Origin of the sequence: Kitasatospora albolonga (assembly GCF_039535905.1) — a bacterium.
GTDB classification, from domain to species: Bacteria; Actinomycetota; Actinomycetes; order Streptomycetales; family Streptomycetaceae; genus Kitasatospora; species Kitasatospora albolonga.
In genome coordinates, this window is sequence record NZ_BAAAYB010000137.1 from 1 (window position 1) to 56655 (window position 56655).

A 56655-nucleotide genomic window follows, 5' to 3' on the forward strand; every position below is an offset into this window, starting at 1 on the left:
GTCACACTCTATCGGCTCTTTCATCTTTCTACAGGCCTTTACTAACCTGCATCCTACACACTGCTCAAACGCGCTTTGTGATAATCATCATACTGCTTTGTGGCGTACTTTTGACCTATGTATCGTCCTTTTGGGCCGTTACAGCCCTCAGCTAGTATCGGCCTGGCTTGTGCAGTCGCCATTGTGTGTTCTTGAGACCATGTCTGTCTTTAACCAGATTGGTACGTATCTCTCCCCGTCCTCTGTCGTCACTTGATGGCCGACTCTTCGGACTCAAGCACTCCTCGTCCCCATCCCGACCCATCTTCTCCGTCGCCCAGCAGCAGCGCGTCGCGGTGGCCCGGGCCCTGGCCGCCCGTCCCGAGATCATCTTCGGCGACGAGCCCACCGGCAACCTCGACTCCCGCTCCGGCGCCGAGGTGCTCACCTTCCTCCGCCGCTCGGTGGACGAGCTCGGCCAGACCATCGTCATGGTGACCCACGACCCGGTCGCCGCCTCCTACGCGGACCGCGTCCTCTTCCTGGCCGACGGCCGGATCGTCGACGAGATGTACGCCCCGACCGCCGACTCCGTCCTCGAGCGCATGCGCCGCTTCGACGGCAAGCGCACCAGCTGAGACGGGATCAGACTCCGATGCTGCTCAAGACCTCACTACGGAGCTTCTTCGCCCACAAGGGCCGGATGGCGCTCTCCCTCATCGCTGTGGTCCTCTCGGTCGCGTTCGTCTCCGGCACCCTGGTGTTCTCCAACACCGCGACCGCCACCTTCGACAAGCTCTTCGCCACCACCGCCTCCAACCTCTCCGTCCGCCCGGCCGTGCCGGACGAGGACGGTGACGGCGAGGGGATGATCGGCGAGAAGGCCCGCACCGTCCCGGTCGACGTCCAGGCCAAGGTCGCCGCCCTGCCGGGCGTCAAGTCCGCCCGCGGCGAGGTCAATTCGCAGAGCGCGGTGCTGGTCAACCCGGCCACCAACAAGCTGGTCGGCCCGACCTCGGGCGCCCCGACCATCACGGGCTCCTGGCACGACGACCAGGTGATGCTCAAGATCACCTCCGGCAAGGCCCCGGTCGGCCCCGAGCAGATCGTGCTGGACGCCGACACCGCGGAGAAGGCCAAGCTCGGCCTCGGCTCCAAGCTCCGGTTGATCGCCGCCACCGGCAACCACGACTTCACCATCTCCGCCATCGCCACCTTCCAGACCACCAACCCCGGTGCGGCACTGGCCTTCATGGACGTGCCCACCGCACAGAAGGTGCTGCTCGGCGCAACCGCCTTCACCTCGGTCGAGGTGACCGGTGACGGCTCGAAGACCGACGCACAGCTGAAGACCGCCGCCCTCGGCGCGCTCGGCAGCGGCTATGAGGCCTTCACCGCCGAGGAGCAGAAGGCCCAGGGCAAGAAGGACATGGGCTTCCTGGACTTCATGAAGTACGCGATGCTCGGCTTCGCCGGGATCTCGCTGCTGGTCGGCGGCTTCCTGATCATCAACACCTTCTCCATGCTGGTCGCCCAGCGCACCCGCGAGATCGGCCTGATGCGGGCCATCGGCGGCAGCCGCAGCCAGGTCAACCGCTCGGTGCTGGTCGAGGCGCTGATCCTCGGCGTGCTCGGCTCCACCCTCGGCCTGCTGGCCGGGATCGGTCTGGCCATGGGCCTGATCCAGCTGATGAAGGCCGCCGGGATGAACCTCTCGTCGGCCGAGCTGGAGATCGGCGCCAGCGTGCCGATCGCCTCGTACCTGGTCGGCGTGGTGATCACCGTGCTGGCCGCCTGGATCCCGGCCCGCCGGGCCTCCAAGATCTCCCCGATGGCCGCCCTGCGCGACCACGGCACTCCCGCCGAGCCCAAGGCCAACCGGATCCGGGCCGCGATCGGCATCGTGCTCACCGCCGGCGGCGCCGCCCTGCTGGCCGCGGCCTCGGGCGCCTCCTCGGCCGGGACCGGGGGCATGCTGCTGGGCGGCGGCGTGGTGCTGACCCTGGTCGGCCTGGTGGTGGTCGGCCCGCTGCTCTCCACCTTCGTGGTCCGGGTGCTCGGTGCGGTGCTGCCCGCCCTGTTCGGCCCGTCCGGCAAGCTGGCCCAGCGCAACGCCACCCGCAACCCGCGCCGCACCGGTGCCACCGCCGCCGCGCTGATGATCGGCCTCGCGCTGGTCACCGGGGCCTCGGTGGTCACCTCCTCGATGGTCACCTCGGCCAACGACCAGCTGGACAGCTCGGTCGGCGCCGACTACATCGTGGCCGGCCAGGCCGCGGAGCTCACCCCGGCCATGGTCCAGGCGATCGAGAAGACGCCCGGGCTCAAGGAGCTGACGCTCCAGAAGAACGTCGAGGCCAAGCTCACCACTCCCGACGGCAAGCGGACCAGCGAGCACCTGGCCGCGGCCTCGTCCTCCTTCATCAGGAACTTCAAGTTCGAGGCCAAGGCCGGTACCCCCGAGGCGGGCTTCGCCCCCGGCGGGGTCGTGGTCGGCGAGGACTTCGCCAAGGAGCGCGGCCTCTCGATCGGTTCGAAGATCGCCGCGGACTACGGCCAGGGCCACACCCAGGAGCTCACCGTCGGCCTGATCGCCAAGGGCGGCAACGACATCCTGTCCGGCATCTTCCTCAACACCGAGACCGTCGCCAAGGTGATCCCGGCCGCCGAACTCCCTGCGGACCGGATGGCCTTCGCCAAGGCCGCCGACGGCGTCGACCCGGCGAAGTCGCTGGCCGCGCTGCAGGACTCCCTCAAGGAGTACCCGCAGCTGACCATCACCGACAAGGCCGGCTACAAGGACCTCGTGCAGAGCCAGGTCAACACCCTGCTCTACATGGTCTACGGCCTGCTCGGCCTGGCCATCGTGGTCGCGGTGCTGGGTGTCGTGAACACCCTCGCCCTCTCGGTGGTCGAGCGCACCCGGGAGATCGGTCTGCTCCGCGCCATCGGCCTGTCGCGCCGTCAGCTCCGCCGGATGATCCGCCTGGAGTCCGTGGTGATCGCCGTCTTCGGCGCCCTCCTCGGCACCGGCCTCGGCCTCGGCTGGGGCGTCACCTCCCAGCAGGTGCTGGCCGGTCAGGGACTCAACCTGCTGGACGTCCCGGTCGGCACCATCATCGGCATCCTGATCGCCTCGGCGGTCATCGGTCTGCTGGCCGCGCTCTTCCCGGCCTTCCGGGCCGGGCGGATGAACGTCCTGGCGGCCATCGCCACCGACTGACCGAATGTCAGGAACGACTGAGGGGCCGCCACGGGGGTGCGGCCCCTCGGTCGTTCCGCCGTTCCGTCGCTCAGTTCAGCGCGTCGCCGAAGAGGAAGTTGCCGACGTGGTCCGGGTCGGTGGAGGTGTAGAAGCCGCGGAAGGCCGAGAGCACCTCCGCCTCCGAGAGCACCCCGTCCCGGTCGGTGTCCAGCTTCTCGAAGGCGAACCGGGCGGCCGGCTCGCTCGACCCGAAGGCCCGCTGGAAGTCCCAGAACTCCGCCGCCGAGATCCGGCCGTCGCCGTCCCGGTCCATCAGCCGGAACACCGCGTGGGCGGCCGGGGCGAGCACGTCGTCGAAGGCCCCCGGCGCCTGCGCCAGCAGCCGCATCCCGGCCCGGTACTCGTGCTCCTGGATCTTCTGGTCCTTGTTGGTGTCCAGGTCCGCCACCAACGCCTTCCACCACCCCTGAGCCGCCGTCAGCATCGCCGTCGCGTCCGGGGAGTCGAAGGCCACCCCGGACGCCCCGATCATCCGCGAGGCCAGGCCCAGCACGTCCGTCGCGTCGATCACCCCGTCCTTGTCCAGGTCGGCCTGCCCGAAGCAGAGGTCGATCTTCCGGTCCAGCAGGTCCCGGCTGGCGGCGACGGTCATGACGGTTCCTCGTTCCCTGGGCGCTGAGTGCCCGGCGAGCCTAGGGAGCCCGCCGCACCCCGTGCAACAGGCGGCGCCACGTACGCGTGATTGGGAATCTGATCGCACCGGCGCCGCACCCCGTGACACCATCGCCGCCATGCACCACCCCGCACCGCCCCTGCCCGACGCACCGCCGCTCACCCCCGAGGCCGCCGCCCGCTGGCGTGCCGCCCACCCCGCCCACCGCTGGGACTCCCGCCACCTCGCCTGGCTCCCGCTCGCGCTGCTCGTCCTGGTCGCCGTCGGACCCCACGGTGCCGAACTGCCCGACGCACCGCACTGGTACGACTCGGCGGACGCGGTGCTCGCTGCCCTGCTGCTCCAGGCCCTGGCCCTGACGGCCCGTCCGCACGGGCTCCCGCTCGCGACGTACGCCCTGTTCCCGCTGCTCTGGTACGCCCCCGGCGCCCCGGACGGGCCGGTCCGCTGGATCCTGGTGCTCACCGAGGCGGCGCTGGCCGCACTGCTGACCGTCGCCGCCCTCAGCCGCCGCCGGGCCCGTCGGCAGCTGGCCGCCCTGATGGGCCCCGAGGTCCCGTACCCCTGGACCCTGGCCGGGCAGCCCTCGCCGTTCGCCGGTACCAGCACCCCTCCCCTCGGACGCGTGGTCTTCGGCGCGGTAGTGCTCGTCGGCGCGACGGTGCTCCAACTCACCGTCCCCGCCCTGCTGGTGGTGACCACCGGCCTGGCCGGGATCGGCTCCGTCTCGCTGGCCTCGGCCGCGAAGGCGACCCGCCTCCGGCACTCGCTGGTCCACCGCACCGGGGCACCGGCCCTGCGCGTCCTCTACCAGCCCGGATACGGCCCCCAGGTCGGCCCGCTCTCCGGCGACCCCCTCTGGGAACTGACGATCCATGAGGAGCACCCCTGGACGGACGGCCGCTGGCAGACCTGGCCCGACTCCCTGACCATCGAGACCCCCGCGCTGGAGGACGAGGAGGAGGACTGCGACTGCGACGAGCGGCAGGACTACGGCCCACCCCGGCCCGCCCTCCTCTACCAGGGCCCGGACACCCGCCACGCCCAGCTCCTGGTCGCCTCCCGCCCCACCCCCGAGGGCCCCGCACACTGGGCATCCCTCGCCACCCCCGAGGTCCGCCCGGGCCGCACCTGGTCCGACTAGGCTGGCCGCCGTGAATCCCGAGCACCGCGCGCTCCTCGAAGAGGCCCGCCGGGGCCTGCCCGACGGATCCAAGGTCGAGCTCTCCGGCGACACCATCGTCACGATCGTGAGCCCGTCCGGCATCCACCAGCGCAACCTGCTGACGGTCCGTCGGCAGTTCGACGCCCACACGCCGGACGGCCTGCTGCCCAGCGAGAACACCGACCTGGTCTCGCCGAACGTCGGCAAGAGCCGCAACCCGGACCTGACCTACCTGCCCGACGAGGCACTGGCCACCACCGACGACCGGGTGCCCGCCGAGCTCGCCGCCATCGCCGTCGAGCTGGTCTCGCCGTCCAATCCCGAGAACGACTGGGTCGGCAAGGTCCGCGACTACCCGCTGATGGGCATCCCGCTCTACCTGCTGGTCGACGCCCGCCAGAAGACCGTCACCCTGTTCAGCCGCCCCGACGGGACGCGCTACCACCGGCGGGAGGACGTCGACTTCGGCGAGACGCTGTGGCTGCCGGAGCCGTTCGGCTTCGAGCTCGACACCGCCGGGCTGCTGCCGTACTGACGGCGGGTCAGTCCGGGGTGCCTCGCCGGAGGGCTCCCAGGTAGACGCCCGCGATGATCAGGGGGGTGCCGAGGAGGAGGGCGGTGGTGAGGGGTTCGTCGTCGAGCCAGGCGGAGAGGACGATCGTCACCACCGGGATCAGGACGAAGACGTAGGCCGCGCGGGCCGCGCCCCAGCCCTTGATGACCAGCAGGTAGAGGACGAAGGTCAGCACCGAGCCGACCAGGACCAGGTAGCCGACGGCCCACCAGGTGGCGGGGCGGCTGGGGAGGGCCCAGGTGTCGCCGGCCAGGCGGGAGGCGGGGAAGAGGACGGCGGCTGCGGCGGTCATGCCGACGGCGTTGGTGGTGACGGGGTGGAGCGGGGGGAGGCGGTCGGCGAGGACGGCGGCCTCGGAGAAGCAGAGGACGGCGCCGAGGATCGCGAGCAGGGAGAGGACCGGGACGGCCCGGGCCAGCGAGGCCTGGGAGACCACCGCGACCCCGGCCGCCGCGCAGAGGGTGCCGAGCACCGCACGCCCGCTCAGCCGCTCCCGCCCCTGGGCGGCGGCCAGCAGCAGGGTGACCAGCGGGACCAGGGCCAGCACGGTCTGCCCCAGCCCGGCGTGGATCCGCTGGAGCGCGTAGTAGGCGAGCCCGAAGGTGACGCCGAAGTTGAGCACTCCGAACAGGGCCGCCCCGGCCAGCGCCCGCCCGCGCGGGAGCGGCAGCCGCATCACCGCCATCACGGCCAGCAGCACCACCGCCGCCGCCCCGAACCGGACCGCCGCTCCCCAGAGCGGGTCCAGCTCCCGGTTGCTGAACCGGATGCCCACCGCGTTCCCGCCGGCGAACACGAAGCACCCCACGAAGCAGAGGAGCGGCACCCGCTCGGCAACACGCACCTGCCCACGCTAGGCCCGCCGGGTACGCCGCGGGTCGGGGCCACGCCGAGGCGGCCCCGACCTCCCGGGGGTCACTTGGACTGGCTGGCGGTGATGTCCTTGGCGCTGGTCGCACCGCCGGTGATCTCGCTCCAGTTGGAGACCGCGTTCGCACCCAGCGTGAAGTCGGCACCGTAGGCACGGCCCTGAGCGATGCCGTAGAAGTGCACCGTCTTGCCGTCGGGGGTGGTGGTCGCCGCGACACTGTCGATCGCCGAGCCCGCACGCTGGGTCCAGGCGGCGTCGAAGTGACCCTGGTCGAAGTTGCCGTACTGGGTGTGGAAGGAGCCGCCGTAACCGGCGACCGCCAGCACCACGTTGTTGCCGTCCGCCGTCGCCGCGATGTCACGCACGTCCGTCGCCCCACCCGGGATCTCCGACCACTCCGCCGTCGAGTTGCTGCTCAACGTGAAGTCCGAACCGAACACCCGACCACCCGCGACACCGTAGAACCGCACCGTCCCACCGTTCTTGGACGTGACCGAGGTGACGTTGGTCAGCCCCGAACCCGAACGCCGCACCCAGTCCGCGTCGAACCGGCCCAGGTCGTAGTTGCCGAACTGGGTGAAGAACGAACCGTCACCACCCGCGATCCCCAGGATCACGTTGGCACCACTGGTGGAGGCCGTGATGTCCCGAACCCCCGTCGCCCCACCGGGAATCTCCGCCCACGCGGTCCAGGAGTTGCCCGGGTTCAGGTCCCGGCCGTACACCCGCCCACCCGCCACCGCGTAGAAGTGCGTCACGTCCCCGACCGTCACCGACGTCACCTTCGACAGCGAAACACCACCCACACCCGTCCAGCTCGGGTTGAACCGCCCCGCCGCGTAGTTCCCGTACTGGCTGTAGAGCGCACCGTCACCACCCACGATCCCCACCTGCACGTTCACCGGCGAGGTCACCGGCGGGGTGGTCGGATACGGGTCGACGCCGTCGTTGGTCAGCCCGACCTGCTGGGAGCAGACGGGCCACTGGCCCGGGCCGGCCGCGCGCAGCAGCTTCTCGGCTATCCGGATCTGCTGCTCCTTGGTGGCCAGGTCGGCCCGGGCCGCGTAGGCGGTGCCGCCCTGGGCCACCCAGGTGCTCTGCGAGAACTGCAGGCCGCCGAAGTACGTGTTGCCCGTGTTGGCGGCCCAGTTGCCGGTGCTCTCGCACTGGGCCATCTTGTCCCACATCGCCACCGAGGCCGCCTGGGCGCTCCCGGCGGTCCCGGCCGTGGCCAGCCCGGCCAGGGTGGCGGCGGCGAGCATCAGGGCGGAGGTGCGGCGCTTGACCATGACGGTTCCTCAACTACTGGGGCGGAAGGGCGACATGGGTAAGCATCTCCGCAGGTCAGCCGGGGCAGAAGAGCTTCCGGCCGGACCGAAACGGCCCCGGCCGGAAGCGTCCAGCGGCGACCGCCCGGGGCCGGCCGCAACCCGGGAACGCCGAAGGGCCCCGCCGGTCTCCCGGCGGGGCCCTTCGCGCAAGGCGCCTGACGTTACGGCAGGTTGCGCGACATCACGATGCGCTGGATCTGGTTGGTGCCCTCGTAGATCTGGGTGATCTTGGCGTCGCGCATCATGCGCTCCAGCGGGTAGTCCCGGGTGTAGCCGTAGCCGCCGAGCAGCTGGACGGCGTCCACGGTGATCTCCATCGCCACGTCCGAGGCGAAGCACTTGGCGGCCGCACCGAAGAAGGTGAGGTCGGAGTCGATCCGCTGCGACTTGGCGGCGGCGGCGTAGGTGAGCTGACGCGCGGCCTCCAGCTTCATCGCCATGTCGGCCAGCATGAACTGGACGCCCTGGAAGTCGCCGATCGGCTTGCCGAACTGCTTGCGCTCCTGGACGTAGCCCTTGGCGTAGTCCAGCGCGCCCTGGGCGATGCCGATCGCCTGGGCGGCGATGGTGACCCGGGTGTGGTCCAGGGTCTTCATCGCGGTGGCGAAGCCGGTGCCCTCGGCGCCGATCATGCGGTCGGCCGGGATCCGCACGTTGTCGAAGTAGACCTCGCGGGTCGGCGAACCCTTGATGCCGAGCTTCTTCTCCGGGGCGCCGAAGGAGACGCCCTCGTCGCTCTTCTCGACCACGAACGCCGAGATGCCCTTGGAGCGCTTCTCGGGGTCGGTCACCGCGAGCACGGTGTAGTACTCGGAGACGCCCGCGTTGGTGATCCAGCGCTTCACGCCGTTCAGCACCCAGAAGTCGCCGTCGCGCACCGCGCGGGTCTTCATGCCCGCCGCGTCCGAACCGGCGTCCGGCTCGGAGAGGCAGTAGGAGAACATGCCCTCGCCCCGGGCCAGCGCGCCCAGGTACTTGGCCTTCAGCTCCTCGGAGCCGGAGAGCTGCACCGGCAGCGAGCCGAGCTTGTTGACCGCCGGGATCAGCGAGGAGGACGCGCAGACCCGCGCGATCTCCTCGATCACGATGACGGTGGCCAGCGCGTCCGCGCCGGCGCCGCCGTACTCCTCGGGGACGTGCACCGCGTGCAGGTCGTTGGCCTGGAGCGCGTCCAGCGCCTCCTGCGGGAAGCGGCCCTGCTCGTCCACCTCGGCCGCGTACGGGGCGATCTTCGCCTCCGCGAGCGACCGCACCGCCTCACGGAGCATCTCGTGCTCCTCGCTGAGCCGGAAGAGGTCGAAATCCGCCCCGGAGTTGCCCGCCATGTGCCTCGCCCCTTGAACTCGGACCACGTTAATTACCGTTAAGTAAGCGTAATTCTAGGCTCGCGCCCTGCCTACCCCGTACGTGACATGCGCGACACCGTTCTCACCGGACTACGTCACCGAGCTCCCCGGAGCCGGGATGCTCGGCCAGGTACTCCGCCATCCGGTCGTTGCGCATCGCCTCCCAGAGCGGTTCGGCGGCCCGCCGGTCCAGGTAGACCACCGACTGGCCGCCCTCGTCACCGAAGCCGCCGAAGGGGGCGTTCATGAAGCGGACCCCGTCCCCGCGCAGGCCGCGCATGCTCCAGGCCAGCTCGTAGAGGTCGGAGTTGGAGAGCCGGTCGTCCACGCTGACCACCTCGCCGACCGCACCGAGCAGGCCGCGCAGCTTGCCCGGGTTGCCGAGGGTGCCGGACTCCAGGGTCTGCTGCATCAGCGCGCGCAGGAAGTACTGCTGACGGCGCGTCCGGTCCAGGTCGCCGCCGGGCAGGCCGTAGCGCTCGCGGACGTAGAGCAGGGCGGTGGCCCCGTCCATGTGGTGGGTGCCGGCGTCCCACTGGCGGGCCTCGCCCTTGCCCTCGATGGTCTGCGGGATGGTGATGTCCACCCCTCCGACGGCGTCGGTGAGCGAGCGGAAGCCGTTCCAGTCGATCACCGCGAGGTGGTCGATCCGGATGCCGGTGAGGTTCTGGATGGTCTCCACCATCAGGGCCGGGCCGCCGTACGCGTAGGCCGCGTTGAGCTTGGCCTTGCCGTGGCCGGGGACGTCCACCCAGGTGTCGCGGGCCAGCGAGACCAGCGAGGCGCCCTTCCGGTCGGCCGAGACGTGCAGCAGCATCATGGTGTCGCTGCGGGCCGCGCCCGCCTTCCAGACCGGGGCCTTGGCCTTGGCCGTGGGGTCGGTGCGGGCGTCCAGGCCGACCAGCAGGAAGGTCTGGCCGCTGTTCGGCACCGGCTTCGGCTGGGCGGATTCGGCCACCGTCGGGAAGGCGCCGGGGATCCGGGCCACCGAGGAGGCGTAGTGCTCGGCGGTCCAGTAGACCGTGCCCGTGCAACCGCCGACCACCAGCAGCAGCGCGACCAGGGTGATCAGCAGCACCCGCCGGCCGCGGCGCCGCCGGGGCTTCGCGGGCGGCCGGTCCGCGGCCTCGTCGGCGTCGTCGAAGATGCTCAGCCCGGCCGGGTCCGGCCCGTTCTCGGTGGTCATGCGGGCATTCTGGCGGCGGGCCCGGGGTGGCCGGAACGGAACGGTCTGGACTAGGGCGAACTCGTTACACGGCCTCCTGGCGAGCGACTAGCATCGGGGACTGTCCAGCGCCCGCGCAGCACGACCAAAGGGGACCCGCGTGACCCTCCGCATCACGGTGATCGGCACCGGATACCTCGGCGCGACGCACGCCGCCTGCATGGCGGAGCTCGGCTTCGAGGTGCTCGGCCTGGACATCGACCCGGAGAAGATCGCCATGCTGGCGGCCGGCCAGGTGCCGATGTACGAGCCCGGCCTGGCCGAGCTGCTCGTCAAGCACGTGCCCGGGCACCCCGGCTCCACCGGGCGGCTGCGCTTCACCACCTCCTACGAGGAGGTCGCCGAGTTCGGCGACGTGCACTTCATCTGCACCAACACCCCCCAGCGCAAGGGCGAGTTCGCGGCCGACATGTCCTACGTGGACGCCGCGATGGACGCGCTGGCCCCGCTGCTGACCCGCCCCGTGCTGGTGGTCGGCAAGTCCACCGTCCCGGTGGGCAGCGCCGGCCGACTGGCCGTCAGGCTGGCCGAGCTGGCCCCGGTCGGCGAGGGCGCCGAGCTGGCCTGGAACCCGGAGTTCCTGCGCGAGGGCTACGCCGTCGGCGACACCCTGCACCCGGACCGGCTGGTGGTCGGCGTGCGCAGCGAGCGGGCCGAGCAGCTGCTGCGCGAGGTCTACGCGACCCCGATCGCGGAGGGCGTGCCCTTCGTGGTCACCGACTTCGCCACCTCCGAGCTGGTCAAGGCGGCCGCCAACTCCTTCCTGGCCACCAAGATCTCCTTCATCAACGCGATGGCCGAGGTCTGCGAGAGCGCCGGCGCCGACGTGGTGCAGCTCAGCAAGGCGCTCTCCTTCGACGAGCGGATCGGCGGCAAGTTCCTCAACGCCGGGGTCGGCTTCGGCGGCGGCTGCCTGCCCAAGGACATCCGGGCCTTCATGGCCCGGGCCGGGGAGCTCGGCGCCGACCAGGCGCTCACCTTCCTGCGCGAGGTGGACTCGATCAACATGCGGCGCCGCTCCCGGATGGTGGAGCTGGCCCGCGAGCAGGTCGGCGGCGGCTTCCTGGGCCGCCGGGTGGCCGTGCTCGGCGCCGCCTTCAAGCCCAACTCGGACGACATCCGGGACTCCCCCGCGCTGAACGTCGCGGCCCAGATCCAGCTCCAGGGCGCCCAGGTCACCGTCTACGACCCCAAGGCCATGGACAACGCCCGGAAGATGTTCCCCGGCATCACCTACGCCGACTCGGTGCTGGAGGCCGTCGAAGGCGCCCACGTGGTGCTCCACCTGACGGAGTGGCAGGAGTTCCGCGAGCTCGACCCGGAGGAGGTCGGCGCGGTGGTCGCCGAGCGCCGGCTGGTCGACGGGCGCAACGTGCTGGACGGCGCGCGCTGGCGCGCGGCCGGCTGGACCTACCGCGCGATGGGCCGCCCGACCGTGGAATAGCCCTCCGGGCGGGCGGGGTTGCAGCCGGTATGAGCGTGGAACCGGTGGTGCGGAAGATCCTGACCGAGAGCGGCGACACCTGGGCGGTCGTCGGGCTCTCCAACAACACGGCGCGGGCCGCGTACGGCGTGGCCCGGGTGCTGCAGCGCGCGGGCAAGCGGATCGTCCCCGTGCACCCGAAGGCCGAGACGGTGCTCGGCGAGCAGGGCTACGCCTCGCTCGCCGAGATCCCCTTCGACGTGGACGTGGTGGACGTCTTCGTGAACTCCTCGCTGGCCGGCGCGGTCGCCGACCAGGCGGTGGCCAAGGGCGCCAAGGCGGTCTGGTTCCAGCTGGACGTCATCGACCGCGAGGCCTACGCCAGGACGACGCAGGCCGGTGTCGACATGGTGATGGACCGCTGCCCGGCGATCGAGCTGCCCCGGCTCTAGCCGTTCTTGGTGACGGCCCGGAGGTGGGCGAGGACCAGGGGGTCGATGCGGCCGGGGACGAGGCGGGCCTCCAGGTTCTCGACGCCCGCCCACTGGTCGAGGGTGGTGTAGCCGGTGGTGGCGACCAAGGTGGCCACCTCCGCGGCGAGTTCGCCGGTGAGGTCGAGCAGGGCGGCCGGGTCAGGGGTGCCGAAGAGGGTGTCGTGGATGGCCAGCAGGCGGCGCAGTTCGGTGACCGGGGCCGGGTGGTCGTCCACCCGCAGGTCGTGGCTGATGCCGCCCGGGGCGCCCAGGCCGGCGCCGTCCTCGGCGATCCAGAGTGCGGCGCTCTGCCGGCCCCGGCTGTCGCCGCCCGCCTCGTCTCCGGCCGCCAGGGTGGCCACCAGGCGCTCGGCGAAGGGGAGTTCGGCGCCGGCCAGCCACGTGCGCTCCATCGCCTCGACCACCTCGGGGCCGGTCAGGATGTTGCCCTGGATCGCGTAGCCCGGGCCGCTCGCACCGCCCGCCCAGTCGAGGCACTCCTCGCCGGTGTACGTCGCGCCGTCGCCCTCCGGGCCGACCACGCCGAGCTGACGGTGCGCCCGCTCCGGGTCGGCGGCGGTCAGCCCGGCCACCACGTCCGCCGGGGCGACGCCGGTGCGCAGCAGGGCCAGGCCCTGCGGGCGGTAGGCCAGGTTGGCCAGCGCCTGGGTGGCCAGCGCCCCGACGCCGGCCTCGGCCGCCGGGACGGCGGCGCCGACGCCGAGGAACTTGCTGGCCACCGCGATGCCGTAGGCGTCGCCGGAGCGGGCCACCACAGAGAAGGTCATGGGCACGGACCCTAATCGGGGCGGGTTCGCCGCGTCCATGCCCTGAGACTCCGTCAGGCCCGTCGGCAAGATCCGGCAAGGACCTCGGCCGCAGGAAGTGGTCACCCCGGGGGCGCGGGGAACTGCGCGCGGGGGAACGGCAGCACGTGCAACTGGCTCGCCTGCCCCGACCTAGCACTGGGCCGCCTTCCGATTCGCGCAGTTCCTCGCGCCCCTGGGGTGACCACCTGCCGAACAACTCGCGCCCGAGCGGCGGAGCAGCCGATCAACGGAGCCTCGCGCCCCTGGGGTGACCACTTTCGCCCGCTCCCTTACGAGCGCTTGCCGTCCAGGGCGTCGATGGTGGCGATGGAGGGGCGGCGCTCCTTCTGGAGCCGGGCGGCCACCGTCTCGGCGTCGCGGAGGACCCGGACGGCGTTGTGCCAGGTGAGCTTGGAGAGGTCGGCCTCGGACCAGCCGCGGCCGAGGAGTTCGGCGATCAGGTTGGGGTAGCCGGAGACGTCGTCCAGGCCGGCCGGGGTGAAGGCGGTGCCGTCGAAGTCACCGCCGATGCCGACGTGGTCGACGCCGGCCACCTCGCGCATGTGGTCCAGGTGGTCGGCGACGGTGGCGGCGGTCGCCACCGGCCGCGGGTGGGCGGCCTCGTGGGCGTGCTGGACGGCCATCGCCTCGGGGGTGGTCTCCAGCGGGTGGAAGCCGTGCGCCCGCATGTTGGCGTCGGCCGCCTTGGTCCACTCGATGGCGGCGGGCAGGATGAACTTGGGCACGAAGGTGACCATCGCGAGGCCGCCGTTGGCCGGGAGCTGGGCCAGCACGTCGTCCGGGACGTTGCGCGGGTGGTCGCAGACCCCGCGGGCGGAGGAGTGCGAGAAGACCACCGGCGCCTCGGAGACCCGCAGTGCGTCCCGCATGGTGCCGGGCGAGACGTGCGAGAGGTCGACCAGCATGCCGACCCGGTTCATCTCCCGCACCACCTCCTCGCCGAAGGCGGTCAGCCCGCCGTGCTCCGGCTCGTCGGTGGCCGAGTCGGCCCACGGCACGTTGTCGTTGTGGGTGAGCGTCATGTACCGCACGCCCAGCTGGTGCAGGGCCCGCAGGGTGGCCAGCGAGCAGTCGATGGAGTGCCCGCCCTCGGCGCCCATCAGCGAGGCGATCCGGCCCTCGGCCCGGGCCGCCTCCATCTCGTCCGCGGTGAGCGCGAGGCGGAACACCTCGGGGTGGCGGGCCGTCATCTCCCGGACGAAGTCGACCTGCTCCAGGGTGGCGCTCACCGCGTGGTCGCCCGCGAAGTCCGACCGCACGTAGACCGACCAGAACTGCGCGCCGACCCCGCCGCCGCGCAGGCGGGCGAAGTCGGTGTGCAGGCGGCCGCTCTGGTCGGCCGTCAGGTCGATGGCGTCGAGGTCGTAGCCGGCCTGGGCGCGCATCGCCCAGGGCAGGTCGTTGTGACCGTCCACCACGGGGGCGGTGCGGAGGAGGGCTCGGGCGCGGTCCACCAGCTCAGAAGTCATACGAACATTTCTACTCCTTCTGTTAACCGGAGGTTAGGTCTTGCGCCCGGCCCTGTCCCCGGCTTCCGGGGCGGGGGAGCCTTCCAGGCACGGCGGCCCCACCCGGCCGCGCCCGTCCGTTCCGGGAGGTCCTCGTGAGCTCAGCCCGTACACCGTGGAAGGCCGTGCTCGGCGGCTCGGTCGGCAATCTGGTGGAGTGGTACGACTGGTTCGTCTACGCCAGCTTCGCCACCTACTTCGCCGCCGCGTTCTTCCCGCACGGCAACCCGACCGCCCAACTCCTCAACACCGCCGGGATCTTCGCGGTGGGCTTCTTCATGCGCCCGGTCGGCGGCTGGCTGCTCGGCCGCTTCGCCGACCGGCGCGGGCGGAAGGCGGCGCTCACCCTGACCGTCACCATGATGTCGGCCAGCGCCCTGCTGATCGCCGTGGCGCCGACGTACGCGCAGGTCGGCTACGCCGGGGCGGTGGTGCTGCTGATCGCCCGGCTGCTGCAGGGGCTCTCGGTCGGCGGGGAGTACGCGGCCAGCGCGACGTACCTGACCGAGGCCTCGGTGCCGAAGCGGCGCGGGTTCGTCTCCAGCTTCCAGTACGTCTCGATGACCTTCGGCCAGCTGATCGGGCTGGGGCTGCAGATCGTGCTCCAGCGGACCATGAGCACCGAGGACCTGCACTCCTGGGGGTGGCGGATCCCCTTCGTGGTCGGGGCGGTCGGCGCGGCGGTGGTCTTCTGGCTGCGGCGCAACCTGCCGGAGACCGAGGCGTACGAGGCGGCGGAGGGGGCCGACGGGCGCGGCACGCTGCGCCGGCTGCTGGACCACAAGCGGGAGTTCGTCCTGGTGATGGCGCTCACCATGGGCGGCACGGTGGCGTACTACACCTACACGACGTACCTCACGAAGTACCTGTCGAACACGGTGGGGCTGAGCAAGAGCGACGCCGCGCTGGTCAGCTTCTGCGCGCTGACCGTCTTCATGCTGCTCCAGCCGCTGGCCGGGGCGCTCTCCGACCGGATCGGGCGGCGGCCGCTGCTGATCGCCTTCGGGATCGGGGCGACCTTCGGGACGGTGCCGCTGATGACCACGCTCTCGCACGCGGGCGGCTTCGGCGAGGCCCTGCTGCTGGCGCTGGCCGCGCTGGTCATCGTCACCGGGTACACCTCGATCAACGCGGTGGTGAAGGCCGAGCTCTTCCCGACCCAGGTCCGGGCGCTCGGGGTGGCGCTGCCGTACGCGCTGGCCAACGCGCTGTTCGGGGGGACGGCGGAGTACGTGGCCCTCTGGTTCAAGGACCAGGGGATCGAGTCCGGGTACTACTGGTACGTCTCGGGGCTCGCGGCGGTCTCACTGGTGGTCTACCTGACGATGCGTGAGACCCGCGGCGCGGCGCTCACGCTGGAGGCCGCCCCGGCCGAGCCGGTGCGCGTCTAGGGTGTGGGCCCATGCGGGTGCTCTTGGTCGAGGACGACGACCGGCTGGCGGCTGCGCTGATCCCGGCGCTGGCCCGGCACGGCCATCAGGTGGTGCGGGCGGCCCGGGCGGATGACGCGCTGCGGCTCAAGGACACCTGCGAGTTCGTGCTCCTCGACCTCGGGCTGCCCGACCTGGACGGGCTGGAGGCGCTGCGGCGGCTGCGGCGGGTCTCCTCGGTGCCGGTGATCGTGCTGACCGCGCGGTCGGAGGAGCGGGACGTGCTGCGCGGCCTGCGGTCCGGGGCCGACGACTACCTGGTGAAGCCGTTCCGCACGGCGGAGCTGGCGGCCCGGATGGCGGCGGTGGTGCGGCGCGGCAGCCGCCCGCTGGCCGCCACCGGGTCGGTGGTGGAGGTCGGCGACGTACGGATCGACCTGACGGCCCGTCGGGTCCTGGTGGCCGGGGCGGAGGTCACGCTCACCCGGCGGGAGTTCGACGTGCTCGCCGTGCTGGCCAGGGAGCCGGGGGTGGTCCGCAGCCGTGAGGAGATCCTCGACGAACTCTGGGGCGACGTGCAGCTGTCGGCCTCCCGCTCGCTCGACGTCCACGTGGCCGGCCTCCGCGCCAAGACCGGACGGCCGCACCTGATCCAGACCCTCCGCGCCACCGGCTACCGCCTGGCCACCGTCTGATGCAGCGTCGACTGCTGGTGCTCCAGGGGCTGCTGATCGTCTGTCTGGTGGCGGCGCTGGCGGTGCCGCTCGGGTACGCGTACGCCTCGCACCGGACGGGGCAGTTGCTGTTGGCGCGGCGGGCGGACGCGACGCGGTTCGCGGAGCTGGCGGACCGGGCGTTGCGGGAGGGCGGGCCTTCGGGGGTGGGGGCGGAGGTGGACCGGTACGCGGAGCTGTACGGGACGGCGGTGGAGGTGCGGGACCGGGACGGGGTGCTGATCGCGGGGCGGCCGGTCGGCGGCGGGGCCGCGCTGCGGCGGGCGCTGTCGGGGCGGACCACGGCGGAGCTGCCGCTGCTGACGCCGGGCGGACCGGAGACGGTGCTGGTGGCGGAGCCGGCCGGGCGGGACGGGCAGGTGTCGGGGGCGGTGGTGCTCCGGGTGCCGACGGCGGCGGCCCGGCGGGAGGTGGCCGTCGTCTGGGGGGCGCTGGCGGTGGGGGCGGTGCTGGCGCTGCTCGGGTCGCTGGCGGCGGCCCGGCGGCTGGCCGGCTGGGTGCTCCGCCCGGTGGCCGAACTCGACGCCACCACACGGGAGATCGCCGGGGGCCGGCTCGGGGCGCGGGTCGCCACCGTCCGCGGCCCGGTGGAGCTGCGGCGGCTGGAGGAGCGGTTCAACGCCATGGCGGACGCCATCTCGGCCGCGCTGGAGCGCCAGCGCGCCTTCGTCGCGGACGCCTCGCACGAGCTCCGCACCCCGCTCACCGTGCTCTCCCTCCGGCTGGAGAACCTGGAGCCGCACCTGACCGCCGACGGGCAGCCCGAGTACGAGGAGGCGATGGCCGAACTCGACCGCCTGGCCGCCCTGTTGGAGGACCTGCTGGCGCTGGCCCGGGTGGAGGCGGACGCCGGACTGCCGGAGGACGTCCCGGCCGACGGGCTGCTCCCCCGGTTGACGGGGTGGCAGGAGGTCTACGCGGCCCAGGGATTGGCCCTGGACGTGGCGGCGGTGGAGGAGGCCCCGCTGCCCGCCGCCGTCGGCCGGATCGCGGACATCGCGCTCGACAACGCGGCCAAGTTCGTCCCGCCCGGCGGCCGGGTGGTGGTCTCGCTGACCGCCGGGGTGCTGCGGATCGCCGACGACGGACCGGGGCTGACCGAGGAGGAGCGGGGCGCGGCCCTCGGCCGGTTCTGGCGCGCTCCCGGGCGGGGCAACGTCCCGGGCAGTGGCCTGGGCCTGGCCATCGCCGCCGAACTGGCCCGCGGCTGCGGCGCCGAGCTCGTCCTGCACCCGACCGAACCGCACGGCCTGACCGTCGAGTTGAGGACGGGTCAGTACACCGATCGGTAGTAGGCGGCCGCGCCCGGGTGCAGCGGAACGGCGCCCGTCCCGATCGCGTAGCGCTCGTCCAGCCGGCTGCCGGGCGCGTCCGGGGCCAGCAGGTCGTCCCGGCGGCGGAACAGCACCTCGGTGACGGCGCGCACCACCCCCGCGTCCAGCCCGGCGGCGCAGAGCAGGTGGCTGGGGGTCCCGACGGTCGGGGTGGGCGCGGGCTGGCGGTAGCTGCCGGCCGGGATCGACACGCTCTCGTAGACCGGCCCGTGGGCCCGGCGCAGCTCGACCGCCGCCGCCTCCAGCGGGACCAGCCGGACGGGCGTGCGCTCGGCGAGTTCGGTGATGGCCGGGGTGGGCACCCCGCCGGACCAGAAGAAGGCGTCCAACTCCCCCGCCCGCAGCGCCGCGACCGACTCGGCGGTGCCGAGCAGCCGCACCGCGGCCCGCACCCCGGCGGCGGCCAGGGCCCGCTCGGCGACCACCGAGGTGCCGGACTCCTCGGCACCCAGCGAGACCCGCAGTCCGGCGAGCTGAGCGACCGTCAGGACCGCCGAGGCCGCGGGGACCACCAGGTGCAGGTGGTTGAGGTAGAGCCGGGCGAGGGCGGCCACCGCGACCGGCCGGGCGAAGGCGCCGCGGCCGGCCACCGCGTCGGTGGCGCTGTCCGCCAGGGCCAGGCCGAGTTCGGCGCCGCCGGTGTCGATCAGCCGCAGGTTGCGCACGCTGGCGGGGGTGGCGAGCACCTCGACGGTCAGCCCGGGGTGGGCCCGGTGGACCTCCTCGGCGAGACGCTGCCCGAAGGCCCGGTACGGCCCGCCCTCGGGCCCGGCGGCCAGCCGTAACGCACCCCGCGGCCCGGAGACGGAACAGCCCGCCGTCACCGCGGCCGCGGCTCCCAGCAGGAGCGCGCGGCGCGGGACGGCGGGCAAGGGTGGTGCTACTTGCCGAAGCCGAAGGAGGTGGAGCCCGCGACCTTGGCGCGGAGCTTCTGGCCCTTCTCGGTGGCCTGGCGGTTGAGGTCGGCCTGGAACTCAGTCATCTTCTCGGTGAGTTCCTGGTCGAAGGCGGCCAGCATCCGGACCGCCAGCAGGCCCGCGTTGCGCGCCCCGGCGATCGAGACGGTGGCGACCGGCACGCCCGCCGGCATCTGGACGATGGACATCAGGCTGTCCATGCCGTCCAGGTAGCGCAGCGGCACCGGGACGCCGATGACCGGCAGCGGGGTGACCGAGGCCAGCATGCCCGGCAGGTGGGCGGCGCCGCCGGCGCCGGCGATGATCGCCTTCAGGCCGCGGGCCCGGGCCTGCTCGCCGTAGGTGACCATCTCGCGCGGCATCCGGTGCGCGGAGACCACGTCGACCTCGTAGGGGATCTCGAACTCGTCGAGCGCCTGGGCGGCGGCCTCCATCACGGGCCAGTCGGAGTCCGAGCCCATCACGATGCCGACAAGAGGCTGGGTCATTCGGTGATCGTTCCTCGCAGGTAGGCGGCCGCGTGGCGGGCGCGCTCGCGGACGTCCTCGAGGTCGTCCCCGAAGACGTTGACGTGGCCGACCTTGCGGCCGGGCTTCACGTCCTTCCCGTACATGTGGATCCGCAGGCCGGGGTCACGGGCCATGCAGTGCAGGAAGGCGTGGTACATGTCGGGGTAGTCGCCGCCGAGCACGTTGACCATGACGGTCCACTTGGCGCGCGGGCGCGGGTCCCCGAGCGGGAGGTCGAGCACCGCGCGCAGGTGGTTCTCGAACTGCGAGGTGACGGAGCCGTCCTGGGTCCAGTGACCGGAGTTGTGCGGGCGCATCGCCAGCTCGTTGACCAGGATGCGGCCGTCCCGGGTCTGGAACAGCTCGACCGCCAGGTGGCCGGTGATGCCGAGCTCGCCGGCGATCCGCAGCGCGAGCTGCTGGGCCTCGTCGGAGAGCGCCGGGTCGAGGTCGGGGGCGGGAGCGGTCACCTCGGCGCAGACGCCGTTCTCCTGGACGCTCTCCACCACCGGGTAGGCGACGGCCTGGCCGCTGGGCGAGCGGACCACGTTGGCGGCCAGCTCGCGGACGAAGTCGACCTTCTCCTCCGCCAGCACCGGTACGCCGGCCAGGAACGGGGCGGCGGCCTCGGTCTCGTCGTCGACCACCCAGACGCCCTTGCCGTCGTAGCCGCCGCGGACGGTCTTGAGGACCACCGGGTAGCCGTCGCCCTCGTTCGCGAAGGCGGTCACGTCGGCCGGGTCGGCGACCAGGCGGTGGCGGGGGCAGGGGGCGCCGATGGAGTCCAGCTTGGCCCGCATCACGCCCTTGTCCTGGGCGTTCACCAGCGCGGACGGGTCCGGGCGGACGGCGATGCCCTCGGCCTGGAGCGCGCGCAGGTGCTCGGTCGGCACGTGCTCGTGGTCGAAGGTCACCACGTCGCAGCCGGCGGCGAAGCGGCGCAGCGTCTCCAGGTCGCGGTGGTCGCCGAGGACCACGTCGGAGACCACCTGTGAGGCGGAGTCCTGCGGGGTGTCCGCCAGGAGCTTGAACCGGATGCCGAGCGGGATGCCCGCCTGGTGCATCATCCGGGCCAGCTGGCCGCCGCCGATCACGCCCACCACTGGAAAATTCGCCTTGGCCGCAGAAGTCACGCGCCCAGGATATCCGGGCCGGTCACGGGGGTCGTACCGGCCGCCCCCGGTGCGGGGGGACGGGTGGCGACGGTGTATCAGGGGTGAGCGAGTAGCCTAGATGGCCGGGCCCGAAGCACACTGTCGGATGATGTGCATGCAGAGCGGCCTTGACCAGCCGCGCCCGCGTGCGACCTCCTCCGCAGACCCTGGAGACCCTGGATGACGAGCACCACCACTCCCAAGCCTTCGCTGGTGCAGAGGCTGGGCGGCCTCTCGATCGAGGTGATCGGTTTCGCGGTGATCGGCCTGGTGGGCTTCGTCGTGAACGGCGTGGTCTTCTGGGTCTGCCTGAAGGCGCCGGGCCTGGTCCACTCGCTGGCCGGCTTCATCGCGACCGCGGTGGCGATCGGCACCAACTACCTGGGCTACCGGTTCTGGCTGTACAAGGACCGTGACGCGGCCTCCCGCAAGCGGGAGATCACGCTCTTCCTGATCTTCAGCGGCATCGGCATGCTGATCGAGAACGGCATCCTGGCCTTCTCGGTGCACGTGCTGGACTACACCACGCCGACCCAGCAGCTGATCGCCAAGAACGTGGTCGGCCTGGTGGCCGGCACGATCTTCCGCTTCTTCTCGTACCGCACCTGGGTCTTCAAGGCGATGCCCGAGCTGGCCGAGCCGGAGACCGCCGTCGCGGCCGAGCCGGTGCTGGTGGCCGCCAAGTAGGAACGCGTCCCGGGAAGGGGCCGTCTGACCACGGGTCAGGCGGCCCCTTCCTCGTTCCGGGTGAGGAACAGCGCGAAGACCGGGGGCTGGAGCGAGAGCAGCTCCAGGCGGGCGCCGTCGGCCTCGGCGAGGTCGCGGGCGACGGCCAGGCCGATGCCGGTGGAGTTGCGGCCGCTGACGGAGCGTTCGAAGACCCGGTTGCCCAGCTCGGTCGGCACGCCCGGGCCCTCGTCCTGGACCTCGGCGACCACCGAGCGGCCGGAGGGGCGGACCCGGACGGTGACGGTGCCGGCGCCGTGCATCAGGGAGTTCTCGATCAGGGTGGCCAGCACCTGGGCGACCATGCCGGGGGTGCCGAGCACCGACACGTCCCGCAGGCCCTCGATCCGCAGGGTGCGGCCGTTGCCGCGCATGGTCGGGCTCCACTCGGCCAGCTGCTGGGCGATCACCTCGTCCAGCCGGAAGACCACGGCGGTGGGACTGCGCGGGTCGCGCTGGTTGGTGAGCAGCCGCTGCACCACGTCGGTGAGCCGCTCCACCTGCTGGAGCGCGATGGTGGACTCCTCCTTGACCGTCTCCGGCTCCCCGGCCAGCGCGTTGATCTCCTCCAGCCGCATGGAGAGCGCGGTCAGCGGGGTGCGCAGCTGGTGCGAGGCGTCGGCGGAGAGCCGGCGCTCGGCGGTGAGCATCCGGGCGATCCGCTCGGCACTGGCGTCCAGCACCTCGGCCACCCGGTCCAGCTCGGGCACCCCGTAGCGGCGGTCGCGCGGGCGCGGGTCGCCGGAGCCGAGGCGCTCGGCGGTCTCGGCCAGGTCGGTGAGCGGGCGGGCCAGCCGCTTGGCCTGCCAGACCGCGAGGGCCACCGCCGCCTGGACGGCGAGCAGCGCCACCACGCCGAGCAGCAGCAGCATGTTGGCGATCTCGTGGTCCACCTGGTCGCGGGACTGCACCACGGTGACGGACTCGCCGTTGGCGCCGTACTCGGTGGCGCTGATCACCGGGCCCTCGGGCGCGCTGCCGGCCGAGAAGGTCTCCTGGCCGGGGACGGTGATGGAGACGTGGCCGCCCTCGGTGAGCTGGGAGGTGAACTTCTCCCCGGTGATCGGCTCGCCGGCGGCCAGCCGGCTCTCCACCAGGCCGAGCACCCGGACGGCCTGGGCGTCCACCCGGGCGTCCGCGGCGTTGACGATGTTCTGCTTCTCGACCAGGGCGATCGGGACGCAGAACACCACCACCATCACCAGCACCACGCCGAGCAGGGAGTTGATCATCCGGCGCTTCACGCGGGCCGACTCCAGATCAGTTCTTGCAGGGGGTCAGTTCTTCTCGAAGCGGAAGCCGACGCCCCGGACGGTGGAGATGTAGCGCGGGTTGGCCGCGTCGTCCCCGAGCTTCTTGCGCAGCCAGGAGATGTGCATGTCCAGGGTCTTGGTCGAGGTCCACCAGGTGGTGTCCCAGACCTGACGCATGATCTCCTCGCGGGTGACCACCCGGCCGGCGTCCCGGACCAGCACCCGGAGCAGCTCGAACTCCTTGGCGGAGAGGGTCAGCTCCTCCTCGCCCAGCCAGGCCCGGTGCGACTCGACGTCGATCTTCACGCCGTGCGCGCCGGTGGTCAGCTGGTCCACGTTGCCGCGGCGGAGCAGGGCCCGGACCCGGGCAAGCAGCTCGGCCAGGCGGAACGGCTTGGTCACGTAGTCGTCGGCGCCGGCGTCCAGGCCGACCACGGTGTCCACCTCGTCGGCGCGGGCGGTGAGCACCAGCACCGGGCAGGTGCGGCCCTCGGCGCGCAGGCGGCGGGCCACCTCCAGGCCGTCCATCTCGGGCAGGCCCAGGTCCAGCACGATCAGGTCGACGTCCTCGGTCAGCCCGGCCGCGAGGGCGCCGGGGCCCTCCTCCCGGACCAGGACCTCGTACCCCTCACGGCGCAACGCTCGGGCCAGCGGTTCGGAGATCGCCGGGTCGTCCTCGGCCAGCAGCACACAGGTCATGACGCAGATGGTAGTCCGAGCCGGACGCGGAGATCAGGGGCTCTGCCGGGGCGGCTCCGCCCGGTCGGACCAACCGCGGCCCCGCCGCCGCCCCTGACGGGCCGTCGGCTCCTACCGTGGGCAGGTCGGGGACTGTCTCTCGGGAGGTTGCGGATGGCGGGCGGGACCGAGCTGCGCGGCGGGCCGGAGCCGGTCTCGGCCTCGGGGGCCCCGCCGGAGGACGAGCACGCGTTCTTCGGACACCCGCGCGGGCTGGCCACGCTCTTCATGACCGAGCTGTGGGAGCGCTTCAGCTTCTACGGGATGCGCTCGCTGCTGGTGCTCTTCCTGGCGCTGCCCACCGACCAGGGCGGGATCGGCCTGGACTCCGTGACGGCCGCCTCGGTCTACAGCGTCTACAACTCGCTGGTCTACATGCTGGCCATCCCCGGCGGCTGGATCGCCGACCGGCTGTGGGGCGCGCGGCGGGCGGTGCTGATCGGCGGGCTGGTGATCATGGGCGGCCACTTCTCGCTGGCGGTGCCGTTCACCGCGACCTTCTGGTGCGGGCTGCTGCTGATCGCGGTGGGCACCGGGCTGCTGAAGCCGAACGTCTCGGCCATCGTCGGGCAGCTCTACCACCCGGACGACCCGCGCCGGGACGGCGGCTTCACGGTCTTCTACATGGCGATCAACATCGGCTCGTTCTTCGCCCCGCTGGTGGTCGGCACGGTCGGACAGAACGTCAGCTGGCACCTGGGCTTCTCGCTGGCCGGGGTCGGCATGGCGCTCGGCCTGGCCCAGTACGTCTGGGGCCGGCGCCACCTCGGCCACGCCGGGGCGGCGCCCGGGCGGCCGGCCGAACCGGCGGTCCGGCGGCGGGTGCTGCGGCTGGCGGCGCTCTGGGCGGGGGCCGCGGCGGTGTTCTTCGCGGTGGACGCGGGGGCCGGGTGGTTCTCGATCGGACAGGTCGTCAACATCCTGGGGATCGTCGGGGTCGCGCTGCCCGCCTGGTACTTCACCCGGCTGCGCCGGGACCGGGAGCTGTCGGCGCTGGAGCGCAGCCGGATGTCGGCCTTCATGTGGTTCTTCATCGCGGCCGCGGTGTTCTGGATGATCTACGACCAGTCCGGCTCCACGCTGACCCAGTTCGCCACCGACGACACGAACCTTTCGGTCTTCGGCTTCCACTTCCCGTCCAGCTGGTTCCAGTCGGTGAACCCGCTCTTCATCATCCTGCTGGCGCCGGTCTTCGCCTGGCTCTGGCAGTGGCTGACGCTCCGTGACCGCAATCCGAGCGCGCCGGTGAAGTTCGCCGTGGGCCTGCTGCTGATCGGCGCCTCCTTCGGTCTGATGGGCCTGGCCGAGCTGGCCGCCTCGGGCGGGCAGAAGGTCTCGCCGTTCTGGCTGGTCGGGGTCTACTTCGTGCAGACGGTGGCCGAGTTGACGCTCTCTCCGGTCGGGCTGTCGCTCACCACCAAGCTGGCGCCGGCGAAGTACGTCAGCCAGCTGCTCGGCCTGTGGTTCCTGGCCACCGCGACCGGGGACGCGGTGGCGGGGTGGACCATCCGGCTCCAGCAGGTGGTCAGCGCGGACACCTACTTCTACCTGCAGGGGGCGCTGGCGGCGGTCTGCGGGGCGGCGGTGTGGACGGCCGCCGGGCGGATCCGCGCCCTGATGGGGGCTGTGAAGTAGTTCACAGAGGGTGATCACGGGAACCGGAGCGCCGACCCACCGTTTCATCGAAGGATCCACCAGTTCACCTTGGATTCAGTTGATGTTTTCCGTTGTTAGCATGGATTCGCCACCTCTTCTTTATTCGGACATTGGGTTCATCCGACAGGTTCTCGTCTGATAGTGGGAGAAACCGCCACGTACAGTGGCCTGGTCCATCGCACGTCAGCAAGGAACCCCACTCATGGCGTCAAGCACTCTGGCCGCCGGCGCAACGTCGACCCCCACCGGCAGCGGCAAGACCTTCTTCGGGCACCCCCGCGGACTCGCCACCCTCTTCATGACCGAGATGTGGGAGCGGTTCAGCTTCTACGGGATGCGCGCCCTGCTCGTCCTCTACATGGGGGCGGAGGTCGTCGACGGCGGCCTCGGCATGAAGGCGGCAGTGGCCGGCGCGGTCTACAGCGTCTACAACGCCATGGTCTACCTGCTCGCGCTGCCCGGCGGCTGGATCGCCGACCGCTTCCTGGGCGCCCGCAAGACCGTCGCGCTCGGCGGGGCGATCATCATGGCCGGCCACTTCGCGCTGGCGCTGCCCTCCAAGGCGGTCTTCTTCGCCGGCCTGGGCCTGATCGCGATCGGCTCCGGCCTGCTCAAGGCCAACATCTCGACCATGGTCGGCCACCTCTACGACGGGCCCAACGACCCGCGCCGGGACGGCGGCTTCACCATCTTCTACATGGGCATCAACCTCGGTGCCTTCGTCGCCCCGCTGGTGATCGGCACCGTCGGCCAGAAGGTCGACTGGCACCTGGGCTTCGCGCTGGCCGGCGTCGGCATGGCGCTCGGCCTGCTCCAGTACCTGCTGGGCAGCCGTCACCTGAGCGACAAGAGCAGTGTGGTGGCCTCCCCGATGCCCGCCGCCGAGAAGCGCGCGGTGCTGCGCAAGGCCGGCTTCTGGGCCACCCTCGCGGTGGTCTTCTACGCCGTGGTCGCGATCACCGGCCACCTGACCGTCAACTGGGTCACCTGGCCGCTGTCGATCGCCGGCATCGCCGTCCCGGTGGTCTACTTCTCCAAGATCCGCCGGGACAAGGACCTCAGCCCGGACGAGAAGTCCAAGATGAGCGGCTACGTCTGGTTCTTCGTGGCGGCCGCGATCTTCTGGATGATCTACGACCAGTCCGGCTCCACGCTGAACCTGTTCGCCGAGAACAGCACCTCGCTGAACGTCTTCGGCTGGGGCTTCCCGTCCAGCTGGTTCCAGTCGCTGAACCCGCTCTACATCATGGCGCTGGCCCCGGTCTTCGCCTGGCTCTGGGTCTGGCTGGACCGCCGCCGCCAGAACCCCTCCACCACCGCGAAGTTCGCCTTCGGCCTGCTGATGATCGGCGGCTCCTTCCTGGTGATGATGCTGGCGATGGCCGCCGCGAACGGCGGTGCCAAGGTCACCCCGCTCTGGCTGGCCACCGTCTACCTGATCCAGACCGTCGGCGAGCTCACCCTCTCCCCCGTCGGACTCTCCGTCACCACCAAGCTGGCGCCCGCCAAGTACGCCAGCCAGATGATGGGCATCTGGTTCCTCGCCGTGACGGCCGGCGACTGCACCGCCGCCGTGGTGCAGCTGCTGGTGGGTGACGCCACCGGCTCCACCTGGTACTTCGCCTCCCAGGGCCTGCTGGCCGTGCTGGCCGGCGTGGCGCTGATGACGTACCGCAAGAAGGTCAACCGGCTGATGGGCGACATCCGCTGACGCACCCCGCACGTGGGAGACCCCCGGAAGGCCGCGCGCCTCCGGGGGTCTCGTGCTTCCGTGTACCCGCCTCAGACCGCGCGGACACCGTCCCGCCAGACCGCGGCGGTCAGCGGTACGCCCGGGCGGTAGGCCAGGTGGACGTGCGAGGGGGCGTCCAGCAGCAGCAGGTCGGCCCGGGCGCCCGGGGCGATCAGGCCGACGTCGGTGCGGCGCAGCGCCCGCGCGCCGCCGGCGGTGGCGGCCCAGACCGCCTGATCCGGCGTCATGCCCATCTCGCGGACCGCGACGGCGATGCAGAAGGCCATCGAACTGGTGAAGCTGGAGCCCGGGTTGCAGTCCGTCGAGAGCGCGACGGTGGCGCCCGCGTCGAGCAGGCGGCGCGCGTCCGGGTAGGGGGCGCGGGTGGAGAACTCCGCGCCGGGGAGCAGGGTGGCCACCGTGTCGCCGCTCGCCAGCGCGTCCACGTCGGCGTCGGTGAGGTGGGTGCAGTGGTCGGCCGAGGCCGCGCCGAGCTCCACCGCGAGCTGCACGCCCGGGCCGTGGTTCAGCTGGTTGGCGTGCACCCGGGGGGTCAGACCGCGGGCCATGCCGGCGGTGAGGATCTCCCGGGCCTGGTCGCCGTCGAAGGCGCCCTGCTCGCAGAAGACGTCCACCCAACGGGCGTGCGGGGCGCAGGCGTCCAGCATCTCGCCGGTGACCAGCGCCACGTAGGCAGCCGGGTCCTCCTTGAACTCGGGGGCCACCACGTGCGCGCCCAGGTAGGTGGTCTCGGTGGTGTGCTTGGCCGCGATCCGCAGGGCGCGGGCCTCGTCCTCCACGGTGAGGCCGTAGCCGGACTTGCACTCGACCGTGGTGGTGCCCTGGCGCAGCGCCTCGGTGAGGAAGCGGGTGAGGTTGGCCTCCAACTGCGCGTCGGTGGCGGCCCGGGTGGCGGCCACCGTGGTGCGGATGCCCCCGGCGGTGTAGGACTGGCCGCTCATCCGGGCGTTGAACTCGGCGGTGCGGTCCCCGGCGAAGACCAGGTGGGCGTGCGAGTCCACGAAGCCGGGCAGCAGCGCCCGGCCCTCGGCGTCGACGTGCCCGTCGGCCGCGGGCGCCTCGGCGGCGGGGCCGACCCAGGCGATCCGGCCGTCCTCGATCAGCACGGCGGCATCGGTGAGCAGGCCGAGCGGGCCGCTGCCGTGGGACGGGTCGTTGGTGACGAGCGAGCCGACGTTGCCGATCAGGGTGCTCAAGTCGCTGGGCCTTTCGGGGAGTTGGGGTGAACGCCGAAAGGCGCGGGCCCGAGGGGATCAGCCCCCCTCGGACCCGCGCCGGTCAGTTTATCGCCGCAGGGCGGCGATTGTCGTGCTCAGTGCACGGGGGACGTCCGGGACCAGTTGGTGCCGCCCGTCCTTGACCACGTGCCGGCCGCCGACCACCAGGTGGCGGACGTCGGCGCCCGAGGCGGCGAAGACCGCCGTCTCGGCGCCCAGCTCCGGCGGCGGCCCGGCGGTGCGGACCGAGTCCAGCGCGATCACGGTGAAGTCGGCCAACGCCCCGGCCTCGATCCGGCCGGCCTCCGGCCAGCCGAGCGAGGCGTGGCCGTCCTCGCCGCCCGCGCGCAGCAGCGCGTCGGCGGTCCAGTGGCCCCGGGTGCGGGTGCGCAGGCGCTCGTCCAGCTCCAGCGCCCGGGCCTCCTCCCACGGGTCGATCACCGCGTGGCTGTCGCTGCCCAGGGTGACCGGGCAGCCCGCGCTCGCCAACCGCCGGGCGGGGCCGATGCCGTCGGCCAGGTCCCGCTCGGTGGTCGGGCACATGCAGATGGCGGTCGAGGAGTCGGCGAGCAGCCGGATGTCATCGTCCGTCAGATGGGTGGCGTGCACCGCCGAGGTGCGCGGGCCGAGCACCCCGTGGTCGGCCAGCAGCCTGGTCGGCGTGACGCCGTGCGCGGCCAGGCAGGCCTCGTTCTCCGCGGTCTGCTCGGAGAGGTGCACGTGCAGCGGCGCCTGCGCCCGCTCGCCCCACTGGGCCACGGTGGCCAACTGCCCGGCCGGGACGGCCCGGACGGAGTGCACCGCGGCGCCGATCCGGGCGTGCCCGGCCGGCTTGAGCGCGTCCACCCGCTGGGCCCAGGCCTCGGCGTCGCCGTCGCTGAACCGCAGCTGCGGCGCGGTCGGCTCGGCACCGAAGCCCGAGGAGAGGTAGCAGGTGTCCAGCAGGGTGATCCGGATGCCGGCCCGGTCGGCGGCCTCGATCAGCGCGTGGCCCATCGCGTTCGGGTCGTCGTACCGGGCGCCGCCGGGCGCGTGGTGCAGGTAGTGGAACTCGCCCACCGCACTGATCCCGGCCAGCGCCATCTCGGCGTAGACGGCGGTGGCCAGCTCCAGGTAGCTGTCCGGGTCCAGCGCACCGGCGAACCGGTACATGGTGTCCCGCCAGGTCCAGAAGGTGCCCGAGCCGATCTGCACGCTGCCGCGCAGCGCGCGGTGGAAGGCGTGCGAGTGGGCGTTGGCCTGGCCCGGCAGCAGCAGCCCGGCGAGGCGGACCGCCCCGGGCGGGCAGGGCCCGCTGTCCGGGACGACCGAGCGGAACCGCCCGTCGGCCACCGTGATCAACACGTCCCGCTCGACGGCGGGGCCGTTGTGGTTCGGCAGCCAGGCGTGCTCGGCCCAGTACGTCGTGGTCCCCTCGGTCACTGACACGCCAGGTCCTCCAGTACGTCGGCGAGCGCGGTCACCCCGGTCAGGCAGTCCGCCTCCTCGGCGTGCTCGGCCGGGGAGTGCGAGACGCCGGTGGGGTTGCGCACGAACAGCATGGCGGTCGGGATCTCGGACGCCAGGATCCCGGCGTCGTGTCCCGCGCCGGTCGGCAGCACCGGGACCCCTCCGAGTCGCTTGGCCAGCCGGTCGCGGAGCGGGCCGTCGAAGTCCACCACGGGCGTGTACGACTCCCGGGTCAGCTCGACCCGGACGCCGTCCAGCCCGCCGCGCGCGTACGCCGCCTCCCGGATCTCCTCGACCAGGGCGGTCAGGGTCGCCTCGTCCGCGGCCCGGGAGTCCAGCCAGCCCCGGATCAGCGAGGCGATGGCGTTGGTGCCGTTGGGCTCCACCGCGACCTTGCCGAAGGTGGCCAGCGCGCCGGCCAGCTCGGCCTTCTGGCGGGCCGTCAGCACGGTGTCGGCGAAGGTGAGCATCGGGTCCCGGCGGTCCTCGATCCGGGTGGTGCCGGCGTGGTTGGCCTCGCCGTGGAAGTCGAAGCGCCAGCGGCCGTGCGGCCAGATCGCGCTGGCCACGCCGACCGGCTGGTCCTCCGTCAGGTACCGGCCCTGCTCGACGTGGAGCTCGACGAAGGCCCCGATCCGGCTCAGCCGGTCGTGGTCCGCGCCGATCAGCGCCGGGTCGTAGCCGGCCTTCTCCATCGCGTCGGGCAGCCGGACGCCGTCCGCGTCGCGCAGCTCGTACGCCTGCTCGCGGCCCAGCACCCCGGCGGTCAGCCGGGAGCCGATGCAGGCCACGCCGAACCGGGCACCCTCCTCGTCGCCGAAGTTGACGATCGCCAGCGGCTTGCTGAACTCGGCCTTGCGGGACCGGAGTTCGTCCAGGGCCGCGAAGGAGGAGACCACCCCGAGCGGGCCGTCGTAGGCGCCGCCGTCCGGGACGGAGTCCAGGTGCGAGCCGGTGACCACCGCGCCCTCGCCCTGCAGGTCGCCCAGCCAGGCCCACTGGTTTCCGTTGCGGTCCAGCTCGTAGTGCAGGCCGCGGGAGCGGGCCTGCTGCTCGAACCAGGAGCGGCACTCGGCGTCGGCGGAGTTCCAGGCGAAGCGGCGGTAGCCGCCGGAGGAGGCGGAGCGGCCCACGGGGAGCAGCTCCGCCCACATCTCCAGGAAGGAGTCGCTCACAGCTCGCCCATGGGCACGCGGACGCCGCGCTCGGCCGCCACCTCGGAGGCGCGGTCGTAGCCCGCGTCCACGTGACGGATGACGCCCATGCCCGGGTCGTTGGTGAGCACCCGGCGGATCTTCTCGCCCGCCAGCGCGGTGCCGTCGGCCACCGTGACCTGGCCGGCGTGGATCGAGCGGCCGATGCCGACGCCGCCGCCGTGGTGGATGGAGACCCAGGAGGCGCCGGAGGCGACGTTCACCATGGCGTTCAGCAGCGGCCAGTCGGCGATCGCGTCCGAGCCGTCCAGCATGGCCTCGGTCTCGCGGTACGGCGAGGCCACCGAGCCGCAGTCCAGGTGGTCGCGGCCGATCACGATCGGGGCGGAGAGCTCGCCGGAGGCGACCATGTCGTTGAAGCGCTCGCCGGCCTTGTCGCGCTCGCCGTAGCCCAGCCAGCAGATGCGCGCCGGGAGGCCCTGGAAGTGCACCTTCTCCTGGGCCATCTTGATCCAGCGGTGCAGCGACTCGTTCTCCGGGAAGAGGTCGAGCACGGCCTTGTCGGTCTTGTAGATGTCCTGCGCGTCGCCGGACAGCGCCGCCCAGCGGAACGGGCCCTTGCCCTCGCAGAACAGCGGGCGGATGTACGCCGGGACGAAGCCCGGGAACGCGAACGCCCGGTCGTAGCCCGCGAGCTGGGCCTCGCCGCGGATCGAGTTGCCGTAGTCGAAGACCTCGGCGCCGCGGTCCTGGAAGCCGACCATCGCCTCGACGTGACGGGCCATCGACTCGCGCGAGCGCTGGGTGAACTCGGCCGGCTTCTCGGCCGCGTAGCTCGCCATGTCCTCGAAGGCCACGCCGACGGGGAGGTAGCTCAGCGGGTCGTGGGCGCTGGTCTGGTCGGTGACGATGTCGATCGGGGCGTCCATCGCCAGCAGCTGCGGGAACATCTCCGCGGCGTTGCCCAGCACACCGATCGAGAGCGGCTGCCGCTTGTCGCGGGCCTCGGTGGCCAGCTGGAGCGCGTGGTCGAGGTTCTTCGCCTCGACGTCCAGGTAGCGGTGCTCGATCCGGCGGGCGATCCGGGACGGGTCGCAGTCGATGCAGATCGCCACGCCGCCGTTCATGGTGACGGCCAGCGGCTGGGCGCCGCCCATACCGCCGAGACCGGCGGTGAGGGTGATGGTGCCTTCGAGGGTGTTGCCGAAGCGCTTGGCCGCGACCGCGCCGAAGGTCTCGTAGGTGCCCTGGAGGATGCCCTGGGTCCCGATGTAGATCCACGAACCGGCGGTCATCTGGCCGTACATGGTGAGCCCGAGGCTCTCCAGCCGGCGGAACTCCTCCCAGTTCGCCCAGTCGCCCACCAGGTTGGAGTTGGCGATCAGCACCCGCGGCGCCCACTCGTGGGTCTGCATCACGCCGACCGGCCGGCCGGACTGGACCAGCATGGTCTCGTCCTGCTTCAGGTTCTCCAGCGTGCGCACCATCGCGTCGAAGGAGCGCCAGTCGCGGGCCGCCTTGCCGGTGCCGCCGTAGACCACCAGCTTGGACGGGTGCTCCGCCACCTCCGGGTCCAGGTTGTTCATCAGCATCCGCAGGGCGGCCTCCTGCTGCCACCCCTGCGTCGTCAGCTTCGTCCCGCGCGCTGCGCGCACCTCGCGCGGACCGCTCACCGCCTGCTGCTGCACCATGTCCCGGACTCCTTGCGGATGGATTCATTCAGTCTCTGTTCGACTGAATATATCCAATCACTCGAATGGCGGCCAGAGGCCGGGCCCGGCGATTCCGACTCGGTCAGGCCGCCTCGCCGTCGTCGCCCCAGGCGATGCCGAGGGCCGCGAGCCAGGCGCGGTCGGCCTCGTCGGGGGTCTGGGCGGGGCGGTCGGGCTGCTGGCGACGGGGGCGGGGGATGTCCTGGACCGGGCCCAGGCCGTACTTCTCGGCGGTGGTGACGGCGGCGCCCGGTTCGATGACGCCGACGTGGACGGCGGACTCGTCGCCCGCTTCGAGGACGGTGAGGTCGGGGTCGGGCGGTTGGCGGAGGGCGATCCGGCGACCGCAGGTGGGGCAGGACCACTCGTCGGCGCCCGAGGCGAGCCGGCCGACCAGTTTCATCTCGTGGATGACGCGCATGGCTGAGCAGCACCCCCGTCCGGCCCCGGCGTGGGGCCTTGGTGACGGGATGCCCGCTGGTGGTGCGTCAGCAACCAGGTGTGACCGAGCCGTTGTTCAGGAGATGCGGGCGGGATTGGTGTAGACGTTGGCCCCCTCGCCGCGCAGGAAGCCGACCAGCGTCAGCCCCAGCTCCTCGGCCAGGTCCACCGCCAGCGAGGAGGGCGCGGAGACCGCGGCCAGCAGCGGGATCCCGGCCAGCGCCGCCTTCTGGGTGAGCTCGAAGGAGGCCCGCCCGCTGACCATCAGCAGGTGCCCCGTCAGCGGCAGCAGCCCCTCGCGCAGCGCCCAGCCCACCACCTTGTCCACCGCGTTGTGCCGCCCGACGTCCTCCCGGGCGCAGAGCAGCTCGCCCTCCACCGTGAACAGCCCCGCCGCGTGCAGCCCGCCGGTGGAGTCGAAGGCCTTCTGAGCCGCCCTCAGCTTCTCCGGCAGCCCGTACAACACCTCCGGCGCCACCCGCAGCGGGTCCGCGGCGAGCGGCCAGCGGACGTGGGTGCGGACGGCGTCGACCGTGTCGCGGCCGCAGAGGCCGCAGGCGCTGGTGGTGAGCAGGTTCCGGTGCGCCGTCAGCGCGGGCAGCGCGCCGCCCCGCACCGTCGCGTCGACCACGTTGTAGGTGTTCAGCCCGTCGGCGTCCGTCCCCGCGCAGTACCGCAGCGCGGCCAGCTGCTCCGCCTCGTGCAGCATCCCCTCCCCCACCAGGAATCCGGCCACCAGGTCGAAGTCCTGCCCCGGCGTGCGCATGGTCACCGTCAGCGCCTCGCCCCCGACCCGGATCTCCAGCGGCTCCTCCCCCGCCAGCACGTCCGCCCGCTCGGACCGCTCCGCACCGCGCAGCCGCACCACCCGCCGCCGCACCGTCGCCCGCGCCATGACCGACCCCTTCCGTCCCGGCCAGGTTACGTCGGACGACCTGTTCGGCCGGACCTGGTTGTCATATCTTCATTCAGCTGCTGTGATGGTGTATATGGATATGCACACTGCTGTGGACCCGGCCGCTCCGGTGATCGTCGTCGGCAAGGCCGACGTCAGCGCCGAGGACGTCATCGCCGTCGCGCGCGGGAACGCGCGGGTCGAGATCGGCCCGGACGCGCTGGAGGAGATGGCGACCGCGCGCAAGCGGATCGAGGCGCTGGCGGCCGAGCCGCGGCCGGTCTACGGGGTGTCCACCGGCTTCGGTGCGCTCGCGGTGCGGCACATCAGCCCGGAGCTGCGGGCCCAGCTGCAGCGGTCGCTGGTGCGCTCGCACGCCGCGGGCATGGGCCCCGTGGTGGAGCGCGAGGTGGTCCGCGCACTGGTCTTCCTGCGGATGAAGACCCTGGCCTCCGGCCGCACCGGCGTCCGCCCGCTGGTCGCGCAGAACATGGCCGCCATGCTGAACGCCGGCATCACCCCCGTCGTCCGCGAGTTCGGCTCCCTCGGCTGCTCCGGCGACCTCGCCCCGCTCTCGCACTGCGCGCTCGCCCTGATGGGCGAGGGCACCGCGTACGACGCCGAGGGCGTCGAGCGCCCGGCCGGCGAGCTGCTCGCCGAGGCCGGCATCGAGCCGGTCGAGCTGCTGGAGAAGGAGGGCCTGGCCCTCATCAACGGCACCGACGGCATGCTCGGCATGCTGGTGATGGCACTGGCCGACCTGGCCCGCCTGTTCACCACCGCCGACATCACCGCCGCCATGTCGCTGGAGGCCCTGCTCGGCACCGACAAGGTGCTGGCCCCCGAGCTGCACGGCCCGATCCGCCCGCACCCCGGCCAGGCCCTCTCCGCCGCCAACATGCTGGCCGTGCTGGCCGGTTCGGCCCTGACCGGCCACCACCAGGACGACGCCCCGCGGGTCCAGGACGCCTACTCCATCCGCTGCGCCCCGCAGGTGGCCGGCGCCGGCCGCGACACCCTGGCCCACGCCCAGCTGGTCGCCTCCCGCGAGCTGGCCGCCTCGGTCGACAACCCGGTGGTCCTCCCCGACGGCCGGGTCGAGTCCAACGGCAACTTCCACGGCGCCCCGGTCGCGTACGTGCTCGACTTCCTGGCCATCGCCGCCGCCGACCTCGGCTCCATCTCGGAGCGCCGCACCGACCGGCTGCTCGACAAGGCCCGCTCGCACGGCCTGCCGGCCTTCCTGGCCGACGACCCGGGCGTGGACTCCGGCCTGATGATCGCCCAGTACACCCAGGCCGCCCTGGTCAGCGAGAACAAGCGGCTCGCCGTCCCGGCCTCGGTGGACTCCATCCCCTCCTCCGCCATGCAGGAGGACCACGTCTCCATGGGCTGGTCCGCCGCGCGCAAGCTCCGCCAGTCGGTGGACAACCTGGCCCGCATCCTGGCCGTCGAACTGACCGCCTCCGCACGGGCCCTGGAGATCCGCACCGACAACGGCAGCGGGCCGCTGGCGCCGGCCACGGCAGCGGCGGTCGCCGCCGCGCGGACCGCCGGCGTCGGCGGGCCTGGTCGTGACCGCTTCCTGTCCCCGGACCTGGAGGCGGCGGCGGCGCTGGTCGCCTCCGGCGCGCTGGTCGACGCGGTCGAGGCGGTCACCGGGCCGCTGGCTTGAGCCGGGCCTAGGTGATGCCACCGGGGGCGCGGGGCTCTGCTGACTTGCCGCTCCGCGGCGGGGCGCGCAGGGGAACGGCAGCACGTGCAGCTGGCTGATGGTGGGTCAGTTGCAGGTGCGTCGCCTTCCGACTCGCGCAGTTCCTCGCGCCCCCGGGATCACCACGTACGTCCCTCGCGGCCCCGGGGTCACCAGTCGTCGCGGCGGGCCTTGGGCTCCGGCTTGTGGCTCGCGAGGGCGTTGGCCATGTTGACGCCGACGATGCCGGCCCAGCAGACGATCAGGCCCCAGATGCCCGAGGTGCCGGCGGCCACGCCGGAGAGCGGGATCCCCATGACGAGGGAGACGATCGGGAGCTTCGACGCTCCACCGCCACCACCGCTGCGGCGGCGACCGCCGTCGAGCTGCTCGGAGACCCGCTGCTCGACCCGGGCGTCCAGTCGCGAGTCGATCCGGGCCAGGAAGGAGTCGACGATCTCCGCCTCGTACTCCTTGCCGAGCTCCTTGCGGGTCTGCACGGCCGCGTCGAGATCGCGCTTGAGTTCGTCCTGCCGAGAGTTCATGGCATCAGACTCCTCCCCTCGACGAGGCCCGGTCCACCGCCCGGGACCGGTTTCGGGGGCGGCTCAGGGGTAAATCAGGGACACCCCGGAGTCGGACGCCGGATCCCGCTGTTCGATACTTCGTTGCCCGGCGTTCGGCACTGCTGCACAGTCGTCCCGACCGCCGCCGAACCACCCCGGAGGAAGCGCCGATGACCAGCACCGACGAGAACGGTTCCGTCGGCCCCTCCGCGCGGCTCCTGCAACTCTTCGAGGGCCACCGGCTGACGCCCACTCAGCGGCGGATCGCCCACTCGCTGGTGCGGCACGCCGCCGAGGCGCCGTTCCTGTCCAGCGTCGAGGTGGCCGAACTGGCCGGGGTGAGCCAGCCCTCCGTCACCCGCTTCGCGGTGGCGCTCGGCTTCGACGGGTACCCGGCGCTGCGCAAGCAGCTGCGCGAACTCGGCGCCGGCGAGTCGGCCACGCCCGAGTCCCCGGCCGACGTGGTGCGCAACGAGCACCAGCAGGCGGTGCTGGCCGAGATCGAGCACCTGCGCCACCTGGCCGAGCTGCTGGCCGATCCGGAGCCGATCGTCCGGGCGGCCCGGCTGCTGGCCGCCTCCCGGCCGCTGCCGGTGCTCGGCCTGCGGGCCGCCTCCGCGCAGGCCCGGGGCTTCGCGTACTTCGCGGCCAAGGTGCACCCGGACATCCGCCTGCTGGACGAGGGCGGCTCGATGCTCGCCGACCGCCTGGAGCAGGCCGCCGCCGCCGGGGCCACCGCCCTGCTCTGCTTCGCCCTCCCCCGCTACCCCCGCGAACTGATGGACGCCCTGGTGGTCGCGCGCGACTGCGGCCTGACCGTCCTCACCGTCGCCGACAGCGCCTTCGCGCCGGTCGCCAAGCTCTCCGACCTGATGCTCCCCGCCGCCGTCGGCACCGGCCTGGTCTTCGACACCGCCTGCGCCCCGATGATGCTCGGCCGCGTCCTGCTCCAGACCATGTGCGACGACATCCCCGGCGCCGAGGCCCGCCTGGAGTCCATCGAACAGTCCGCCGCCGCCCGCGGCCTGTTCCTGGACTGACCCGGCCTGGACTGACCCCGCCCGGACTGACGCCGCCTCAGAGCGCCGCCTCGATCAGGTCGGCGGTGTAGGCGGCGCCGCCGAGGGTGCGGAGCTCGTGGCGGATCGCGGCGAGGCGGGCCGCCACGTCGGGGTCGGTGGTGAGGGTGAGCAGGGCGGTGCGCAGCAGCTCGGGGGTGACGTCCGCGGGGTCGAGGCGGCGGCCGACGCCGAGTTCGACCAGGCGGTCGGCGTTGGCGTACTGGTCGGCTCCCTGGGGGACGGCGATCATCGGGACGCCGCAGTACAGGCCCTCGGTCGTGCCGCCCATGCCGGCGTGGGTGACGAAGGCGTCGGCCTGCTCCAGGACGGCGAGTTGGGGGACCCAGGGGTGGACCTCGACGTTGGCCGGGAGCGGGCCGAGGGCGGCGGGGTCGACGTGGGCGCCGATCTGGAGGACCACGTGCCAGCCGGGGAGGTCGCCGAAGGCCCGCAGGCAGGCACGGTAGAAGTCGGGCCGGTCGGTGTAGGCGGAGCCGAGCGAGACCAGCAGGACCTTCTCGGCCGAGGCCGGGCGGGTCCAACTCCCTTGGTGGGAGCGGTCGCCGATCGCGGGGCCGACGAAGGTGTAGCGCTCGGGGTCGACCCGGTCGGCGTGGGGCTGGAGGGCGCGCGGGATGAGGACGAGCGAGCGGGCGGGCCGGCCCATGAAGTCGAGCGGGTCGATGCCGGTGATGCCGTTCTCCGCCAGCCAGGCGGTGAAGGCGGCGGTGTACGCGGCGCCGTCCCGCCGGATCGCCTCGAACATCTCCGGCACGTCCTGCTCGAAGCCCTCCCAGGCGACGAAGGTCGGCGAGAGCTGGAGGACCGGGACGTCCCAGTTCTCGGCCAGCACCCGGGCCGGGCAGGCGGCGATGTCGTAGAGGAAGAGGTCGGGCCGGTCCCGGTCGAAGGCCTCGCGCAGGACCGGGAGCATCGCCTGCGCGTCCCGCAGGAAGTACTCCTGCACCTCGACCGGGTCGCTCGGCCAGTCGCCCTCCGCGCCGGACTCGGCGGTGAGCGGGAGGGTGGTGCGGTACGGGACGAGCGCGGCGCCGGTGTCCTCGATGCGCTCGGCGAAGGCGGGGTCGTTGGCGTAGCTGACCCGGTGGCCCCGGGCGACCAGCTCGCGGATGACCTCCAGGCTGGGGTTGACGTGGCCGTGGGCCGGGATCGAGAGCATGGCGATGTGGGCGGGGCGGCGGGTCATGCGGACTCCCTGGGATTCAATGAGACGAGACGGACCGTCTCGCACGACTCTCAGCATGGAGCCCTTCAGACGGTTCGTCAAGACGAGACGTTGCGTACCGTTGGATTGGTAGACTCCTCGGCATGACGCCCAGGACCCCGGACCCGACCCGTCGCAGCGAGCGCTCCCGGCAGGCCATCCTCACCGCCGCCGCCGAGCTGGTCACCGAACTCGGCTACGCCAAGCTGACGATCGAGGCGATCGCCGCCCGCGCCGGGGTCGGCAAGCAGACCATCTACCGCTGGTGGCCCTCCAAGGGCGCGGTGGTCTTCGACGCCCTGCTGGCCACCAACGAGGACGAGGACGGCCGCCTGGCCCTCCCGGACACCGGGGACCTGGCGGCCGACCTGCGGGTGGTGGTGCGCGGCACCGCCGAGGAGATGTCCACCGAGTTCTACGACCGGGCCGGGCGGGCGCTCACCGCCGAGGTGCTGACCGACCACCAGCTGCTCGGCGAGTACCGCGAGCGGCTGCTCGGCCCGCTGCTGGAGGTCACCAAGGAGCGGCTGCGCAGCGCCCGCGCGGCCGGGCAGGTGGCCGAGGACACCGATCTGGACGTGGCCGTCGAGCTGCTCTACGGCCCGATGTACTACCGCTGGCTGCACCGGCTCGGGCCGCTCGACCAGGCGTACGCCGACGTCCTGGTCGAGCAGGTGGTCCGGGCGCTGCGTCCCTGACGGCGGGTCAGCGCACGCAGGTCAGCGCATGCGGCTCAGCGCCGGTCGCCGCGGCGGCGCAGCAGGGCCCAGACGACCACCGCGACCAGCAGGCCGACCAGCAGCAGGATCAGCAGGATCGCGATGAAGGAGACGCCCTTCTTCTTTTTCTTGGTCTTGCTCTTGGCCGTCTTGCTCTTGGCCAGCTCCCGCACCGCCTCGGCCCGGACGGCCGGCCCGCCCAGGGTCACCACGGCCTCGCCGGGCGGGGTGCCCTGAACGGCCGTCAGGGTGATGGCGCCGCGCGGCGCGGCGGAGACCGCGCTGGCGGTGGTGGTGGAGAGCCCGCCGAGGGCGAGCACCAGCGTGAGCATGGTGGCGGCGATACGTCTGTGCATGTCCCCCGTGACCCCGTTCCCGCCCTGCCCCTACGGCGGACGTCGCCCTAACTGTGGCACGGGCACGGGTGCGGGCGACAGAGAGCGGACGGCCGCGTGACAGAGCCGGGACACGAGCCGGTACGCGGACCCTACGGCGGCGGCGAGGCCGGGCCGGAGAGCGCGACCGCGACCAGCGAGCGCAGCGCGGGGGCGATCTGGCCGAACGGCAGGGTCGCGTCGTCCGCGAACAGCTCCACCAGCCAGCCCCCGGCGGCGTTCTGACCACCCGCCACCACCATGGCCCGGTAGCCGCTGACCATCATCATCGCCTCCTCCGCCGGGTCGTTCCCGGCCGCGCCGGCCCGCAGCGCGAAGCCACCGCCGCGCACCGCCCGCCTGGTCAGCGGGTAGTGGCCGAGGTCGAAGACGGCGTCGGGGGCCTCGATCCGGGCCCGCTGGGTCTCGGCCCCGGAGCTGGTCGGGCCGCTGGTCATCCGGTAGACGGCGTGCCGGGCGGTGCGCATGAACTGCGAGCCGGGCGGCACGTACGAGATCCACCAGCCGACCGCGTCCAGCAGCCGGGAGGAGTTCTCGGCCACCACGGCGAGCCGGCTGATGGTGTCGGCGGGGTGGCTGGCCCGGCCCGCGCCGGTGCGGTCGAGGGCGCCGAGCACCACGTTGAGCAGCTGGCCCGGGTCGGCGCTGTGCGCGGCGCCGCGGAAGCGGCGGCGGTCCACGGCGCCGATCCGGCCGCCGGTGCGACGCCCGTCGGCCCGGTGGTGCGGGTCGGCCGCGTCGGCCAGCAGGACGGTCGGGTCGGGCGAGAAGCCGGGGCCGTGGCTGCGGCCGGCCACCACCGGGTGGGCCGCCCGGGACGCCTTGGCCCGGTACTGGGCGGCGTCGGCCAGCCGGAACAGCCGGTCGGGGGTGGTCACCGGCCCGATCGAGTCCCCGGTGGAGGCCACTCCGCAGGCGACTCCCTCGCCGTCGGCCAGTTGCAGCGCCCGGGCGGAGAGCTCCTCGGCCACCGCGACCACCTCGTCCGCCTTCTGACCCTCCGCCAGCAGGCAGAACTCGTCCCCGCCGAGCCGGGCCGCCAGCGCCCCCGGCAGCTTGGCGGCCGCGAGCGAGAGCTGGTGGGCGAAGCGTTCCAGCAGGCGGTCGCCGACCTCGTGGCCGAGGCGGTCGTTGACGCTCTTGAGTCCGTTGACGTCGCAGACCACCAGCGAGACCACCGCACCGCTCCGGTTGTGCTCCTCCAGCGCCGCCTCCAAGCGGGCGTCCACCGCACGGCGGTTGGCCAGGCCGGTGAGCGGGTCGGTGAAGGCGAGGCGGCGCAGGTCGGCGAGGCGCTCGGTCTGGGCCAGGCCCGCCGAGATCTGGGCCGCCAGCAGGGTGGCGTACTCGGCGTCCGGGTCGGAGAAGACCGCGAGGCCGGCGGTGCGGGCCAGGTACAGCTCCCCCCAGGCCTGGCCGTGCAGCACGATCGGGGCCACCAGGCAGCACTCGCGGCCGCGGCGGCGCAGGCCGGCGGCGCGCTGCTGGCAGAACGCACCGGCGCCCGGGTGCGCGTGGGGGGCGTGCGGCTCGTCGCTCGAAGCCGTCTGGATCCAGGCGCGGGGGAGGCGGCCGGTGGTCCAGTGCTCCTCCAGGTAGGTGACGATCTCCGGGAAGTCGGCCACGGGGTACGACTCGTCCTCGGGCAGCTCCTCCTCGCCGGGGGCGAGGTCGCCGTGGTTCACCAGCACCCGCAGGCGGCCGGACTCGCGGTCCCAGACCGAGACGGCGGCCATGGTCGCGCCGAGGGCGGTGGTGGCGCGGACGGCTGCCGCGCGGACCGCTTCCAGCGGGGTCAGGGCACCGGCCATGTCCTGGGCGAGTTCGACCACCGCGCGCAGCCGCAGGTCCGACGGTGCATGGACGCACTCGGTCATGGTCGCCTCGCTCACCGGCTCGCCTCGTCCTGGGTGGTGGGGGATCTGCCCGTTCTGCACCCAGGTTATGGCCACGCGTGGAGACTTTGTCCGATTTGTCGTGAGGGAATTGTGAGTGGCCACCCCGGGGGCGCGAGGAACTGCGCGAAGCGGAAGGCGGCCCGGCGTGAGATCGGGGCAGGCGAGCCGGTTGCACGTGCTGCCGTTCCCCTGCGCGCAGTTCCTCGCGCCCCTGCGGGGCGCTCCCGCTCACCCCAGCTGGGGAAGGCGGCCCAGGCGGGTGAGGAGCCAGGGCTCGACGAGGCCGAGGCCGCGGACGGGGCGGCGCCACATGGGCTGGAGGTGGAAGCGGTGGGGGCCGGTGACGGGCTCCTGCTCCAGGGGGGAGGGGGCGGCGGCGCCGGAGTTCTCCAGGGCGGTGGCGAACTCGCCGTCGAGCAGGACGGCGTCCTTGGGGGCGATGGAGGTGAGACGGCTGGCGAGGTTGACGGTGGTGCCGAAGACGTCGCCCATCCGGGAGGTGACGGTGCCGAAGGCCATGCCGACCCGCAGGGCGGGGATGTTCTCCGCGTCGGCCAGCGTCTCGATCAGCGAGAGGGCGATCTCGGCGGCGGTGGCCGGGTCCTCGGAGACGAAGAGGATCTCGTCGCCCAGGGTCTTGACCACCCGGCCGCCGTGACCGGCGATCAGGTCGGAGCAGGTGTTCTCGAAGCTCTCGACCAGTTCGCCGAGCTCCTCCTCCTCCAGCCGCCGGGAGAGCCGGGTGAAGCCGACCAGGTCGGCGAAGCCGACTGCCAGGCGGCCGCTGGTGATCTCGGTGTCCTCGGCCGCCTGCACGACGCGGCCGGTGACGGCGGCGAGCTGACGGCGCCACACGTAGACCAGGAACTGCTCCAGTTCGGGCAGCAGCAGCTCGACCAGGGGGTAGGCGACCTCGGCCCGGGTGAGGCCCGGCTCGACGGCCTGGGTGAGGTTCTCCAGGAAGGTGTCCATCTGCCAGCCGGCCAGCCGGGCGGTGGTCTGCCCGGTGGAGCGGGCCACCTGGATCGCCATCGACTCGCTGAGCAGGCCGGACTCGACCAGTCCGGCGAGGCGCCGCAGGGCGATCACGTCCCCGTCGGTGAGCGCCCGGGACTGTCCGATGTCGGGGAAGCCCATCGCCCGCCAGAAGCGGGTGGCCAGCTCCATCGGCACATCGGCGGCGCGGGCGGCCTGGTACGGCGTGTACCGGCGCGGTGCGTCGAGGATCAGCCGCTCGAGGTCCAGCGCGACCGTCTGCCCGTCGTCGCCGACCTGCCCGCCGTCTGCGTCTACCACCGGTCCGTCCCCGTGCGGGTGCCGCACTTGCCTCATGTCCTGCCTGTCCAGGGGCGACCGACCACCACGCGGGTAGTGGTGCGCCTCACACCGCTGCCAGGGGGAATCGTCGCACGGAATTTCCCGATCCGGGGCATCCGCCCGAAGCCGACCACTGGACGGACGCCCCCGGGTCCACTGTGCGGACGGCCCCGGGGCGGTGACCTGGGGATCCGTCAGGACTGCTGCGGCCGGACGTGCACGACGTCTCCAGCGGCCACCGGGTGGCGGGTGCCGTCGGGGGTGCGGACCACCAGCCGGCCGTCCCCGTCCACCGCCACGGCCTCGCCCAGGAGCTCGCGGTCGCCCGGGAGTTGGACCTTCACCTGGCGGCCGAGGGTGGTGCAGCGGGCGGCGTACGCGGGGAGCAGGCCGCTGGCGTGCGGGTCGCCTGCGGTGTGCACCCACTCGCCGTACAGCTCGGCGAACTCGCGCAGCACGGCGCGCACCAGGGTCTCCCGGTCGGTCACCGCGGCCCCGGACAGGGCCAGCGAGGTGGCGGTCGGGACGGGCAGCTCGTCCTCGCGGAGCGAGACGTTGAGGCCGAGGCCCGCCACCACCGCGCCGTCGGCCAGCTCGGTCAGGATGCCGCCGAGCTTGCGCTCCTCGCCGTCGACCACGGTCTGCAGGTCGTTGGGCCACTTCAGCCCGGTCTCCAGGCCGGCGATCCGGCCCAGCGCGCCGGCCGCCGCCACGCCGACCAGGATCGGCAGCCAGCCGTACCGGTCCACCGGCACGTCCTTCGGCCGCAGCAGGACCGAGAGGAAGAGGCCGGAGCGGGCGGGGGCGGACCACTGGCGCTCCAGCCGGCCGCGGCCGGCGGTCTGCTCCTCGGCGATCAGCACGGCGCCCTCCGGCGCGCCCTCCTTGGCGCGGGCCGCCAGGTCGGTGTTGGTGGAGCCGGTCCCGGCCACCACGTCCAGCGCGGTCCAGAGCCCGCCGGGGACCAGCAGGTCCCGCCGCAGCCCGGCCTGGTCCAGCGGCGGCCGCTCCAGGTCGGTCCAGGGCGACGGCCCGTCGTGGCCGAAGCCGCGCAGTCCGCTGCGGCGGGGGCGGGGGTGCTCGCGGGGGGTCTCGTCGGCGCTCTCGGTCACCGGGCCAGCGTACCGATCCGACGGGTCGTCAACCCGGCTCCACGGCGGCGCCGGCGGCGGTCGGAAGGGTGACGGTGCCGGTCGGACGCGCGCACGGCCCGCCGGGGAATGGTCGCAAGCCGCCACATCGTCCCGCAGAAACACGCCGAATGACACTGTGTTGCTGGCCATAACCGGAAGGGCCCCGGGCTGGCTACGCTACCCAGCGGTAGTTCGCTGTGCCGCCCCTGCCCTCGTGCGCGTCGCACCGGGAGCGGCCGAGGATCAGGGAGAGCCGACCGGATGACCGAGGCGCCGTACGACCCGCACACCACCGCCGGAAAGCTGGCCGACCTGCGCCGCAGGGTCGACGAGGCCGTGCACTCCGGTTCGGCCGCGGCGGTCGAGAAGCAGCACGCCAAGGGCAAGCTGACGGCCCGTGAGCGGGTGCAGGAGCTGCTGGACGAGGACTCGTTCGTGGAGTTCGACGAGTTCGCCCGGCACCGCTCCACCAACTTCGGGCAGGAGAAGAACCGCCCCTACGGCGACGGCGTGGTGACCGGCTACGGCACCGTGGACGGCCGTCAGGTCGCGGTCTTCGCCCAGGACTTCACCGTCTTCGGCGGCTCGCTGGGCGAGGTCTTCGGCGAGAAGATCGTCAAGGTGATGGACTTCGCCCTGAAGACCGGCTGCCCGGTGATCGGCATCAACGACTCCGGCGGCGCCCGGATCCAGGAGGGCGTGGTCTCGCTCGGCCTGTACGGCGAGATCTTCCGCCGCAACGTGCACGCCTCCGGCGTGATCCCGCAGATCTCGCTGATCATGGGCCCCTGCGCGGGCGGCGCGGTCTACTCCCCCGCGATCACCGACTTCGTGGTGATGGCCGACCAGACCTCGCACATGTTCATCACCGGCCCCGACGTGATCAAGACCGTCACCGGCGAGGACGTCGGCATGGAGGAGCTGGGCGGCGCCCGCACCCACAACACCAAGTCGGGCAACGCCCACCACCTCGCGGCGGACGAGAAGGAGGCGGTGGAGTACGTCAAGAACCTGCTGTCGTACCTGCCGTCCAACAACCTCTCCGAGCCGCCGGTCTTCCCCGAGCAGGCCGACCTCTCGATCACCGAGGAGGACCTGGAGCTCGACGTCCTGGTCCCGGACTCGGCCAACCAGCCGTACGACATGCACAAGGTGATCGAGCACGTCCTGGACGACGGCGAGTTCCTGGAGACCCAGGCCCTCTACGCCGGCAACGTCATCACCGGCTTCGGCCGGGTCGAGGGTCACCCGGTCGGCGTGGTCGGCAACCAGCCGATGGACCTGGCCGGCTGCCTGGACATCAACGCCAGCGAGAAGGCCGCCCGGTTCATCCGGACCTGCGACTCCTTCAACATCCCGGTCCTCACCTTCGTCGACGTGCCCGGCTTCCTGCCCGGCACCGAGCAGGAGTGGGACGGCATCATCCGCCGCGGCGCCAAGCTGATCTACGCCTACGCCGAGGCCACCGTCCCGCTGATCACCGTCATCACCCGCAAGGCCTTCGGCGGCGCCTACGACGTCATGGGCTCCAAGCACCTCGGCGCCGACCTCAACCTGGCCTGGCCGACCGCGCAGATCGCCGTCATGGGCGCGCAGGGCGCGGCCAACATCGTCTACCGGCGCGAGCTCCAGGAGGCCGCGAAGGCTGGCGAGGACGTCGACGCACGGCGCGCCGAGCTGGTCGCCGAGTACGAGGACACCCTGCTCAACCCGTACCTGGCCGCCGAGCGCGGCTACGTGGACGCGGTCATCGCCCCCAGCGAGACCCGGCGCCACATCGTGCGGGGCCTGCGGGCGCTGCGCGGCAAGCGGGAAGTGCTGCCGCCCAAGAAGCACGGCAACATCCCGCTGTAGTCGCCGAGCCCGTACGGGAGGAGGATCTGTACATGAGTCCCATTCAGGTGCTGCACGGGCAGCCGACCCCCGAGGAGCTGGCCACCGTCCTGGCGGTGGTCTCAGCCCGGGCCGCCGCAGCCGCAGCCGCCGAGGAGGCGGCCCGGCGGGCTGGCGTCGGCCCGGCCTCCGCGTGGAACGACCGGGCCCGGCGGATGCGGCACGCGCCCGCACCGGGGCCGAACGCCTGGCGAACCTCCGGGTGGGCCGGGTGAGTTGAGTATCCGTACTCAGGCATTCCGGGCGGGGCGGGGCGCAGGCTGGTGAGGTGCTCTGGTCAGACCCGAAGAACGAGGCATCGGCCGAGGCGCGGCGGGCACAACGGATGCTCCGCCGCGCCGGTCCGGTGCTGGCGGTTCTCCTCTTCGTGATGGCCCTCTTGCTGGTCTTGTGAGTGTTCGTGATCCCGGGGGCGCGGGGAACTGCGCGAGTCCGGGAGGCGGTCCAGCGTGAGATCGGGGCAGGCGAGCCAGTTGCAGCCCGTGCCGTTCCCCTGCGCGCAGTTCCTCGCACCCCCGGCATCACCACGTACGTTCCTCGGCCCCGGAGGAAGCCCCTAGGCTGGGCCGTATGAGTCAGCGTGTGGTGGTGTTGGCGTCGCAGTCGCCGGCGCGGTTGGGGTTGTTGCGGCAGGCGGGGTTGGCGCCGGAGGTCGTGGTCAGCGGGGTGGACGAGGACGCGCTGAGTGCGGCCTCGCCCGGGGAGCTGGCGTTGGTGCTGGCGGAGGCCAAGGCGCGGAAGGTGGCCGGGGAGCTCACGGGCGGTCAGCTGGTGATCGGGTGCGACTCGGTGCTTGAGCTGGACGGGAAGGCGCTCGGGAAGCCGGACGACGACGCCGACGCGCTGCTCCGCTGGCAGGCGATGCGCGGCCGCGAGGGCGTGCTGCGGACGGGCCACTGCGTGATCGACACCGCGACCGGCAAGGAGGCGTCCGCGACCGCCTCGACCACCGTGCGCTTCGGGAACCCGGACGACGCCGAGCTGGCCGCGTACATCGCGACGGGTGAACCCCTGTACGTCGCGGGGGCGTTCACCCTGGACGGCCGCTCGGCGCCGTTCATCGACGGGATCGACGGGGACCCGGGCAACGTGATCGGCCTCTCGCTGCCGCTGCTGCGCACGCTGCTGGCCGACCTCGGCATCCGGATCACCGACCTCTGGGCCGCCTGAGCAGCCGTCAACCCGCGGGGGCGTTCTTCGCCAGGAAGGCGAGCAGGTCGGCCTTGGCGGTGCCCTGCTCCAGCAGCCGGGTTCCGTGGCTGGCGCCCTGGTAGACCTTCAGCTCCTTGACCGGGGCGGCGGTGGCCGCGGCGGCCAGTTCGGCGGCGTTCTCGGCGAACGGCTGGTCGTTCTCCTGGACGGCGATGAAGAGCGGCACCGTGAGCTTGCCGATCGCCGCCTTGCCGTCCCAACTGCCGTGGAACGTCGGCGAGCTGAGGGTCACCACGGCCGCCACCGGGAGCGCGCCGGGGGTGGCCGCGGCGGCCAGCGAGGCGGTGCCGCCCTTGGAGGCGCCGATCAGCACCGTCCGCTGCACGCCCTTGCCCTTGAGGTACGCCGCCGCGGCCTCGACGTCCTGGGCGACGTCCCCGGCGGAGGTGAAGGCGAGGCTGGCATAGCCGGCCTTGGCGAAGTCCTCGACGAAGGGGATCCAGTCGCAGAGCGAGGACCCGTTCTCGTGCGAGAGGACCACCGCCACCTTGGCGTGCCCGGCGTCGGAGTCCTGGAAGTAGGCGTCCCGCTTGGCGACGCTGTCCAGGGCGAAGGAGCCCTTGTCGGCGCGGTCCTGGGCCAGGCAGCCGTAGGTGGAGGCGCTGGGCTTCGGCGCGGTGGTGGTACCGCCGGTGGAGCCGCAGCCGGCCAGCAGCAGGGCGGTGCAGACGGACACGGGCAGGGCGGTGCGCAGCTTCATCTCTTCGACTTCCCCCGTCGAGGTGACCACGGGCGCCGTGCGGCGTCCGTCGGCGGACACGCTAGGGAGCGGGCCGAAAAGCCGTCAATGGTCCAGACCATTACAGTTCGACACCCGAAAGCGGACCGCCAGGCTCCGATTCGCCCTGCGGATCCGGACAGATCGCGGCCCGCACATCTGTCACTGAGGGCCAAGCCTCCGCCCGCACCCGGCCGCTAGGCTGGCGCGGTCATCGGGCCGGGACGGCGAGCGGAGAGGGAGCGTACGGTGCTCGACAGCCTGCTCAACGTGGTGCTCGGCCTGCTGGCCAGTGCCATCAGCGCCGGTCTCGGCTGGATCGCGCACACCCTGCGGCGGCGCCGGAGGACCGGCCGGGTCCGCGCGTTCTTCGGCATGCCGGCCGGCTCGGAGTGCCTCCTGGTGGTCAACCGGCACACCGGGGCGTCGAGTTCGAAGAGCGTCTCGCGCAGCGACGTGTACGCGCTGATGGAGCTGGCCGCACTGATCAAGGAGTGCGGGGCGCAGGCGGACGTCACCGCGCACGACCAGGTCCGCCAAGGGCTCGGCGACAAGGCCGAGTTCTGCCTCGGCGGCCCGGAGAGCAACGAGCGCACCGCCGCCCACCTGCGCAACTGGCTGCCCGGGGTGAACTTCACCTCCGTCCCGGGCGGACCGTACGGCTCCGCCATCGCGGCCGGCGACCGGGAGTTCCGCTTCGAAGCGGCCGGCGACCGGTCGAGCAGCTACGTCCTGCTGGCCCGGATACGGGCCGCCGAGGAGAGCCGTCCGGTCTTCCTGATAGCCGGTCAGACCGCGACCTCCAACCATGCGGCGGTCCGCTACCTGATCGCCCGCCGGGCCCAGCTGGCCCGCAGCCACGGCCGGGACGCCACCTTCGCCCTGGTGCTCCGGGTGGTCAACCCCAAGGCCTACGGACCTGACGTGGTGGAACTCGCCGCCGACGTCACCGACCTGGCACTCGTGGCGGCCGGATGAGTCACCCGCCGCCCGTGTGGCGAAGGCCACGACGCGCAGCGCGCCCGCCGTCCACCTTCGAGGCCGCCTCCAGCCGGTCCGCGTAACGTCGCGACCAGCGGAGTGTCCCGCTCCGTGGCCGGGCGGTCACGAATCCGCGTCACGCTCCGTGTGGGCAAGCTCACCACCTGGGGCTACTCGCCGGTAAGACCCCGCAAACCCTAAGCTCAACGAGGTTCAAGAAGGGAGCCAAACGTGCGCAAGGTGCTCATCGCCAACCGCGGCGAAATCGCCGTCCGAGTCGCCCGGGCCTGCTCGGACGCCGGTATCGCCAGCGTCGCCGTCTACGCCGAGCCGGACCGGGACGCCCTGCACGTCCGCGCGGCCGACGAGGCGTACGCCCTCGGCGGCGACACCCCGGCCACCAGCTACCTGGACATCGCCAAGGTGCTCAAGGCGGCGGCCGACTCGGGCGCGGACGCGGTCCACCCCGGCTACGGCTTCCTGTCGGAGAACGCCGAGTTCGCGCAGGCCGTGATCGACGCCGGGCTGATCTGGATCGGCCCGCCGCCGCAGGCCATCCGCGACCTGGGCGACAAGGTGACGGCCCGTCACGTCGCGCAGCGCGCCGGCGCCCCGCTGGTGGCCGGCACCGCGGACCCGGTCTCGGGCTCCGACGAGGTGGTCGCCTTCGCGAGCGAGCACGGTCTGCCGGTCGCCATCAAGGCGGCCTTCGGCGGTGGCGGTCGCGGTCTGAAGGTGGCCCGCACGCTGGAGGAGATCCCCGAGCTGTACGAGTCGGCGGTCCGCGAGGCGGTCGCCGCCTTCGGCCGTGGCGAGTGCTTCGTCGAGCAGTACCTGGACAACCCGCGGCACGTCGAGACCCAGTGCCTGGCCGACCAGCACGGCAACGTGGTGATCGTCTCGACCCGTGACTGCTCGCTCCAGCGCCGCCACCAGAAGCTGGTAGAGGAGGCGCCCGCGCCGTTCCTCACGGACGAGCAGAACGCGGAGCTGTACCGGGCCTCCAAGGCGATCCTGCGCGAGGCGGGCTACGTCGGCGCCGGCACCTGCGAGTTCCTGGTCTCCCAGGACGGGCTGATCTCCTTCCTGGAGGTCAACACCCGTCTGCAGGTGGAGCACCCGGTCTCCGAGGAGGTCACCGGGATCGACCTGGTCCGCGAGATGTTCCGGATCGCGGACGGCGAGGAGCTCGGCTACGACGACCCCGAGGTCCGCGGCCACTCCATCGAGTTCCGGATCAACGGCGAGGACCCGGGCCGCAACTTCCTGCCGGCCCCCCGGCACGGTGACGCTGTTCGCCCCGCCGTCCGGCCCCGGTGTCCGCCTGGACGCGGGCGTGGAGTCCGGCTCGGTCATCGGCCCGGCCTGGGACTCCCTGCTGGCCAAGCTGATCGTCACCGGCGCCACCCGCAAGCAGGCGCTGCAGCGCGCCGCGCGGGCGCTGGCGGAGTTCAAGGTGGAGGGCATGGCCACCGCCATCCCGTTCCACCAGGTGGTCGTCACCGACCCGGCGTTCGCGCCGGAGGTGCACGGCGGCGAGGGCCCGTTCACGGTCTACACCCGCTGGATCGAGACCGAGTTCGACAACACCATCCCGGCCTTCACCGGCGGTGGCGTGGAGGGCGAGGAGGCCGACCAGCGGGAGACCGTGGTGGTCGAGGTCGGCGGCAAGCGGATCGAGGTCTCGCTGCCCTCCTCGCTCGGCGTGGCGGCGGCCCCGGCGGCGGGCGCCTCGGCGACCGGCAAGGCCAAGCGGCGGGTCGGCAGCAAGAAGGCCGGTTCGGCGGTCAGCGGTGACACGCTGGCCTCGCCGATGCAGGGCACCATCGTCAAGGTCGCCGTCGAGGAGGGCCAGGTCGTCGCCGAGGGCGAGCTGATCGTGGTCCTGGAGGCGATGAAGATGGAGCAGCCGCTCAACGCCCACAAGGCGGGCACCGTCACCGGCCTCAAGGCCGAGGTGGGCGCCAGCGTGAGCAGCGGTGCCGCGCTCTGCGAGATCAAGGACTGACCCGGAACGACTCCGGAGAGGGGCCCCGTCGCACTGCTGCGGCGGGGCCCCGGCCGTGTCTGCCGGAAGGGTGGGGCGGGGACGGCACGCGCCTCGGCGGCAGCCGCCCGGCCCGGGCCGGGAGCATGCCCCGTTGGGGCGTCAGCGGGCCCGGGTGACCGTCAGCTCGGGCATCCGGCCCGGGAGTTGGTGGTTCGGGCGGCGCTGGCCGGGGAGCGGGGCCGGGCGGCGGGGGGCGGCGCCCGAGGGGGCCGGGTGCGGGTGCACCTGGGCCTCCACCGGCGGGCCGACCGGGGCCACCGAGATCTGCACCCCGCAGTCGGCCAGCGCGTCCAGCTCGCGGGCGGTCTGGTCGGTGGCGGCGGCCTGCTCGTCCGTCACCAGCCGGGTGATCGCCTCGGTCGGCACGGTCTGGAACATGGTGTCCGCGCCGAGCTTGGTGTGGTCGGCGAGGACGATGACCTCGGTGGCCGACTGCACCAGTGCCCGGTCCACGCTCGCGGAGAGCATGTTGGTGGTGGAGAGCCCGCGCTCGGCGGTCAGACCGCTGCCGGAGATGAAGGCCTTGGAGACCCGCAGCCCCTGGAGCGACTGCTCCGCCCCACTGCCCACCAGGGCGTAGTTGGAGCCGCGCAGGGTGCCGCCGGTCATCACCACCTCGACCCGGTTGGCGTGCGCGAGGGCCTGGGCGACCAGCAGCGAGTTGGTGACCACCGTCAGCCCGGGCACCCGGGCCAGCCGGCGGGCCAGCTCCTGGGTGGTGGTCCCGGCTCCGACCACCACCGCGTCGCCCTCCTCGACCAGGCCGGCGGCCAGGTCGGCGATGGCGCTCTTCTCGGCGGCGGACAGATGGGTCTTCTGCGGGTAGCCCGGCTCACGGCTGAAGCCACCGGGGAGCACCGCACCGCCGTGCCGGCGGTCGAGGAGCCCCTCGGCCTCCAGCGCGCGGACGTCCCGGCGGACGGTGACCTCGGAGGTCTGGACGACGCGTGCCAACTCGCGGAGCGACACGGCTCCGTTGGCTCGCACCATTTCGAGAATCAACTGGCGACGTTCTGCAGCAAACACAGAACCGACGGTAACTGAATGACCGTCTGCTTTCAGGCGTTTGCAGCTGGTATCGGGAAATGCTCACGTCGGAGCGGCGTGCGACCGTACAATGCGCGCCAGTGCTGACGGTTCGTCACGCTCCGCCGTCGGAGTGGGACGACAGAGGCGGCCGCCACCGGCGACCGCCTCAACTCCTTTGCCCAGCTCAGGAGTCCGAGCCCTCCCGCTTGCGGATGTGCAGCTGGCGGGCGGCCTCGGCGGTGGAGCCGGAGAGTGACGGGTAGACCGTGAACGCACGGGCCACCTGTTCGACCGTCAAGTTGTTGTCCACGGCGAGCGAAATCGAATGGATGAGTTCGCTGGCGCGCGGCGCGACCACCACGCCGCCGACCACGATGCCGGTGCCGGGGCGGGCGAAGAGCTTCACGAAGCCGTCCCGGATGCCCTGCATCTTGGCCCGGGGGTTGCCGCGCAGCGGAAGCTTGACCTCGACGGCGTCCATCTTGCCGCAGGAGACGTCGGCCGCGGTGTACCCGACGGTGGCGATCTCCGGGTCGGTGAAGACGTTGGAGGCGACCGTCTTGAGGTCCAGCGGCTGCACCGCGTCGCCCAGCGCGTGGTACATGGCGATCCGGCCCTGCATGGCGGCCACCGAGGCGAGCATGAAGACGCCGGTGCAGTCGCCGGCCGCGTAGACGCCGGGGGCGGTGGTGCGGGAGACCCGGTCGACCTTGATCTGGCCCCAGTCGTTCAGCTGGACGCCGGCCTCCTCCAGGCCGAGGTCGGCGGTGTTGGGGATCGAGCCGACCGCCATCAGGCAGTGCGTGCCGGAGATGACGGTGCCGTCCGCGAGGGTGACCTCGACCCGGTCGCCGATGCGCTTGGCACCCTCGGCGCGGGAGCGGGACATCACGTTCATGCCGCGGCGGCGGAAGACCTCCTCCAGCACCTCGGCGGCGTCCGGGTCCTCGCCCGGCAGCACCCGGTCGCGCGAGGAGACCAGGGTGACCTTGGAGCCGATCGCCTGGTAGGCGCCGGCGAACTCGGCGCCGGTCACACCGGAGCCGACCACGATCAGCTCGCGGGGCAGCTCCTCCAGGTCGTAGACCTGGGTCCAGGTCAGGATGCGCTCGCCGTCCGGCTGGGCGTCGGGGAGCTCGCGCGGGTGCACGCCGGTGGCGACCAGCACGGCGTCGGCGCGCAGCGACTCGGTGGTGCCGTCGGGCGCCTCCACGATCACCTCGCGGGAGCCGTCCACCGCCTGGCCGCCGGCGCCGAGCCGGCCCTTGCCGCGGAGCACGGTGACGCCCGCCCGGGTGACGGACTGGGTGATGTCGTGGGACTGCGCGATGGGCCAGGCGCTTCACCCGTCGGTTGACCTTGCCGAGGTCGACGCCGACCACCCGGGCCGGGGTGTCCACGTGCGGGGTGTCGTCGGCGACGATGATGCCCAGCTCCTCGTACGAGCTGTCGAAGGTGGTCATCACCTCCGCCGTGGCGATCAGGGTCTTGGACGGCACGCAGTCCGTCAGCACCGCCGACCCGCCCAGACCGTCGCGGTCGACGACGGTCACCTCCGCGCCGAGTTGGGCGGCCACCAGGGCCGCCTCGTATCCGCCGGGTCCGCCACCGATGATCACGATCCGAGTCACGCGCACCATTGTCCCGTACGCCGGTAACGAGGACACGCCGGGGGCTCCGCACTGTGTCATGCGACCACGGGCGGACGCCCCGCCGGTGCGTCCGGGCCCCGTCCGGCGGTGTCCGACGGTCCGCCCGGCACTGTCCGACGGTCCGTCAGGAAGATCCCCGGGTGCGCCCTGGCGGCCGGTGCTCTCCCGTAGGCTGACGACCATGCCCCTCTACGCCGCGTACGCCACCAACCTCGACGCCCGGCAGATGACCCGCCGGGCCCCGCACTCCCCGCTGCGCGGGACGGGCTGGCTGACCGGCTGGCGGCTGACCTTCGGCGGGGAGCAGCTGGGCTGGGAGGGCTCGCTGGCCACGGTGGTGGAGGACGAGAAGGAGCAGGTCTTCGTCTCGCTCTACGACGTGGCGCCGATGGACGAGGACGGCCTGGACCGCTGGGAGGGCGTCCAGCTGGGCATCTACCGGAAGGTCCGGCTGCGCGCGCACACCCTGGACGGGGAGATCCCGGTCTGGACGTACGTGCTGAACGACTGGGAGGGCGGGCTGCCCGCCGCCCGCTACCTCGGGCTGATCGCCGACGCGGCGGAGAGCGCGGGCGCTCCGGACGACTACGTGCTGGACCTGCGCCGCCGACCCTGCTGACGGGGCACCAGGGGGTTCGGAGGACTCTCCGAACAGCGCGTTCTCCGGTGCGCCGCCGTTTGGACCTACCGCCCATCCGGGTAACGATCCGGCAGTTCAGGGCTGATATGTCTACGCGCGTAGGCGATTGCCGTCTATCCTCGGTCACGTGAACGCATCTCCTCAGTCCAAGCTCTCCGCCGACCCGTACGCCGCCGCCCAGGAGGCCGCCGCCAAGCTGCGCGAGCTGACCGGCGCCGAGCGCCACGACGTCGCCCTCGTCATGGGCTCCGGCTGGGTGCCGGCCGCCGACGCCCTCGGCGAGACCGTGGCTGAGTTCCCGGTCACCGAGCTGCCCGGCTTCCCGGCTCCGGCCGTGGCCGGCCACTCCGGCAAGATCCGGTCCGTCAAGATCGGCGACAAGCGCGCGCTCATCTTCCTGGGCCGCAACCACTACTACGAGGGCCACGGCGTGGCCACCGTGGTGCACGGCGTGCGCACCGCCGCCGCGGCGGGCTGCGAGACCATCGTGCTCACCAACGGCTGCGGCGGCCTGCGCGAGGGCTGGACCCCCGGCCAGCCGGTGCTGATCAGCGACCACATCAACCTCACCGCGGACTCCCCGATCGTCGGCGCCAACTTCGTCGACCTCACCGACCTGTACTCCAAGCGCCTGCGCGAGCTCTGCCGCGAGGTGGACTCCTCGCTGGACGAGGCCGTGTACGTGCAGTTCCGCGGCCCGCACTACGAGACCCCGGCCGAGATCGGCATGGTCCGGGCGATCGGCGGCGAGCTGGTCGGCATGTCCACCACGCTGGAGGCCATCGCCGCCCGCGAGGCCGGCGCCGAGGTGCTGGGCATCTCCCTGGTCACCAACCTGGCCGCCGGCATCACCGGCGAGCCGCTCAACCACGAAGAGGTGCTGGAGGCCGGCAAGGCCAGCGCCGAGCGGATGGGCGCGCTGCTCGCGAAGGTCCTTGAGCGGATCTGACGCGGATCTGACGCAGAATCAGTAGGAAGGGGCCGTCGCTCCGGCGGTGACGCCGGGGCGACGGCTTCGTCAATCCAGAGCCCGGCCGGGTGCCGCCGTCGTGACCACCCGGCGGTACGGCTCGTACGACCCTCAGAGGGAGCTGGCAGCAATGTCCCAGACCACCGATCTGCTCGCGCGCGCCCGGGCCTGGCTCGCCGAGGACCCGGACCAGGAGACCCGCGAGGAGCTGACCGCGCTGCTGGCCGCCGCCGAGGGCGAGCCGGAGGGCGCCGAGCGGATCGCCTGGTCCCGGCTGGCCGAGCGGTTCAGCGACCGGCTGCAGTTCGGCACCGCCGGGCTCCGCGGCGAGCTGGGCGCGGGCCCGATGCGGATGAACCGCGCCGTGGTGATCCGGGCCGCCGCCGGGCTGGCCGCGTACGTGAAGAAGGAAGGGCTCGGCGACCTGGTGGTGATCGGCTACGACGCCCGCCACAAGTCGTACGACTTCGCCCGCGACACCCGCCGCCGTGGTGGTCGGCGCCGGGCTGCGCGCCGCCCTGCTGCCCCGCGCGCTGCCCACCCCCGTGCTCGCCTTCGCCGTCCGCCACCTGGGCGCCGCGGCCGGCGTCACCGTGACGGCCAGTCACAACCCGCCGCAGGACAACGGCTACAAGGTCTACCTCGGCGACGGCTCGCAGATCGTGCCGCCGGCCGACGCGGGCATCGCCGCCGAGATCGACGCGATCGGCTCGCTGGCCGAGGTGCCGCTGGCCGAGGGCGGCTGGGAGGTGCTCGGCGAGGAGGTCCTGGAGGCCTACCTCGACCGGGCCGTCACCGTGGTCGACCCGGCCGGGCCGCGCGACCTCGACGTGGTCTACACCCCGATGCACGGCGTCGGCCGCGACGTGCTGGTGGCCGCCTTCAAGCGGGCCGGCTTCCCCGCGCCGACCGTGGTGGCCGAACAGGCCGAGCCGGACCCGGACTTCCCGACCGTCTCCTTCCCCAACCCGGAGGAGCCGGGGGCGATGGACCTCGCCTTCCGCACCGCCGCCTCGGTCGGCCCCGACATCGTGATCGCCAACGACCCGGACGCCGACCGCTGCGCCGTGGCCGTCAGCGACGGCGGCACCGGCGGCACCGGCGGCACCGGCGGTGCCAACGGCGGCTGGCGGATGCTGCGCGGCGACGAGGTCGGCGCACTGCTCGGCTCCGCGCTGGTCGCCAAGCGGGCCCGCGGCACCTTCGCCACCACCATCGTCTCCTCCACCCTGCTCGGCCGGATCGCCGCGGCCGCGGGCCTCGGCTACGCCGAGACGCTCACCGGCTTCAAGTGGATCTCCCGCGCCGAGGGCCTGCGCTACGGCTACGAGGAGGCGCTCGGCTACTCCGTCGACCCGGAGGGCGTCCGCGACAAGGACGGCATCACCGCCGCCCTGCTGGTGGCCGAACTCGCCGCCGTGCTCAAGCGCTCCGGCCGCACCCTGACCGACCTGCTCGACGACCTTGCGCTGGAGCACGGCCTGCACGCCACCGACCAGCTCTCGGTGCGGGTGTCCGACCTGACGGTGATCTCCTCCGCGATGCAGCGGCTGCGCGAGCAGCCGCCGACGGTGCTGGCCGGCCTCAAGGTCACCCGGGCCGACGACCTGGCCGCCGGCACGCCGGAGCTGCCGCCGACCGACGGCCTGCGCTACTACCTGGCCGGCGAGGGCGTCACCGCCGCCCGCATCGTGGTCCGCCCCTCCGGCACCGAGCCCAAGCTCAAGTGCTACCTGGAGGTCGTCCTCCCGGTCGCCACCGCCGCCGACCTCGGCGACACCCGGACCCGGGCCACCGCCCTGCTCGACGCGATCAAGCGCGACCTCGCCGCGGCGGCCGGCATCTGACGGACCGTCCGTGCACGACGGAGCCCCGTCCCGGTCCTCCG

The 56655-nt window shown here is 72.7% G+C and carries 46 protein-coding genes and 5 pseudogenes; 24 read left to right on the forward strand and 27 right to left on the reverse strand.

Annotation, left to right across the window (positions count from 1 at the left end):
• Positions 1-308: 308 nt before the first annotated feature.
• Together ABD946_RS33180 and ABD946_RS33185 are read left to right on the forward strand one after the other, a co-directional pair.
• Positions 309-617: pseudogene (locus ABD946_RS33180) on the forward strand (ABC transporter ATP-binding protein); the annotation flags it as partial.
• A gap of 17 nt (positions 618-634) precedes the next feature.
• On the forward strand, positions 635-3202 hold the full coding sequence (locus tag ABD946_RS33185) for an ABC transporter permease (RefSeq protein WP_345289368.1): 2568 nt from the start codon (positions 635-637) through the stop codon (positions 3200-3202).
• A 70-nt stretch (positions 3203-3272) separates the two neighbouring features.
• Here the strand turns inward: ABD946_RS33185 and ABD946_RS33190 are convergent, their stop codons facing one another.
• A complete protein-coding gene (locus tag ABD946_RS33190; protein WP_345289369.1) occupies positions 3273-3836 on the reverse strand; it encodes an EF-hand domain-containing protein in 564 nt (187 codons plus the stop codon).
• A gap of 139 nt (positions 3837-3975) precedes the next feature.
• On the opposite strand from ABD946_RS33190, the gene ABD946_RS33195 reads away from it, so the two are divergent.
• Positions 3976-5001 (forward strand): hypothetical protein, encoded by a 1026-nt coding sequence (locus tag ABD946_RS33195; RefSeq protein ID WP_345289370.1) that lies wholly within the window; start codon positions 3976-3978, stop codon positions 4999-5001.
• Positions 5002-5011: 10 nt separating this feature from the next.
• Entirely contained in the window at positions 5012-5557 is a 546-nt protein-coding gene (locus tag ABD946_RS33200) for a Uma2 family endonuclease (protein ID WP_345289371.1), read from the forward strand.
• A gap of 7 nt (positions 5558-5564) precedes the next feature.
• Here the strand turns inward: ABD946_RS33200 and ABD946_RS33205 are convergent, their stop codons facing one another.
• The 4 genes from ABD946_RS33205 to ABD946_RS33220 form a co-directional block, all read right to left on the reverse strand.
• Complete coding sequence (locus tag ABD946_RS33205) at positions 5565-6440, reverse strand: DMT family transporter (protein WP_345289372.1); 876 nt, start codon at positions 6438-6440, stop codon at positions 5565-5567.
• A gap of 71 nt (positions 6441-6511) precedes the next feature.
• Positions 6512-7756 (reverse strand): transglycosylase family protein, encoded by a 1245-nt coding sequence (locus ABD946_RS33210; protein WP_345289373.1) that lies wholly within the window; start codon positions 7754-7756, stop codon positions 6512-6514.
• A gap of 203 nt (positions 7757-7959) precedes the next feature.
• The gene (locus ABD946_RS33215; protein WP_345289374.1) at positions 7960-9123 is read right to left on the reverse strand and encodes an acyl-CoA dehydrogenase family protein; all 1164 of its coding nucleotides are present in this window, start codon (positions 9121-9123) and stop codon (positions 7960-7962) included.
• A 103-nt stretch (positions 9124-9226) separates the two neighbouring features.
• Positions 9227-10330 (reverse strand): LCP family protein, encoded by a 1104-nt coding sequence (locus ABD946_RS33220; RefSeq protein ID WP_345289375.1) that lies wholly within the window; start codon positions 10328-10330, stop codon positions 9227-9229.
• Between the two features lie 139 nt (positions 10331-10469).
• Here ABD946_RS33220 and ABD946_RS33225 point away from each other — a divergent pair, with 139 nt between their 5' ends.
• Both ABD946_RS33225 and ABD946_RS33230 read left to right on the forward strand, forming a co-directional pair.
• Entirely contained in the window at positions 10470-11813 is a 1344-nt protein-coding gene (locus tag ABD946_RS33225) for a UDP-glucose dehydrogenase family protein (RefSeq protein ID WP_345289377.1), read from the forward strand.
• A gap of 29 nt (positions 11814-11842) precedes the next feature.
• The gene (locus tag ABD946_RS33230) at positions 11843-12244 is read left to right on the forward strand and encodes a CoA-binding protein (RefSeq protein ID WP_345289378.1); all 402 of its coding nucleotides are present in this window, start codon (positions 11843-11845) and stop codon (positions 12242-12244) included.
• On the opposite strand, the gene ABD946_RS33235 is transcribed toward ABD946_RS33230, so the two are convergent.
• Both ABD946_RS33235 and ABD946_RS33240 read right to left on the reverse strand, forming a co-directional pair.
• Entirely contained in the window at positions 12241-13053 is an 813-nt protein-coding gene (locus ABD946_RS33235) for a DUF1028 domain-containing protein (protein ID WP_345289379.1), read from the reverse strand. The two genes, ABD946_RS33230 and ABD946_RS33235, sit on opposite strands and share 4 nt — an antisense overlap.
• Positions 13054-13364: 311 nt before the next feature.
• Positions 13365-14564, reverse strand: a complete 1200-nt coding sequence (locus ABD946_RS33240; protein WP_345289380.1) for a dipeptidase — start codon at positions 14562-14564, stop codon at positions 13365-13367.
• A 134-nt stretch (positions 14565-14698) separates the two neighbouring features.
• On the opposite strand from ABD946_RS33240, the gene ABD946_RS33245 reads away from it, so the two are divergent.
• Genes ABD946_RS33245 through ABD946_RS33255 form a run of 3 tightly spaced genes read left to right on the forward strand, consistent with a single transcriptional unit; the run spans position 14699 to position 17999 of the window.
• On the forward strand, positions 14699-15994 hold the full coding sequence (locus tag ABD946_RS33245; RefSeq protein WP_345289381.1) for an MFS transporter: 1296 nt from the start codon (positions 14699-14701) through the stop codon (positions 15992-15994).
• 11 nt (positions 15995-16005) lie between these two features.
• Positions 16006-16668, forward strand: a complete 663-nt coding sequence (locus ABD946_RS33250) for a response regulator (RefSeq protein ID WP_345289383.1) — start codon at positions 16006-16008, stop codon at positions 16666-16668.
• Positions 16668-17999 (forward strand): sensor histidine kinase, encoded by a 1332-nt coding sequence (locus ABD946_RS33255; RefSeq protein ID WP_345289384.1) that lies wholly within the window; start codon positions 16668-16670, stop codon positions 17997-17999. The genes ABD946_RS33250 and ABD946_RS33255 overlap by 1 nt, the downstream gene beginning before the upstream one ends.
• Here the strand turns inward: ABD946_RS33255 and ABD946_RS33260 are convergent.
• From ABD946_RS33260 to ABD946_RS33270, 3 genes are read right to left on the reverse strand one after another with little or no spacing between them, the layout of a single operon-like run.
• Positions 17981-18913: a TAXI family TRAP transporter solute-binding subunit gene (locus ABD946_RS33260; RefSeq protein ID WP_345289385.1), complete on the reverse strand. Its 933-nt coding sequence runs from the start codon at positions 18911-18913 to the stop codon at positions 17981-17983. The two genes, ABD946_RS33255 and ABD946_RS33260, sit on opposite strands and share 19 nt — an antisense overlap.
• A gap of 8 nt (positions 18914-18921) precedes the next feature.
• Positions 18922-19446, reverse strand: a complete 525-nt coding sequence (gene purE, locus ABD946_RS33265) for a 5-(carboxyamino)imidazole ribonucleotide mutase (RefSeq protein WP_345289386.1) — start codon at positions 19444-19446, stop codon at positions 18922-18924.
• Positions 19443-20600 carry a 5-(carboxyamino)imidazole ribonucleotide synthase gene (locus ABD946_RS33270; protein ID WP_380150600.1) on the reverse strand — a complete coding sequence of 386 codons (1158 nt, stop codon included), beginning with the start codon at positions 20598-20600 and terminating at the stop codon, positions 19443-19445. The genes purE and ABD946_RS33270 overlap by 4 nt, the downstream gene beginning before the upstream one ends.
• A gap of 201 nt (positions 20601-20801) precedes the next feature.
• Between ABD946_RS33270 and ABD946_RS33275 the strand changes: the two genes are divergently transcribed.
• Positions 20802-21308, forward strand: coding sequence for a GtrA family protein (locus ABD946_RS33275; protein ID WP_345289388.1), 507 nt, complete (start codon positions 20802-20804; stop codon positions 21306-21308).
• Positions 21309-21343: 35 nt separating this feature from the next.
• Here ABD946_RS33275 and ABD946_RS33280 read toward each other — a convergent pair whose 3' ends face one another.
• Both ABD946_RS33280 and ABD946_RS33285 read right to left on the reverse strand, forming a co-directional pair.
• The gene (locus ABD946_RS33280; RefSeq protein ID WP_345289389.1) at positions 21344-22591 is read right to left on the reverse strand and encodes an ATP-binding protein; all 1248 of its coding nucleotides are present in this window, start codon (positions 22589-22591) and stop codon (positions 21344-21346) included.
• A 33-nt stretch (positions 22592-22624) separates the two neighbouring features.
• Positions 22625-23299 (reverse strand): response regulator transcription factor, encoded by a 675-nt coding sequence (locus ABD946_RS33285; RefSeq protein ID WP_345289390.1) that lies wholly within the window; start codon positions 23297-23299, stop codon positions 22625-22627.
• Between the two features lie 153 nt (positions 23300-23452).
• On the opposite strand from ABD946_RS33285, the gene ABD946_RS33290 reads away from it, so the two are divergent.
• Together ABD946_RS33290 and ABD946_RS33295 are read left to right on the forward strand one after the other, a co-directional pair.
• Positions 23453-24973, forward strand: a complete 1521-nt coding sequence (locus ABD946_RS33290; protein WP_345289391.1) for a peptide MFS transporter — start codon at positions 23453-23455, stop codon at positions 24971-24973.
• Between the two features lie 223 nt (positions 24974-25196).
• On the forward strand, positions 25197-26705 hold the full coding sequence (locus ABD946_RS33295) for a peptide MFS transporter (RefSeq protein ID WP_345289393.1): 1509 nt from the start codon (positions 25197-25199) through the stop codon (positions 26703-26705).
• A 71-nt stretch (positions 26706-26776) separates the two neighbouring features.
• Here ABD946_RS33295 and hutI read toward each other — a convergent pair whose 3' ends face one another.
• The 6 genes from hutI to fdhD form a co-directional block, all read right to left on the reverse strand.
• Positions 26777-27943 (reverse strand): imidazolonepropionase, encoded by a 1167-nt coding sequence (hutI, locus tag ABD946_RS33300; RefSeq protein ID WP_345289394.1) that lies wholly within the window; start codon positions 27941-27943, stop codon positions 26777-26779.
• Positions 27944-28030: 87 nt separating this feature from the next.
• Entirely contained in the window at positions 28031-29392 is a 1362-nt protein-coding gene (locus tag ABD946_RS33305) for a formimidoylglutamate deiminase (RefSeq protein ID WP_345289396.1), read from the reverse strand.
• Complete coding sequence (locus ABD946_RS33310) at positions 29383-30567, reverse strand: allantoate amidohydrolase (protein WP_345289425.1); 1185 nt, start codon at positions 30565-30567, stop codon at positions 29383-29385. The genes ABD946_RS33305 and ABD946_RS33310 overlap by 10 nt, the downstream gene beginning before the upstream one ends.
• Before the next feature lie 17 nt (positions 30568-30584).
• Complete coding sequence (gene hutU, locus ABD946_RS33315) at positions 30585-32240, reverse strand: urocanate hydratase (RefSeq protein ID WP_345289426.1); 1656 nt, start codon at positions 32238-32240, stop codon at positions 30585-30587.
• Between the two features lie 121 nt (positions 32241-32361).
• On the reverse strand, positions 32362-32700 hold the full coding sequence (locus ABD946_RS33320; protein ID WP_345289397.1) for a hypothetical protein: 339 nt from the start codon (positions 32698-32700) through the stop codon (positions 32362-32364).
• Positions 32701-32796: 96 nt separating this feature from the next.
• Positions 32797-33615, reverse strand: a complete 819-nt coding sequence (fdhD, locus tag ABD946_RS33325) for a formate dehydrogenase accessory sulfurtransferase FdhD (protein ID WP_345289402.1) — start codon at positions 33613-33615, stop codon at positions 32797-32799.
• A gap of 94 nt (positions 33616-33709) precedes the next feature.
• Between fdhD and hutH the strand changes: the two genes are divergently transcribed.
• On the forward strand, positions 33710-35290 hold the full coding sequence (gene hutH / locus ABD946_RS33330; RefSeq protein ID WP_380150595.1) for a histidine ammonia-lyase: 1581 nt from the start codon (positions 33710-33712) through the stop codon (positions 35288-35290).
• 188 nt (positions 35291-35478) lie between these two features.
• Here the strand turns inward: hutH and ABD946_RS33335 are convergent, their stop codons facing one another.
• Positions 35479-35853 (reverse strand): hypothetical protein, encoded by a 375-nt coding sequence (locus tag ABD946_RS33335; RefSeq protein WP_345289404.1) that lies wholly within the window; start codon positions 35851-35853, stop codon positions 35479-35481.
• Between the two features lie 191 nt (positions 35854-36044).
• Here ABD946_RS33335 and ABD946_RS33340 point away from each other — a divergent pair, with 191 nt between their 5' ends.
• Positions 36045-36914 carry a MurR/RpiR family transcriptional regulator gene (locus tag ABD946_RS33340; RefSeq protein ID WP_345289405.1) on the forward strand — a complete coding sequence of 290 codons (870 nt, stop codon included), beginning with the start codon at positions 36045-36047 and terminating at the stop codon, positions 36912-36914.
• A 37-nt stretch (positions 36915-36951) separates the two neighbouring features.
• On the opposite strand, the gene ABD946_RS33345 is transcribed toward ABD946_RS33340, so the two are convergent.
• Positions 36952-38199 carry a macrolide family glycosyltransferase gene (locus tag ABD946_RS33345; RefSeq protein WP_380150604.1) on the reverse strand — a complete coding sequence of 416 codons (1248 nt, stop codon included), beginning with the start codon at positions 38197-38199 and terminating at the stop codon, positions 36952-36954.
• Positions 38200-38264: 65 nt separating this feature from the next.
• Here ABD946_RS33345 and ABD946_RS33350 point away from each other — a divergent pair, with 65 nt between their 5' ends.
• Complete coding sequence (locus ABD946_RS33350; protein WP_345289407.1) at positions 38265-38858, forward strand: TetR/AcrR family transcriptional regulator; 594 nt, start codon at positions 38265-38267, stop codon at positions 38856-38858.
• 35 nt (positions 38859-38893) lie between these two features.
• Here ABD946_RS33350 and ABD946_RS33355 read toward each other — a convergent pair whose 3' ends face one another.
• From ABD946_RS33355 to ABD946_RS33370, 4 genes and pseudogenes are all read right to left on the reverse strand, one after another.
• Complete coding sequence (locus tag ABD946_RS33355; RefSeq protein WP_345289408.1) at positions 38894-39235, reverse strand: hypothetical protein; 342 nt, start codon at positions 39233-39235, stop codon at positions 38894-38896.
• Positions 39236-39945: 710 nt separating this feature from the next.
• A pseudogene (locus tag ABD946_RS33360) lies at positions 39946-41151 on the reverse strand (GGDEF domain-containing protein); the annotation flags it as partial.
• A gap of 249 nt (positions 41152-41400) precedes the next feature.
• The gene (locus ABD946_RS33365; protein WP_380150592.1) at positions 41401-42504 is read right to left on the reverse strand and encodes an adenylate/guanylate cyclase domain-containing protein; all 1104 of its coding nucleotides are present in this window, start codon (positions 42502-42504) and stop codon (positions 41401-41403) included.
• 179 nt (positions 42505-42683) lie between these two features.
• Positions 42684-43544, reverse strand: coding sequence for a biotin--[acetyl-CoA-carboxylase] ligase (locus ABD946_RS33370; RefSeq protein ID WP_345289427.1), 861 nt, complete (start codon positions 43542-43544; stop codon positions 42684-42686).
• Between the two features lie 339 nt (positions 43545-43883).
• Here ABD946_RS33370 and ABD946_RS33375 point away from each other — a divergent pair, with 339 nt between their 5' ends.
• The 4 genes from ABD946_RS33375 to ABD946_RS33385 all read left to right on the forward strand — a co-directional run bounded on the left by ABD946_RS33375 (position 43884) and on the right by ABD946_RS33385 (position 46685).
• On the forward strand, positions 43884-45476 hold the full coding sequence (locus ABD946_RS33375; protein WP_345289410.1) for an acyl-CoA carboxylase subunit beta: 1593 nt from the start codon (positions 43884-43886) through the stop codon (positions 45474-45476).
• A gap of 32 nt (positions 45477-45508) precedes the next feature.
• Entirely contained in the window at positions 45509-45730 is a 222-nt protein-coding gene (locus tag ABD946_RS33380) for an acyl-CoA carboxylase subunit epsilon (protein ID WP_345289411.1), read from the forward strand.
• Between the two features lie 53 nt (positions 45731-45783).
• Positions 45784-45909: a morphogenic membrane protein MmpB gene (mmpB, locus tag ABD946_RS43100; protein ID WP_380150589.1), complete on the forward strand. Its 126-nt coding sequence runs from the start codon at positions 45784-45786 to the stop codon at positions 45907-45909.
• Between the two features lie 176 nt (positions 45910-46085).
• Positions 46086-46685, forward strand: coding sequence for a Maf family protein (locus ABD946_RS33385; RefSeq protein WP_345289413.1), 600 nt, complete (start codon positions 46086-46088; stop codon positions 46683-46685).
• Between the two features lie 7 nt (positions 46686-46692).
• Here the strand turns inward: ABD946_RS33385 and ABD946_RS33390 are convergent, their stop codons facing one another.
• Entirely contained in the window at positions 46693-47427 is a 735-nt protein-coding gene (locus ABD946_RS33390; RefSeq protein WP_345289414.1) for an alpha/beta hydrolase, read from the reverse strand.
• 267 nt (positions 47428-47694) lie between these two features.
• Between ABD946_RS33390 and ABD946_RS33395 the strand changes: the two genes are divergently transcribed.
• The gene (locus ABD946_RS33395; protein ID WP_345289415.1) at positions 47695-48423 is read left to right on the forward strand and encodes a hypothetical protein; all 729 of its coding nucleotides are present in this window, start codon (positions 47695-47697) and stop codon (positions 48421-48423) included.
• A gap of 234 nt (positions 48424-48657) precedes the next feature.
• Positions 48658-50434 (forward strand): annotated as a pseudogene (locus ABD946_RS33400) (acetyl/propionyl/methylcrotonyl-CoA carboxylase subunit alpha).
• A gap of 141 nt (positions 50435-50575) precedes the next feature.
• Here ABD946_RS33400 and ABD946_RS33405 read toward each other — a convergent pair.
• Complete coding sequence (locus tag ABD946_RS33405) at positions 50576-51466, reverse strand: DeoR/GlpR family DNA-binding transcription regulator (RefSeq protein WP_380150584.1); 891 nt, start codon at positions 51464-51466, stop codon at positions 50576-50578.
• A gap of 223 nt (positions 51467-51689) precedes the next feature.
• Positions 51690-53145, reverse strand: a pseudogene (locus tag ABD946_RS33410) (NAD(P)H-quinone dehydrogenase).
• 193 nt (positions 53146-53338) lie between these two features.
• Between ABD946_RS33410 and ABD946_RS33415 the strand changes: the two are divergent.
• The 3 genes and pseudogenes from ABD946_RS33415 (at position 53339) to ABD946_RS33425 (ending at position 56614) form a co-directional block, all read left to right on the forward strand.
• Complete coding sequence (locus ABD946_RS33415) at positions 53339-53776, forward strand: gamma-glutamylcyclotransferase family protein (RefSeq protein ID WP_345289418.1); 438 nt, start codon at positions 53339-53341, stop codon at positions 53774-53776.
• 148 nt (positions 53777-53924) lie between these two features.
• Positions 53925-54746, forward strand: coding sequence for a purine-nucleoside phosphorylase (locus tag ABD946_RS33420; RefSeq protein ID WP_345289419.1), 822 nt, complete (start codon positions 53925-53927; stop codon positions 54744-54746).
• A 151-nt stretch (positions 54747-54897) separates the two neighbouring features.
• A pseudogene (locus ABD946_RS33425) lies at positions 54898-56614 on the forward strand (phospho-sugar mutase).
• The last annotated feature ends 41 nt before the right edge of the window (positions 56615-56655 follow it).

Excerpts from the sequence above, each read along its gene's own strand:
- ABD946_RS33185 (WP_345289368.1), top strand. The coding sequence starts at position 635 with ATGCTGCTCAAGACCTCACTACGGAGCTTCTTCGCCCACAAGGGCCGG.
- ABD946_RS33190 (WP_345289369.1), bottom strand. The coding sequence starts at position 3,836 with ATGACCGTCGCCGCCAGCCGGGACCTGCTGGACCGGAAGATCGACCTC.
- ABD946_RS33195 (WP_345289370.1), top strand. The coding sequence starts at position 3,976 with ATGCACCACCCCGCACCGCCCCTGCCCGACGCACCGCCGCTCACCCCC.
- ABD946_RS33210 (WP_345289373.1), bottom strand. The coding sequence starts at position 7,756 with ATGGTCAAGCGCCGCACCTCCGCCCTGATGCTCGCCGCCGCCACCCTG.
- ABD946_RS33215 (WP_345289374.1), bottom strand. The coding sequence starts at position 9,123 with ATGGCGGGCAACTCCGGGGCGGATTTCGACCTCTTCCGGCTCAGCGAG.
- ABD946_RS33220 (WP_345289375.1), bottom strand. The coding sequence starts at position 10,330 with ATGACCACCGAGAACGGGCCGGACCCGGCCGGGCTGAGCATCTTCGAC.
- ABD946_RS33230 (WP_345289378.1), top strand. The coding sequence starts at position 11,843 with ATGAGCGTGGAACCGGTGGTGCGGAAGATCCTGACCGAGAGCGGCGAC.
- ABD946_RS33235 (WP_345289379.1), bottom strand. The coding sequence starts at position 13,053 with ATGACCTTCTCTGTGGTGGCCCGCTCCGGCGACGCCTACGGCATCGCG.
- ABD946_RS33240 (WP_345289380.1), bottom strand. The coding sequence starts at position 14,564 with ATGACTTCTGAGCTGGTGGACCGCGCCCGAGCCCTCCTCCGCACCGCC.
- ABD946_RS33250 (WP_345289383.1), top strand. The coding sequence starts at position 16,006 with ATGCGGGTGCTCTTGGTCGAGGACGACGACCGGCTGGCGGCTGCGCTG.
- ABD946_RS33255 (WP_345289384.1), top strand. The coding sequence starts at position 16,668 with ATGCAGCGTCGACTGCTGGTGCTCCAGGGGCTGCTGATCGTCTGTCTG.
- purE (WP_345289386.1), bottom strand. The coding sequence starts at position 19,446 with ATGACCCAGCCTCTTGTCGGCATCGTGATGGGCTCGGACTCCGACTGG.
- ABD946_RS33275 (WP_345289388.1), top strand. The coding sequence starts at position 20,802 with ATGACGAGCACCACCACTCCCAAGCCTTCGCTGGTGCAGAGGCTGGGC.
- ABD946_RS33285 (WP_345289390.1), bottom strand. The coding sequence starts at position 23,299 with ATGACCTGTGTGCTGCTGGCCGAGGACGACCCGGCGATCTCCGAACCG.
- ABD946_RS33290 (WP_345289391.1), top strand. The coding sequence starts at position 23,453 with ATGGCGGGCGGGACCGAGCTGCGCGGCGGGCCGGAGCCGGTCTCGGCC.
- ABD946_RS33295 (WP_345289393.1), top strand. The coding sequence starts at position 25,197 with ATGGCGTCAAGCACTCTGGCCGCCGGCGCAACGTCGACCCCCACCGGC.
- ABD946_RS33310 (WP_345289425.1), bottom strand. The coding sequence starts at position 30,567 with ATGTGGGCGGAGCTGCTCCCCGTGGGCCGCTCCGCCTCCTCCGGCGGC.
- ABD946_RS33320 (WP_345289397.1), bottom strand. The coding sequence starts at position 32,700 with ATGCGCGTCATCCACGAGATGAAACTGGTCGGCCGGCTCGCCTCGGGC.
- fdhD (WP_345289402.1), bottom strand. The coding sequence starts at position 33,615 with ATGGCGCGGGCGACGGTGCGGCGGCGGGTGGTGCGGCTGCGCGGTGCG.
- hutH (WP_380150595.1), top strand. The coding sequence starts at position 33,710 with ATGGATATGCACACTGCTGTGGACCCGGCCGCTCCGGTGATCGTCGTC.
- ABD946_RS33335 (WP_345289404.1), bottom strand. The coding sequence starts at position 35,853 with ATGAACTCTCGGCAGGACGAACTCAAGCGCGATCTCGACGCGGCCGTG.
- ABD946_RS33340 (WP_345289405.1), top strand. The coding sequence starts at position 36,045 with ATGACCAGCACCGACGAGAACGGTTCCGTCGGCCCCTCCGCGCGGCTC.
- ABD946_RS33345 (WP_380150604.1), bottom strand. The coding sequence starts at position 38,199 with ATGCTGAGAGTCGTGCGAGACGGTCCGTCTCGTCTCATTGAATCCCAG.
- ABD946_RS33350 (WP_345289407.1), top strand. The coding sequence starts at position 38,265 with ATGACGCCCAGGACCCCGGACCCGACCCGTCGCAGCGAGCGCTCCCGG.
- ABD946_RS33355 (WP_345289408.1), bottom strand. The coding sequence starts at position 39,235 with ATGCACAGACGTATCGCCGCCACCATGCTCACGCTGGTGCTCGCCCTC.
- ABD946_RS33365 (WP_380150592.1), bottom strand. The coding sequence starts at position 42,504 with ATGAGGCAAGTGCGGCACCCGCACGGGGACGGACCGGTGGTAGACGCA.
- ABD946_RS33375 (WP_345289410.1), top strand. The coding sequence starts at position 43,884 with ATGACCGAGGCGCCGTACGACCCGCACACCACCGCCGGAAAGCTGGCC.
- ABD946_RS33380 (WP_345289411.1), top strand. The coding sequence starts at position 45,509 with ATGAGTCCCATTCAGGTGCTGCACGGGCAGCCGACCCCCGAGGAGCTG.
- ABD946_RS33385 (WP_345289413.1), top strand. The coding sequence starts at position 46,086 with ATGAGTCAGCGTGTGGTGGTGTTGGCGTCGCAGTCGCCGGCGCGGTTG.
- ABD946_RS33390 (WP_345289414.1), bottom strand. The coding sequence starts at position 47,427 with ATGAAGCTGCGCACCGCCCTGCCCGTGTCCGTCTGCACCGCCCTGCTG.
- ABD946_RS33405 (WP_380150584.1), bottom strand. The coding sequence starts at position 51,466 with ATGGTGCGAGCCAACGGAGCCGTGTCGCTCCGCGAGTTGGCACGCGTC.
- ABD946_RS33415 (WP_345289418.1), top strand. The coding sequence starts at position 53,339 with ATGCCCCTCTACGCCGCGTACGCCACCAACCTCGACGCCCGGCAGATG.